Annotated in this window: 44 protein-coding genes and 1 riboswitch; of the genes, 20 read left to right on the top strand and 24 right to left on the bottom strand. The window is 37.8% G+C overall.

All coding sequences use genetic code 11. The features are described from left to right. Positions 1 to 786 precede the first annotated feature (786 nt). On the top strand, positions 787 to 1,089 hold the full coding sequence (gene relB / locus DSM106972_RS18975; protein WP_127082164.1) for a type II toxin-antitoxin system RelB family anti-toxin: 303 nt from the start codon (positions 787 to 789) through the stop codon (positions 1,087 to 1,089). Between the two features lie 357 nt (positions 1,090 to 1,446). Here the strand turns inward: relB and pstB are convergent, their stop codons facing one another. The 4 genes from pstB to pstS form a co-directional block, all read right to left on the bottom strand. Next, positions 1,447 to 2,235 carry a phosphate ABC transporter ATP-binding protein PstB gene (pstB, locus tag DSM106972_RS18970; protein ID WP_127082163.1) on the bottom strand — a complete coding sequence of 263 codons (789 nt, stop codon included), beginning with the start codon at positions 2,233 to 2,235 and terminating at the stop codon, positions 1,447 to 1,449. Positions 2,236 to 2,280: 45 nt separating this feature from the next. Further along, the gene (gene pstA, locus DSM106972_RS18965; RefSeq protein ID WP_127082162.1) at positions 2,281 to 3,159 is read right to left on the bottom strand and encodes a phosphate ABC transporter permease PstA; all 879 of its coding nucleotides are present in this window, start codon (positions 3,157 to 3,159) and stop codon (positions 2,281 to 2,283) included. 85 nt (positions 3,160 to 3,244) lie between these two features. After that, complete coding sequence (gene pstC / locus DSM106972_RS18960) at positions 3,245 to 4,243, bottom strand: phosphate ABC transporter permease subunit PstC (protein WP_127082161.1); 999 nt, start codon at positions 4,241 to 4,243, stop codon at positions 3,245 to 3,247. A gap of 145 nt (positions 4,244 to 4,388) precedes the next feature. Beyond that, positions 4,389 to 5,447 (bottom strand): phosphate ABC transporter substrate-binding protein PstS, encoded by a 1,059-nt coding sequence (pstS, locus tag DSM106972_RS18955; protein WP_127082160.1) that lies wholly within the window; start codon positions 5,445 to 5,447, stop codon positions 4,389 to 4,391. A 533-nt stretch (positions 5,448 to 5,980) separates the two neighbouring features. Here pstS and DSM106972_RS18950 point away from each other — a divergent pair. Continuing rightward, positions 5,981 to 6,955, top strand: coding sequence for a hypothetical protein (locus tag DSM106972_RS18950; protein ID WP_127082159.1), 975 nt, complete (start codon positions 5,981 to 5,983; stop codon positions 6,953 to 6,955). Positions 6,956 to 7,003: 48 nt separating this feature from the next. After that, a complete protein-coding gene (locus DSM106972_RS18945; protein ID WP_127082158.1) occupies positions 7,004 to 9,532 on the top strand; it encodes a two-partner secretion domain-containing protein in 2,529 nt (842 codons plus the stop codon). Between the two features lie 26 nt (positions 9,533 to 9,558). Here DSM106972_RS18945 and DSM106972_RS18940 read toward each other — a convergent pair whose 3' ends face one another. The 4 genes from DSM106972_RS18940 to DSM106972_RS18925 form a co-directional block, all read right to left on the bottom strand. After that, positions 9,559 to 11,724: a S9 family peptidase gene (locus DSM106972_RS18940; protein WP_127082157.1), complete on the bottom strand. Its 2,166-nt coding sequence runs from the start codon at positions 11,722 to 11,724 to the stop codon at positions 9,559 to 9,561. A 71-nt stretch (positions 11,725 to 11,795) separates the two neighbouring features. Further along, positions 11,796 to 12,194 (bottom strand): ArsR/SmtB family transcription factor, encoded by a 399-nt coding sequence (locus tag DSM106972_RS18935; protein ID WP_127082156.1) that lies wholly within the window; start codon positions 12,192 to 12,194, stop codon positions 11,796 to 11,798. Between the two features lie 137 nt (positions 12,195 to 12,331). Continuing rightward, a complete protein-coding gene (locus tag DSM106972_RS18930; protein WP_127082155.1) occupies positions 12,332 to 12,565 on the bottom strand; it encodes a hypothetical protein in 234 nt (77 codons plus the stop codon). Between the two features lie 73 nt (positions 12,566 to 12,638). Continuing rightward, positions 12,639 to 14,027, bottom strand: a complete 1,389-nt coding sequence (locus DSM106972_RS18925; protein WP_127082154.1) for a glycoside hydrolase 100 family protein — start codon at positions 14,025 to 14,027, stop codon at positions 12,639 to 12,641. 232 nt (positions 14,028 to 14,259) lie between these two features. Between DSM106972_RS18925 and DSM106972_RS18920 the strand changes: the two genes are divergently transcribed. Next, positions 14,260 to 15,825 carry a tetratricopeptide repeat protein gene (locus tag DSM106972_RS18920; RefSeq protein WP_127082153.1) on the top strand — a complete coding sequence of 522 codons (1,566 nt, stop codon included), beginning with the start codon at positions 14,260 to 14,262 and terminating at the stop codon, positions 15,823 to 15,825. Positions 15,826 to 15,910: 85 nt separating this feature from the next. Here the strand turns inward: DSM106972_RS18920 and DSM106972_RS18915 are convergent, their stop codons facing one another. From DSM106972_RS18915 to DSM106972_RS18890, 7 genes are all read right to left on the bottom strand, one after another. Continuing rightward, positions 15,911 to 16,579, bottom strand: a complete 669-nt coding sequence (locus DSM106972_RS18915) for a response regulator transcription factor (protein WP_127082152.1) — start codon at positions 16,577 to 16,579, stop codon at positions 15,911 to 15,913. Positions 16,580 to 16,699: 120 nt separating this feature from the next. Then, positions 16,700 to 16,912, bottom strand: a complete 213-nt coding sequence (locus tag DSM106972_RS18910; protein ID WP_127082151.1) for a hypothetical protein — start codon at positions 16,910 to 16,912, stop codon at positions 16,700 to 16,702. Between the two features lie 56 nt (positions 16,913 to 16,968). Beyond that, entirely contained in the window at positions 16,969 to 18,513 is a 1,545-nt protein-coding gene (locus DSM106972_RS18905; protein WP_127082150.1) for a Na+/H+ antiporter, read from the bottom strand. An 18-nt stretch (positions 18,514 to 18,531) separates the two neighbouring features. Further along, a complete protein-coding gene (locus DSM106972_RS18900) occupies positions 18,532 to 19,341 on the bottom strand; it encodes a glucose 1-dehydrogenase (RefSeq protein WP_127082149.1) in 810 nt (269 codons plus the stop codon). Between the two features lie 32 nt (positions 19,342 to 19,373). Beyond that, positions 19,374 to 19,511, bottom strand: a complete 138-nt coding sequence (locus tag DSM106972_RS53560) for a hypothetical protein (RefSeq protein ID WP_186538858.1) — start codon at positions 19,509 to 19,511, stop codon at positions 19,374 to 19,376. A gap of 16 nt (positions 19,512 to 19,527) precedes the next feature. Then, on the bottom strand, positions 19,528 to 20,865 hold the full coding sequence (locus DSM106972_RS18895; protein WP_186538860.1) for a ferredoxin reductase family protein: 1,338 nt from the start codon (positions 20,863 to 20,865) through the stop codon (positions 19,528 to 19,530). Between the two features lie 38 nt (positions 20,866 to 20,903). Next, complete coding sequence (locus DSM106972_RS18890) at positions 20,904 to 21,749, bottom strand: superoxide dismutase (protein ID WP_272954066.1); 846 nt, start codon at positions 21,747 to 21,749, stop codon at positions 20,904 to 20,906. 261 nt (positions 21,750 to 22,010) lie between these two features. Here DSM106972_RS18890 and DSM106972_RS18885 point away from each other — a divergent pair, with 261 nt between their 5' ends. The 4 genes from DSM106972_RS18885 to DSM106972_RS18870 all read left to right on the top strand — a co-directional run bounded on the left by DSM106972_RS18885 (position 22,011) and on the right by DSM106972_RS18870 (position 26,698). Beyond that, positions 22,011 to 22,280, top strand: coding sequence for a GlsB/YeaQ/YmgE family stress response membrane protein (locus tag DSM106972_RS18885; RefSeq protein ID WP_127082148.1), 270 nt, complete (start codon positions 22,011 to 22,013; stop codon positions 22,278 to 22,280). A gap of 267 nt (positions 22,281 to 22,547) precedes the next feature. Then, positions 22,548 to 25,307 (top strand): cation-translocating P-type ATPase, encoded by a 2,760-nt coding sequence (locus DSM106972_RS18880; protein ID WP_127082147.1) that lies wholly within the window; start codon positions 22,548 to 22,550, stop codon positions 25,305 to 25,307. 124 nt (positions 25,308 to 25,431) lie between these two features. Further along, entirely contained in the window at positions 25,432 to 26,109 is a 678-nt protein-coding gene (locus tag DSM106972_RS18875) for a potassium channel family protein (RefSeq protein WP_127082146.1), read from the top strand. A gap of 16 nt (positions 26,110 to 26,125) precedes the next feature. Next, entirely contained in the window at positions 26,126 to 26,698 is a 573-nt protein-coding gene (locus DSM106972_RS18870; protein WP_127082145.1) for a DUF3124 domain-containing protein, read from the top strand. 19 nt (positions 26,699 to 26,717) lie between these two features. Here the strand turns inward: DSM106972_RS18870 and DSM106972_RS18865 are convergent, their stop codons facing one another. After that, positions 26,718 to 28,268, bottom strand: coding sequence for a cation:proton antiporter (locus DSM106972_RS18865; protein ID WP_127082144.1), 1,551 nt, complete (start codon positions 28,266 to 28,268; stop codon positions 26,718 to 26,720). A 183-nt stretch (positions 28,269 to 28,451) separates the two neighbouring features. Between DSM106972_RS18865 and DSM106972_RS18860 the strand changes: the two genes are divergently transcribed. Then, positions 28,452 to 29,327: an S-layer homology domain-containing protein gene (locus DSM106972_RS18860; RefSeq protein WP_127082143.1), complete on the top strand. Its 876-nt coding sequence runs from the start codon at positions 28,452 to 28,454 to the stop codon at positions 29,325 to 29,327. A 57-nt stretch (positions 29,328 to 29,384) separates the two neighbouring features. Here DSM106972_RS18860 and DSM106972_RS18855 read toward each other — a convergent pair whose 3' ends face one another. Beyond that, positions 29,385 to 30,653: a sensor histidine kinase gene (locus tag DSM106972_RS18855; protein ID WP_127082142.1), complete on the bottom strand. Its 1,269-nt coding sequence runs from the start codon at positions 30,651 to 30,653 to the stop codon at positions 29,385 to 29,387. On the opposite strand from DSM106972_RS18855, the gene DSM106972_RS18850 reads away from it, so the two are divergent. Then, positions 30,652 to 31,272, top strand: a complete 621-nt coding sequence (locus DSM106972_RS18850) for a hypothetical protein (RefSeq protein ID WP_127082141.1) — start codon at positions 30,652 to 30,654, stop codon at positions 31,270 to 31,272. The two genes, DSM106972_RS18855 and DSM106972_RS18850, sit on opposite strands and share 2 nt — an antisense overlap. On the opposite strand, the gene rppA is transcribed toward DSM106972_RS18850, so the two are convergent. The 3 genes from rppA to DSM106972_RS18835 all read right to left on the bottom strand — a co-directional run bounded on the left by rppA (position 31,269) and on the right by DSM106972_RS18835 (position 35,189). Further along, the gene (gene rppA, locus DSM106972_RS18845) at positions 31,269 to 31,946 is read right to left on the bottom strand and encodes a two-component system response regulator RppA (RefSeq protein WP_127082140.1); all 678 of its coding nucleotides are present in this window, start codon (positions 31,944 to 31,946) and stop codon (positions 31,269 to 31,271) included. The two genes, DSM106972_RS18850 and rppA, sit on opposite strands and share 4 nt — an antisense overlap. Positions 31,947 to 32,267: 321 nt before the next feature. Next, a complete protein-coding gene (locus DSM106972_RS18840) occupies positions 32,268 to 33,596 on the bottom strand; it encodes a hemolysin family protein (RefSeq protein WP_127082139.1) in 1,329 nt (442 codons plus the stop codon). A 228-nt stretch (positions 33,597 to 33,824) separates the two neighbouring features. Continuing rightward, positions 33,825 to 35,189 carry a sensor histidine kinase gene (locus DSM106972_RS18835; protein WP_127082138.1) on the bottom strand — a complete coding sequence of 455 codons (1,365 nt, stop codon included), beginning with the start codon at positions 35,187 to 35,189 and terminating at the stop codon, positions 33,825 to 33,827. 58 nt (positions 35,190 to 35,247) lie between these two features. On the opposite strand from DSM106972_RS18835, the gene DSM106972_RS18830 reads away from it, so the two are divergent. From DSM106972_RS18830 to DSM106972_RS18795, 8 genes are all read left to right on the top strand, one after another. Next, the gene (locus DSM106972_RS18830; RefSeq protein WP_127082137.1) at positions 35,248 to 35,922 is read left to right on the top strand and encodes a response regulator transcription factor; all 675 of its coding nucleotides are present in this window, start codon (positions 35,248 to 35,250) and stop codon (positions 35,920 to 35,922) included. Positions 35,923 to 36,700: 778 nt separating this feature from the next. Continuing rightward, positions 36,701 to 39,523, top strand: a complete 2,823-nt coding sequence (locus DSM106972_RS18825) for an HAD-IC family P-type ATPase (RefSeq protein WP_127082136.1) — start codon at positions 36,701 to 36,703, stop codon at positions 39,521 to 39,523. A 147-nt stretch (positions 39,524 to 39,670) separates the two neighbouring features. Then, positions 39,671 to 42,697 carry a UPF0182 family protein gene (locus DSM106972_RS18820; protein WP_127082135.1) on the top strand — a complete coding sequence of 1,009 codons (3,027 nt, stop codon included), beginning with the start codon at positions 39,671 to 39,673 and terminating at the stop codon, positions 42,695 to 42,697. 19 nt (positions 42,698 to 42,716) lie between these two features. Next, positions 42,717 to 43,997 carry a glycosyltransferase gene (locus DSM106972_RS18815; RefSeq protein WP_127082134.1) on the top strand — a complete coding sequence of 427 codons (1,281 nt, stop codon included), beginning with the start codon at positions 42,717 to 42,719 and terminating at the stop codon, positions 43,995 to 43,997. Positions 43,998 to 44,219: 222 nt separating this feature from the next. Next, positions 44,220 to 44,660 (top strand): hypothetical protein, encoded by a 441-nt coding sequence (locus DSM106972_RS18810; RefSeq protein WP_127082133.1) that lies wholly within the window; start codon positions 44,220 to 44,222, stop codon positions 44,658 to 44,660. 87 nt (positions 44,661 to 44,747) lie between these two features. Next, positions 44,748 to 44,820: riboswitch (Fluoride riboswitch) on the top strand. A 93-nt stretch (positions 44,821 to 44,913) separates the two neighbouring features. Continuing rightward, positions 44,914 to 46,545 carry a cation:proton antiporter gene (locus tag DSM106972_RS18805; protein ID WP_127082132.1) on the top strand — a complete coding sequence of 544 codons (1,632 nt, stop codon included), beginning with the start codon at positions 44,914 to 44,916 and terminating at the stop codon, positions 46,543 to 46,545. A gap of 167 nt (positions 46,546 to 46,712) precedes the next feature. After that, positions 46,713 to 47,729 carry a mechanosensitive ion channel family protein gene (locus DSM106972_RS18800; protein ID WP_127082131.1) on the top strand — a complete coding sequence of 339 codons (1,017 nt, stop codon included), beginning with the start codon at positions 46,713 to 46,715 and terminating at the stop codon, positions 47,727 to 47,729. Between the two features lie 3 nt (positions 47,730 to 47,732). Beyond that, positions 47,733 to 49,058 carry a DUF2254 domain-containing protein gene (locus DSM106972_RS18795; RefSeq protein WP_127082130.1) on the top strand — a complete coding sequence of 442 codons (1,326 nt, stop codon included), beginning with the start codon at positions 47,733 to 47,735 and terminating at the stop codon, positions 49,056 to 49,058. A gap of 91 nt (positions 49,059 to 49,149) precedes the next feature. On the opposite strand, the gene DSM106972_RS18790 is transcribed toward DSM106972_RS18795, so the two are convergent. The 4 genes from DSM106972_RS18790 to DSM106972_RS18775 form a co-directional block, all read right to left on the bottom strand. Next, positions 49,150 to 50,541 carry a glycoside hydrolase 100 family protein gene (locus tag DSM106972_RS18790; protein WP_127082129.1) on the bottom strand — a complete coding sequence of 464 codons (1,392 nt, stop codon included), beginning with the start codon at positions 50,539 to 50,541 and terminating at the stop codon, positions 49,150 to 49,152. A 14-nt stretch (positions 50,542 to 50,555) separates the two neighbouring features. Continuing rightward, the gene (locus DSM106972_RS18785; RefSeq protein ID WP_127082128.1) at positions 50,556 to 51,878 is read right to left on the bottom strand and encodes a phospholipase D-like domain-containing protein; all 1,323 of its coding nucleotides are present in this window, start codon (positions 51,876 to 51,878) and stop codon (positions 50,556 to 50,558) included. Positions 51,879 to 51,907: 29 nt separating this feature from the next. After that, positions 51,908 to 52,261 (bottom strand): phage holin family protein, encoded by a 354-nt coding sequence (locus DSM106972_RS18780; RefSeq protein WP_127082127.1) that lies wholly within the window; start codon positions 52,259 to 52,261, stop codon positions 51,908 to 51,910. Between the two features lie 102 nt (positions 52,262 to 52,363). Continuing rightward, on the bottom strand, positions 52,364 to 53,080 hold the full coding sequence (locus DSM106972_RS18775) for a hypothetical protein (protein ID WP_127082126.1): 717 nt from the start codon (positions 53,078 to 53,080) through the stop codon (positions 52,364 to 52,366). 365 nt (positions 53,081 to 53,445) lie between these two features. Between DSM106972_RS18775 and DSM106972_RS18770 the strand changes: the two genes are divergently transcribed. Together DSM106972_RS18770 and DSM106972_RS18765 are read left to right on the top strand one after the other, a co-directional pair. Then, the gene (locus tag DSM106972_RS18770) at positions 53,446 to 57,036 is read left to right on the top strand and encodes a CAAX protease (protein ID WP_127082125.1); all 3,591 of its coding nucleotides are present in this window, start codon (positions 53,446 to 53,448) and stop codon (positions 57,034 to 57,036) included. Positions 57,037 to 57,289: 253 nt separating this feature from the next. After that, positions 57,290 to 57,523 carry an OB-fold nucleic acid binding domain-containing protein gene (locus tag DSM106972_RS18765; RefSeq protein ID WP_201800749.1) on the top strand — a complete coding sequence of 78 codons (234 nt, stop codon included), beginning with the start codon at positions 57,290 to 57,292 and terminating at the stop codon, positions 57,521 to 57,523. Positions 57,524 to 57,671: the final 148 nt, after the last annotated feature.

The raw sequence follows: 57,671 nt of genomic DNA, 5'->3' as shown, positions 1-57,671 counted from the left end.
GCTTGTAACTACACTTTTGCACTTAAAAGTTAAGAAAAGGCAAATAAACGATTAACAGTTTGCAACGGATACAACGGATGTAACGGATGTAACGGATGATTTATTAGTTACGAACGAAAATTGTTACCAAAGTACTGAGGGGCGAATAATTGAAGCGGCTTGAAAAGAATTTAATACGAAGCAGGTTAGTACAAAATAATACTATAGAAACCAGTAATTTATACTGTAAATTTAGAACTTGTTTTAGGTATTAAGCACTTTGCATAATATAACTAGATAACTGGGCATCTTATTTTAGTGGAGTGAAATAAGACTGTAAATTTACAATCTTATTTTAGTTACAGCCAATTTTGTAAAATAAGTTTTGTATTCTCAGTCACATTTGCCCGTTATCGGCTTTTATAACAAAGCAGGGGAAGTACAACACTCTCCAAAATTTTAGTTTCAATTGCACAATACTTACAGAGACAACATTGTTACTTAAACCAGCAATAAAGACGATAGTCAAAGCATTTTCGTGACGCGCGAACGAATATACCGTCTTTTGTACTAAATCTGGTTTAATAAAATCGGCGCCCTGCGCTATTGCTAGCTTTATATACTGCTAAAGTATATTATGGACGTTCACCACTTGCATCTCGGTGTTCAATCATTACGGGTGGTGTGTAGAATTCGGTTGTTGCTAGAACATCTGGATTTTGCGGTGAGCGAACGGACGGTGCCTGTAACAAAAGCAGACAAGCTTTACGATGTACTTTTGGAAGAACTTAAAAAGGAAGGATTAATATGAATACTAAACCTTTTAGCGAATTACGAAGTAAAATGACACCTGAGCAAAGAGAAATGAGCAAGGCTCGTGCTATCTTGATATCGCTTCATATTTCTCTTATCGAGTTACAAGAGTCTATGGGCATACCCCAAGAAAATTTAGAAAAAGAACTTGGTATCGATTTAGCCAATATTTCTAATTTAGAAAACTTGGATGATATTCAAATAAGTACTCTCTTCCGTTATATCGAAGCTCTTGGTGGAAGTTTAAAAATAGTAGCCAATTTTCCAGAAAAGGAAGTTGTGCTTGCCAAGTCTTAAGGTATTGTTGATAGTTTTGTAAGTTGGGTTATGCGTTTGCGTAACCCAACCTACTTTTGCGTTATACGCTACTTACTGAGTTCAACTGAACATCCCTTAGCGTTGCGAGTAAGTTGCTACCTTTACTAATTAGAGTATTATTACAGTAACAAGCTTGATATTACATTGACGTAGAAAAAGATTATTAAGAGTGTTCTAAAAAGTAAATTAACCTGCAATTGTAAGATGGGTATTTTACTTGTTTGCTCGTATGGGACGGGCAAGGATGCCCATCCCACAAGATAATTTTGGATCAAACGAAGTGGTAAGGAGTAAATTTAGCTGTCGATATAGGAATTGAGCGAACAAGCGAAAAAATTAACCGAAACGACCGGACACGTAATCGCGCGTGCGTTCATCGAGAGGACTGTTGAAGATTTGAGTGGTACCACCAAATTCAACCATTTGACCGATGCGACTTTCGTCAGTAGTAAAGAACGCTGTAAAGTCAGATACGCGCACAGCTTGTTGCATGTTATGGGTAACAATTGCAATTGTGAACTCTTCGCGTAATTGATGAATGAGTTCTTCTACTTTCATTGTCGCGATAGGGTCTAAGGCTGAACAAGGTTCATCCATTAATAGAATTTTTGGTTTAACGGCAATTGCGCGCGCGATGCAAAGACGCTGCTGCTGTCCTCCAGAAAGTCCTAAAGCGGATTTACCAAGTTTGTCTTTGACTTCATCCCACAGTGCGGCACCTCGAATTGCCGTTTCGACGATTTCATCGAGTTGCGCTTTTGGAACAAATCGGTCGATACGTAAACCGTATGCGACGTTATCATAAACACTCATTGGAAATAAATTCGGCTTTTGGAACACCATACCAATTTGGCGCCGTAACCGATTTAAATTAATGCGACGTTCGTAGATATTTTGACCAGCGAATTCAACGCTGCCTTTAACCTGAACGTCACCTTCTAATTCGCTAATGCGATTAAGAGTTTTGATAAATGTCGATTTACCACAACCACTAGGACCGATAATAGCGGTGACTTGATTTTGGTAGATATCCATTGAAATATTTTCAATGGCTGGTTTAGTCGTTTTAGCTCCGTAGTAAAACGTGAGATTTTTGACTTTGATAGCCGGGATTAATTTATTCATGTTTGCCCAAATTATGCGACAAAAATTGACAACACCACTTACTCATTACTTTGTTTTTTTGCTAGTAATCAAACGCGAAAGCAAGCTGATGCACAAAACTAAACCTAGTAGGACTATAGAGGTAGTCCAAACAAGTTGGTTTTTCTCTGGCGAGGGGTCGTTGTAGAGGTTAAAAATTAGTACTGGTAGCGAAGCAGTTGGGCCATTAAGGTCAGTTGACCAGTCCAAACTAAATAAAGCAGTGAAAACGAGCGGTGCTGTTTCGCCAGCGGCACGAGCTACAGCTAGTAAGACCCCTGTAGTAATACCAGGTACTGCCGCAGCAAGTACAACTTTAAACGTGGTCTGAAAACGGCTGCTACCCAAAGCCGCAGAAGCTAGTCGTTGAGCGTTTGGAATTAGCTTTAAGGCTTCTTCAGTAGTTAACGCAATAACTGGCAGCATAATAATTGATAACGCAAAACCACCAGCAAAGGCGCTGAATGATTTTGTAATAGCAACTACAACACCGTAAGCAAATACACCCACAACAATCGAAGGTACACCTGTCAAAATGGTGGTAATAAAACGAACAAAGTTAGCCACAGGATGGCTTTGACCAAACTCTGACAAATATATGCCCGTCATTACCCCTGTCGGAATACTTATGAGCGAAGCAATTGTTACCATGATTGCTGTACCGACTATTGCGTTAGCAATTCCGTTGTCAATCACGGCTGTAACAAACATTGCAGGTCTAAAACCGGAGAAACCCCGTATTATAATTTCCCACAATACTGATAGTAATGGAACAATTGCGAGTCCAGACAATCCGAATGCAAGCCCGTTCATAATATACGTGAACAGGCGCCGTGTAGTCGGTAAAGGACTGCACAATTCGTTCGCGAATGATGTATCAACTTGCGAATCTTGATAAGCACTCATGCTATTTTGGCTTTTACTTCGTAATATGAATGGATTTTTGATTTTTACAGACGTTACATGTGTACAGACGTTACATGTAACGTCTCTACTTGGTCTTGACTCCTAACCACTGCACCAAAAGGTTGGCAGCTACATTCACACCTAAAGTTAAAACAAACAATATTAGTGCCAAATAAGTTAAAGCACCTGTATGTAGCGGACTTAATGCTTCAGCAAATTCATTCGCAAGCACTGAAGGAATTGTATACGCAGGCGCCAGTAGTGAGGCATCGATTTGAGCCGAGTTACCTATTACCATTGTCACAGCCATTGTTTCACCCAGCGCGCGTCCTAAAGCAAGCATTGTAGCGCTGATAACTCCAGAAAGCGCTGTAGGTAATATAACTCGAAAAATTGTTTCCCAACGAGTGCTACCTAAAGCCATTGACGCACTGCGTAACTCTTTAGGCACTACTAACAATACATCTCGTGATATCGCTGCCAGTGTTGGCAAAATCATAATCGCCAAAATGATACCAGCAGTCAGCATGTTAAACCCAGCCGGGTTTTCAGTATTAAATAATGGTATCCAACCTAGGGTTTTGTACAAAGCGTTTTGAACTGGTTCCAAAACAGGAATAAATACATAGATACCCCACAAGCCAAGGATAACGCTGGGAATAGCAGCAATTAACTGGACAATAAATGCAAAAATGCTACGTATTGATGGAGGAAGAAAGTTTTCGCTAGTAATCAAAGCTACAGCTACACCAATAGGAAAAGCAAATAGAATTCCAATACCACTACTAACTAGCGTTCCGTATATATATGGTAGCGCACCAAACAATTCATTGCCCGTATCCCATTCCATACTTGTCAGAAACCCAAATCCAAACTTATCAATTGCTGGTTTAGCTTGCTGAAATACTATTAAACTCATCCAAAAAAGAATTAAAACAGTAATAGCAGCAAAAGCGTAAACAAACCATGTGAAAGCTTGATTAGTCCAGTAATTTCTTCCGCCGATAACTGTTAGGTCGAGATTAGCATCAACAGCATTGGAGGAATGCGTATATTTTGGGGAGACTGGTTCAGGTGTTGCCATTACAGTTTAGTGAAAATAAATTATTCTCATACAAGTAAGGTGGACTAAAGTCCACCCTACGTTCATGCGTTGGTTTTGTTTTAAGTAAGGTGGGGCTAATTATATATAAATGTCACCCCTTTTATTTTCCCTTTACCTAAAAAAATTACTTAACAGTGCTGTTAACTACGTTCAATACACGATTAACTACAGCAGGAGGAATTGATGTGTAGTTGAGGTCATCATTGATCTTTTGACCGTCTGTAAGTGCCCAGTTAACAAATTGCTTAATTGCAGTTGCTTTAGCAGCGTTGGGGTACTTTTTGTAAATCATCAGCCAGGTTAAACCAACGATTGGATAACCATCGTTAGGGTCGCCAACGAATACACGGAAGTTATCAGGGAAGCTAACAGTTCTTAATGCTGCGTTAGCACCTGCCAAAGAAGGAGCAACAAATTGCCCTTTCTTGTTCTGAACTTGCGCCATTCTTATGTTATTTGCTCTAGCATATTCAAACTCAACGTATCCGAGCGAACCTTGGGTACGAGATACTAGGTTAGCAACACCAGGATTACCTTTTCCTTTAAGTACGTTGGTAAGTCCTGCCCATCTTGGAGCTGTGTTGGCGCCAACTCTACCTCTGAAGTAGCCATTGATTGCGCTAAGGTGATTGGTGAAAATAAAGGTTGTACCACTGCTATCTGCACGTACAACTGATTTGATTGGAGTGCCAGGAAGATTTACACCTGGGTTGTCAGCTCTGATTTGTGGGTCATTCCAGTTTTTGATTTGACCAGAAAAAATAGCTGGTAAGGTCTTGCGGGACAACTTGAGGTTGTTTACACCAGGAAGATTATAAACCACTGCAACCGCACCACCAGCAGTAGGCACGAGGATAACGCCATTCTTGACTTTTGCAATATCTGCATCTGTCATTGCTGCGTCAGAACCACCGAAGTCAACGGTTCCTGCAATTACTTGTCTGATACCACCGCCACTACCAATTGCTTGGTAGTTAATTCTGAGGTTAGGGAACTTCTTACGAATTTCACGAGCATATCTTTCGTACAAAGGTGCTGGGAAGGTAGCACCTGCACCATTAAGAGTTTGAGTTTGTTGAGCTTGTGCTTGAGTAACTGTTGCAAACAATGGAGCAACAGCAACAGCAGCAGCTACTACTGAACTGGTAATTGCACGACCGAAAACGGTAGTATAAATTTTCATATTTCCTCGTATCTAGAATTTATTTCTGTTATCAACACAGACTAAAATTAAAGTACATGCTAACTGGTTAAGAATTGTTTAAGCATTTTCAAATTTCAATTTAAACTATATTTAAATTTTGATTTATAGAGATTTTATACAAAATTATATGTATTGTAAAAGACATTTAAATTAATATAATTTTATTCAAAAAACTAATAAAAAATAGTTTGTTTAATATCAAATTATTTTGATAAAATCATTCTAATATGCTGAATATATAAAGCTAATCATTTACGCTTCAGGGCAAGATATGATTTTGTGTAGGTTGGGTGTAAACGGAGTTTTCCCGCAGGGTAGGCTTTGCGTAACCCAACCTACGTTTTAGCGACATAATCAATAAAATATTTTTTAGTGAATCAAGTTCATCTATTTGATTATCAATTAGGTTGTCATCACATTTTTATTTGTAAATTTGCTCAGATAATTTTCTTTATTTCCTGTTGAAATAACTTGTTAAAATCTTTTATTAAATAATTATACTAAATTAATATATGTTTAATTCATCTTTCTCGAAAGATTGGTTGTCGGCTGTCAGGCAATTATCACCTTCGATGCTATTACTGTCTTTAACTTTACATGGGTTACTGCTATTAATGCCCTTATCATCTTTTACAGGAAGAAAAATACCCTACAGTAAAACAACACCAAAACAAGAACAAATATTTGTTTCCCAATCAAAATCGAGTCAATTTTTTAGCGATGACAAAGCGCTAGTCAAGCAAAAAGACTTGACGAGTACTCCTATACCCACCATTGACCCACAATTTACGTCACAGTTACCTTCTCTGCCCCAAGATGCACCAACGCAAACTCAACTACCAATACCAGAAATTGAAGCCACACCAACACTGCCACTTCCAGAGGCACTTCCAGAGGTAACACCAACTGTGGCGCCAGCTAATCCAGATGTCTCTTTTGCATCATTTAAAGAAGCACAGCAAGTCACCGACGGGACAGCAGCAGTTGTTGTGGCGCCAAAAACAGCTTCACCTAAAAAACAGAATGCCACACCCAAAGTACCCGTAAAAGCAAAAACCGTGACTCCAGTTACTTCACCAACGCAAGAACCACCAAAACCAGTGCCCACTAAACTGGCGCCTATCAAAGAAAGCATACCACCTGAAGCATTACCAAGCTCTCAAGAAAAAGAAACGTTTGATGGTGTCTTGAACAAACTCAATCAAGAGCTGAGTCTAAGCGAAGAAGTAAACTCTCAACCAGAGAAATTTTCTTCTGCTATAGAAATAGAACGCATTTACGGAACTGTTATAGACAAAACACCCGAAGAAGTAGCTGCAAATGTCATTAGTAAGTTAGAACTGCAAAGCTTTAAAGTATCCCAGCTTAATAACTATGCAGGTGGACTTGTTTATACAGTGACGAAAAATAAGTTCACTCAATACATCACTTTTACTGCTAATACTGACAAGACAGGAACGGTTATCATTATCTGGAGAAATTTATAAATCTTAAAAAAGTAATTTTGTCAAGTTCTATGCGCCCCATTATTGAACATGGTAGACTCAACGGCAAAGGTCGCCCTCTTCAAATATCGGCGCCGGGACAACCAAATAATGAAGCTAGTCAATTATCAATTGTTGCTTTTTATTTCGTTTAATTGCGTCTTCGCAATATCTACCGCAGGCGCCGAGATTATTCCCGATGCGACTCTGCCTAGCAACTCAAAGTCATCACAAACGGATAGTATCATTACTATAAGTGGTGGTACACAAGCTGGCGCGAATCTGTTTCACAGTTTTTCCCGTTTTAACATTCCTACAAATACTGAAGCAATTTTTAACAATTCTGCGGTAGTAAAAAATATTATTACGCGCGTAACAGGAAGCAATGCATCACAAATCGATGGACTAATATCCACTACAAGTAAAGCGAATGTCTTCTTAATCAATCCGAACGGTATTATATTCGGTGAAAACGCGCGTCTTAATATTGGCGGTTCCTTTCTTGCTAGTAGTGCGATAAATATAAAATTTGCCGACGGTACTATTTACTCAGCACGTCCTGCACCAAATACTCCACTTTTAACAGTTAGCGCACCAATAGGACTTGATATTGGTAATAACTCCGGTGCAATAACCGTTCGAGGTCAAGGACATGATTTGAGTGGAACACCATTCCGTCGTAAAGACTATAATACTGGTTTACAAGTTGAACCCGGACAAACTTTGGCTTTAGTGGGTGGTAAAATCAACTTGGATGGAGCAATATTAACGGCGCCAGGTGGACAAATTGAGTTAAGTAGTATTAAAGAACAAGGAACCGTAAGTATTAATACAAATTCAGGATTTAATCTTGGTTATCCAGAAAATCCTAACTTCGATAATATTGAACTATCGAACAATTCACTTATTGATGTGAATGGGACTTCGAGTGGTGTTGTGAAGATTTATGGTCGTCAAGTTAATTTTCAAGACGGTTCGCTTGTTTGGTTACAAAACCGAGGAATGGGACAAGCTGGTGATATTGATGTTTTGGCATCGGACAGTTTAAAACTCACTAATACTACAGTCAATGGTATTCCTAGCGGTCTTGTAAATGAAACTATTGCAGCAGGCGCCAGTGGCAATATTAATATTACTACACCTTTGTTAGATATTCATAATGGTGCTGTGCTGGCAGCAAATACATTTAGTACTGGTATTGGTGGTAATATTAATATTACCGCCCAATCGATGGGTGTTTTTGATTATTCTCCTTTTTCTACTCGTACAATTAGTACTGTAAGTGCTTTTGCTTATTCCGAAGGCAACGCTGGTAATATTAATATTTCTGGGCAGTCACTATCAATATTTGGCGGTGGTTTTATTGGGTCAGTGACAACTTCGAGCGGCGCCAGTGGTAATGTAAATATTAAATCTGAAAATATTCAAATTTCTGGAAGGGCGCCTGCTGGTGATGTAAGTAATATTACTTCTTCAAGTTGGAGAAATGGTAGTCCTGGTAAAATTAATATTGACACAGCAAGACTAAAAATATCTAATGGAGGTTTAATATCCTCTTCTAGTTTTAGTAACAGTTCTGCTGGAAATGTGACTATTAATGCCTCTGATAGTGTGGAAGTTACTGGTAAATCTGGTTCGACTACAAGTCAAATACGCTCGGCAGTTCGTGTATTTGGTTCAGAATTAGAAGATAAAAACCAAGCTGCGATTATTCGTAGTCAGTTAAAACTACCTGATGTTCCCCAAGGAAATGCAGGAGATGTAACAATTAATGCACGCAATTTACAAGTAAGTGATGGAGCAAGAATTAGCGTTCAAAATCAAGGTATCGGAAATGGGGGAATGCTTTATATTAATAGTAATTCGCTTGTAGTTAAAGACAAAAGTAGCATTACAGCAAACACAGCATCAGGTGTAGGTGGTAATATTCAGATTAAATCGACAGATGTGCGTTTGCAAAACAATAGTAATATTACAGCTACTGCTGTTGGCAATACAGGTAGCGGAGGAAATATTAATATTGACACAAAAAATCTTGTGGCACTAGAAGACAGTGATATTATTGCAAATGCTCAAGCAAGTTTTGGTGGTAGAATTACTATTAATGCTATAGGAATATTTGGCACACAGCCTAATAAAAATTTAACATCGGAAAGTAATATTACAGCAACATCGCAGCAAGGAAGTTCATTCAACGGAGTTGTTTCGATAAATGCATTTAACTTTAACCCAAATATAACAGCAATTGAATTACCCTCTAGCATCACCCAAGTCACAGACCAAATTACTACAGGATGTGCAGCCGAAGCTGGAAATAGATTTGTAGCAGTTGGTCGGGGTGGACTACCCGAAAATCCTACAGATGCTTTAAGAGGTGAAACAATTTGGTCAGATTTAAGACCATTACAAGAAAATACAAATAGAATCAGTAAAATTATTACATCTTTACATACGGAGGCGCCTGAAATTATTGAAGCAACAAATTGGGAACTAGATGCATCAGGAAATATAGAACTAGTAGCACGCTTCCCCCACCAAAAAAACCAACTTGCTCTCAAATGCACAAACCAATCGTCGTAATAAGCACTTTAGTGCTTACTAGAGTCTTAAAATCCAACTTGCGAAAGCATCCAAGCATACTCAAACGCAGTATCTTTGAGTTCTTCATAACGACCACTGGCGCCTTGATGACCTGCTTCTAGGTTAACTTTTAGTAGTAAGGGATTATTATCTGTTTTGAGGGTGCGTAATTTAGCAACATACTTTGTAGGTTCCCAATATCCAACTTGACTCTCATTAATACTGGTGGTAACAAGTATTGAAGGGTAAGCTTTACGCGCCAAATTATCATAAGGACTATAAGAGCGCATGTAACTATAGGCAGGTTTTTGATGCGGATTGCCCCATTCGAGATATTCTTCGGTAGTTAGTGGTAAGCTTTCATCCCACATTGTGTTCATAATATCTACGAAGGGTACATCAAGATGTGCTGCTTTGAAAAGGTCAGGACGCATGTTTACCACAGCACCAACAAGTAAACCACCTGCACTACCACCACTAATTAGCAAACGGTCTTTAGATGTCCAATTGTTACTAATTAAATATTCGCCACTGTCGATAAAATCATTAAAGGTATTTTTTTTCTTCCGAAGCTTACCGTCTTCGTACCATTGCTTGCCTAATTCATTTCCACCACGTACATGAGCAATGGCATAAATCATACCTCTATCAAGTAAGCTAATTAAATTGCTATCAAATCTTGCTTCTTCTCCTAGACCATATGCACCGTATCCGTAAAGAAACAAAGGCGCCTTACCATTAAGTTTTATTCCTTTACGATAAACTATAGATAACGGTACTTTTATACCATCTCGAACTGGCGCCCATACTCTTAGCGTTGTATATTTAGTAGCATCGTAATTTGGAACTTGTCTACGCTTGATTACTTTTTGTATACCTGTAGCAAGGTCTTGTTCGTAAACGGTTGATGGTGAAATTAAGGAGGTGTAGGTGTAGCGGAAAGAATTAGAATCAAAGGATTGATTGATAGCATCAGTTTTACCATCTTGGTATAACCCTAAAGTTGCTGTATAAGCACTTTCAGGGAAATTAACTTCACGCCATTTTTTGGTTTGAAAGTTATATACAATAAATTGATTTAAACCAAGTTGTTTCTTCGATACGACCGCAGAATCTTTATATAAATCAATATCTTCTATAAGTATATTTTGATTATGCTCTACAAACTCTTGCCAGTCGGCGCCATTAGATTTGCCAACGGGTGCTGTTACAATTCGATTATTAATTAGTTTTTGATTCTTTCTATTTTTATTAGTAACTATATACCATAACCCATAACGGTGTTCAACTGAGTATTCATGTCCTTTTGCACGTTTAGAGATGACTTTTAAATTGGTATTAGGGTTGGCTGCATCTAAGTAATGCGTTTCGCTAGTATCTTTACTACTCACTGTGTATAAAATATACTTTTTGTCTTTAGTGCGACTAACTTGTGAAACAAATTCTACGTCTTTTTCTTCGATGACTTTAACAGGTTTGCTTCCTAATTTGAGGCGCCATAATGTATTCGCACGGTTAGTAATTGGGTCTTGAGTGACATAAAATAGGGTATTATTATTTGCCCAAGTTAGGGAACCAATATTTTCAATCGTTAAAGGCAGTATTTTTCCGGTTCGTAAATCTTTGATTTGAAGATTATAACGAATATCACCTTTTGTATCAATTCCATAGGCTAGTAAATTACCATCATCACTAACATCGAACATGCTAATATTCAAATACTTTTCGCGTACAGCTATTTTGTTTTCATCGAGTATAATTTCTTCTTTTGCGTTCGCAGTTTTCTTCTTGCGGCAATGGATAGCGTAGTTTTTGCCTTTTTCGTAGCGTGTGTAGTAATCATAGTTACCTTCACTCACAGCTACACTAGTTCTATTTTCTTGTATTCTTGATAGCATTTCCTGATACAGCTTTTCTTGCAGAGGTTTCAGGTTCGCTGTCATTGCTTCAGTATATGCATTTTCGGCTTTGAGATATTTCAAAACTTCAGGGTTTTGTTTGTCGCGCAACCAAAAGTAATCATCGCGTATAACTTCACCGTGACGAACTTCTTCGTGGGGCTTTATTGGCGCCAGTGGTGGTCTTATAGACGCCTGTTGGGCCAGTGATAGAGGTAGATTGTAGAGTAAAAGTGAAATACTTATTATAATCCCCCGAAGTTCGGGAGATTTAGTTCTATTAAATTTTGACATATCAAACAACAAACAGCCATATTCTTGGAAAATTTAGTATACGGCGCCTGTTGGACACTTGTCTGTAAATTTTATTTTTCTTCCATATGCTCGGCTAAAGAAGTATATAAAGTTACAATATGATCGTCTGCCAAAGTGTAATAGACATTGCGACCTTCACGACGGTAGTTAACCAAACGCATTGCTTTTAATAAACGCAGTTGATGACAAATAGCAGATTCGGTCATTTTTGTGACTGCGGCTAAATCACAAACGCATAATTCTTGTGATGCCAGTGCGGAAATTAAACGCAGACGATTTGTATCTGCTAGCAGACTAAATACTTCTGCCATCTGCTGCGCTTTGTCAGTTGGTAATATTTGTGACTGTATAGAGCGCACGCTTTCTAAGTGTACTAAATGGTCGTCACACTTTGGCGCCTCTAGTCGTTGAGACAATTCGACACTTTCTTGGCGCTTGCGTTTACTCATATATCTAAAACTATCTATGGTTACTTATATTTGTATATCAAGTATAACAATCAAAGTCATCGATATTTAACAATTGAACAATTTCTCAAGAATGCGATAAAATATCTATTGCGGTAGAGCCGTTACATGTAACGTCTCTACATTGAATAATCGTGAAAATCCTCACCATCAAGTTCAGAGAAAACTAATAGTGTACTTTCTGGAGCATAATCAGAAACAGCCATCATCGCGGCAGCTTGCAATTGTCGTTTTTGCTCTATGCGCGATAAGTTTCTTTCTTGATTGATTAATTTTAAAGCTGCTTCTACTATAATTAAGTGGTCTTCAAGGCTCAAATTAGGAAGAACCTGTAAAATTTCTTGTGTATTCATAAGCAATCTTTTTTACTCAACCTCGTTAATCAGCAGTTTTTTCTGATACCTGTCCCAATTTTACTACCGTTTTCTAAAATTCACATGCCATTGCGCGGTTATCTTCTTCAAAACTAATTAATTTTAAATGTTCGGGGTTTGCGATGAGTTGCTTCGAGAGTAAAAATGCAGCTATCGACCAAGTTTGATAACGACGCGCTTCTTTACCAATGAGGCGCCCGTTTTTACCATCATAATATTCGGGGAATAAGTCTTTACCTAAACGTGCTTCGGTAAGTTTAATGGCATTTTCTGCAAGTTGAATATTACCTGTTTTAACTGCAGCAGCAACTAAAAACCATAATAAAACGGGCCAGTTACCTCCATTATGGTACGACCAAGGTACATTTTTAGGGTCAAAACCAGTAAATAATTGCCAGTCGCGGTCTTCTACTGCGGGGAAACAAATCTTCATGGGCATTTGTCCCACTAAATCATCCCAACGGTTTGCTACCAAAGTTAAAATATTACTCGATTGCTCTTTTGTTGACAGCGAAGTAATTACCGACATTAAATTACCTAGCGTAAAGAAACGAAAGTCTATTAAACCGGGGCCAATATTTCCGGCAAAATATCCACCTTCATCAGGAAGCCAATTTATAAACCAAGCTGGTATAGAAGAAGCATAAATATTAAACTTGTTAACTGCGCTGATGCCAAACTCTTCACCTTTATAATGATAAATTTCGCTCAAGCGTTGCATATCAAGCCAGTAATAGCTTCGCATATGAAAAGCTAAATGACCTAAACGTTCAATTACTGCTGTACGTATACCATCTAAGTCGTTTGGTAACAATAATTCTTCTGCCGACCGTAAAGCGGCATAAAATAAAGCTTGAATTTCTAATGGGTATCCATACACACCCATCCGACGGTCAATCATAAATGAACCATCGGGTACTAACAGTGTAGGATACATATCAAACCGGGTTTCCAAACATAAACGCAATATCAAACGCATTCCATGCTGAAAGTCACTGCGGTTTGCAAGCGCTAAATCTCCTGTTGCTTTTACATAAGCGCGTAGCAAAATCATCCACCATAAACACGAGTCGATAGGAGTGACTCTTGCTATAGCATGTTCACCAAAATCGGCAATTAGAACTTCTCCACCACCGCGTAACTCTACCTTGAAACTAGCAGGCATTAAACCGAGTCCTGGTTTAAAGCAGTCCATTCGTCGTTCTTGGCTTTGCAGCGTTAAGGTTATTTCCAAGAAATTACGAACTATATCTTCTCTGCCTGTTGTTAAAAAGACTAATGCTGATGATACAAAATCGCGCACAAAACACTGGTCATAGTTGAGCGCAAGTGCATCTCTATCACGCGCGGCAATCGTTCCTACTGCTTGCCCTTTATAGTACATAATACTCGCTTCAAGGGCTTTTTGAGCATCTTCAACTAAATTTTTGTACGTCGGCATGAGTTGTATAAATGAAGAAGAAAGTTAAACTAATACTGTGGTTAGTTAAATTATTGTATTTATTTACGTGATTTTATAGTGTTAATAATTACGAATGTACCTAAATTTATGTTAAATTTAAATTAAGGTGCAATTTACAACGGATGTAGCGGTGGATTATCTGTGTAGTAAAGATAATAACTATAGCGCGCGGGAAAATGATAAGTAGGTAGATAGAGGAGATGAGGATTGTATGGCATCTCAATTAGAAACTAAATGGTTATTATTACTTGATATGAAGCGAAAATGGGTTTTAATGCCGATATATGGAGTTATAGTACTGTTAATTCCCATTAGCTTTGCATGTAAACCTCTAACTCCAGATACTAATGATGATAAGCAAGTAAATACTTTAACGAATGTTGCGATTTACGAACAAAATAATGGTAGACAACCAGTCCAGGCAAAACTGTTCGCGAAAATTGCTCTTGGATATGAACTCATCGGACAGGAGCATAAAGCTTCAAAGCTATTAATTCCAGCTATTCAAACTTCCGAAAAAAATCAGTCTCTTTATATCAAAAGTGGCTTGTTAGAGGAATTAGGCATCATTTACATAAAAATGGGGGAGTATGATAAAGCACTTCAAACCGCGAAATCTCTCCAGATATATGAATCAAGCGAAAAAAATATTCCTTTAAAGCGTATAGCTGTTAAAATGGCAGAAGCTGTGCAGTACAATAAAGCGCTTACTATTGCTTCTTTAGTATCAGTAAATGGGGTCAGTTCAAGCTATGAACCTATTGTGGTTTCTAGGTCTACTACGGAGGCTAATATTGCAATTTTTTATGCACGGGCTGGACAAAAGCAAAAAGCAGCACAAGTATTAGCCCAAGCATTTGAAAAAGCTGATAGCAAGGCTGAAAAAGCTTTTATTGCTGTATCTTATGCACAAGTAGGGCAAAAGGCAAAAGCTTTACAAATTCTTTCTGATGCTTCTCAGAACGCATTGACAACACATGATAAAACTGCTATCGCTGTAAGCTATGCCCAACTAGGAGAAAAAGCTATAGCAGAAAAGCTTTTAGCCGAAGCATTTGAACAACTTAATCAGCAAAAAAAGCGAGATGACTATTCTTTAGCTAACATTGCAATTAGTTATGCATCAATTGGAAAATTTGGTCAAGCTTTTGCAACTGCTAAACTGATTAAAAATTACGCTAGTCCAGAAGATTATAAAAACGCTTTATACGTCACTCCGGATGGTTTAATTAGCGGCGCCATGTCAACAGATGTATTTGCAGAAATTGCGAAAAAATCTGCTGCGGAAGGAAAGTTTGAGCAAGCTCTCGAAATTGCTAAATACATCAAATGGACTGGTAATAAAGCTGAGGCGATATCAAAAATCGCTGTTGAATATGCGAAAGTTGGAAAATACGAGCAAGCTTTTAATATTATCAAAGATTTAACTGAAAATGGAGGAATTCATAGAGATGAGGCTCTATCAAAAATTGCTGTTCAACATGGAATCAAAAGACAGTATAAAGAAGCTTTTCAATTAATTCAAAAAGTTCGCTCAGAAAATTACAAAACTGAAGCATTATCGAGAATTGTTGAGCAAGCAAGACTAAAAGAGCCAGCAAATGTTGCTATTCAGGTATTATCTCAAGCGATGGAAACTGCTCAAACTCTTAATCGGCATGAAAAAGTTGATGCATTAACTATGCTTGCTATAAATTATATAAAATTAGGGCAAAAAGATAAAGCCGAGACATTACTTGCACAAAGTTTGCGTATTGCTGAAAACATAAATCAGTAATATCATGTCCGGCTGATTACCCATAATTACCACATTACGTAGAGACCGTATTAATTCGGTCTCTACAACGATTTTATTATTTATACTACCTTCGCAATCTGTAACCTATACCTCTAACTGTTTCAATTCGATTGCTGCCAAATTTTTTTCTTAAATGTCCAACATATACGTCAACTATATTTGAACCTGGGTCGTAGTCATACCCCCAAATTCGGTTTAATAATTGTTCCCGACTTAGTACTTGCATGGGGTGACGCAAAAATACTTCTGCAAGGATAAATTCGCGGGTGGAAAGTTCTACTAAGTTATCTCCTACCCAAACTTGACGTGTTAGCAAGTCTAAACAAATATCACCAACTCTTAATGTAGTGTCTTCTTGTTGACGGGGAATATGACGGTTTCGCATTTGTACGCGAACGCGCGCTAGTAGTTCTTCAAAGCGAAATGGTTTGGTAATATAATCATCGGCGCCTCCTTCTAACCCTGCAACTGTATCATCTACGGTATCACGGGCTGTTAGTACAATAATTGGTAAGGTTTCTCCTCTACCACGTAAGTTTCTCAACACATCAAAACCGTCTCGGTCGGGTAAACCAATATCTAAAATTAGTAAATCAAATATTTTACTGTCAGCAACGTTTATAGCTTCACTACCAGTTGCTACTATCGCTGTTGTGAACCCGTGTGCTTGTAACCCTGTTTCCAAGAAGGAACTAATGCGGGGATTGTCTTCGGCGATGAGTATTTGGTTCATGCGTTGCTGTTTAGAGCATAGAACTAATATATAACGATAGTTATAGTACCACAACTCGGGAGTGTGTATGGGTCGGCGCCCTAAGTAGAGACGTTACATGTAACGTCTCTACAAGGTTTCTCAACCACTAGATAAATTTGCTTTAATTACTTGATCTCCATCCGGACGACTTTCATCTTGATTGCTCGAATCATCAAACATCTTTAAGTTATCATCCTTGCTCACTTTATCATCGCTTATTGGCGCCGCTTCTGGAGCATTGGGGTCAATAGTGCGAGGTGGTTCCTTCGCATTGGAAAAATCAATCTTAGCTTTTTGCTCTTCGTGTGCCATAAATTACTTTAAACATGATTACACCTATAGTGTTTTACTAGTGTTCATAATAAACATCATTCTAAAGATTGATACGTACCTTGCAAAAAAGGCGAAAGTTCTTTATTTAACCAACCAGTTTTTACAAATTCCCCATATGTATCAGCTTCAACTGCTAGCAGTTCTTCGCGTAGTTGTTGTTTTGTGAATTTCTGTAAATTTGGATATTCATCTTGCATTTTGTCTATTTCTGTTTGTAAACGAGTGAGTTCTCCCTTAATTAATGTTTCCTGGTAACGATAAAATTCTGGCTCTATACCTATACGGTTTTCTGTCTGTGCTAAATGTTCCAGTACACGATTCAGCGCTACTTGACGAGCTACAGCTTCTGTATACAGTTTACGTAATGGTTGTTTGTCTATAAGCTGCAACTTTTCTAACAAAGGTTTAACGGTTAGTCCTTGTACTAATAATGTAAATAAAACGACACCAAACACGGTAGCAATAATTTCTTCCCTTGCTGGAACTACAACAGATACACTTAATGCAAGTGCGATAGAAACCGAACCTCGTAATCCTCCCCACCAAACAACCGTTTGGTCAGGAATTGGAATTTCTGATTTAACGAGGAAGTTACTTAAAGCACTCAACAAATAAATCGAAATTGCCCGCGCGAATATCATGGCGCCGACTGTGATGGCGATAGTGATAAAATTGGCTTGCAATACATCAAAACGAATTTGGTCGCCAATCAACAGAAACACAATAGAATTGACGAAAAAGGCTAAAAACTCCCAAAATTCGCTGACAATGAGTCGCGTGCGTGGGTTCATGCCAATGCGCGAACCAAAATTACCCAATATCAAACCGCAAGTGACAACTCCAATTACCCCAGAACCTCCTAAATCTTCAGTAATGAGGTAGGTTCCATAAGCAGAAACTAATGTTAAAGACTGCTCTACTAAAGGCAAATCAAAGCGTTGCGTTAAATAAGAAATACTAAATCCGATTAAGCAACCAACAGCAATACCAATACCAACTACTGAAAGCAACTCAACTAAAATAGGTTGTAATGTTAATTGTGCAGTTCCCTGTTGTAATGCAACTAAAAATCCAAACGCCACTACAGCCATGCCATCATTGAATAGGCTCTCACCTTCCATCAATGTAGTCAAGCGTTGCGGGGCACCTAATTCTCGAAACAAAGCAGTTACAGAAACAGGGTCAGTAGCAGACAAACTGGCGCCAATTAATAAAGCAGTAGTCAAAGACATTCCTGCAATCTGGTTTAAACCGAGCGCAACACCAGCAATTGTAATTAGTACACCTAAAATGGCATACAAGCAAATTGGTACTAAATCTCGTTTTAAATTTGACCATTTTAAATTCCAAGCAGCTTCAAATAATAGTGGTGGTAGAAAAATAGTCAAAATTAGCTCTGGAGATAGATTGACTAGTCTTACATCTACCAAAGCTAATATTAATCCTACAATCACTAACAATAATGTGTAAGGAATTTGACGTAACCAACTAAATATTTGCGGCAGCGTTGCAACACTCAAAGAAACTGAGAGTACTAACAGAAACGATTTCAGATTGGCGTGAATAAGTTCTTCTTCCATTATTAAATTCTACCTTAACTAAGCAGACCAAGCTTCTCGAAAATCTGCATATAGCGTCAAGCCACCATCTACAAAAAGTGTTTGCCCCGTAATATATGCAGCTTCATCAGATGCTAAAAAAGCTACAGCAGCAGCCATTTCTTCAGAAGTTCCCGCGCGACTCATCGGAATATGACTTTCGACAACCGCTTTTTTTTCGGGGTCATTAACCCATTCTTCGTTGATAGGCGTTATGGTAGCTCCCGGTGCCACTCCATTGACGCGAATACCTTTATTAGCATACTCTAATGCGAGAGTTTTAGTCATATTTTCCATTCCACCTTTGCTGATGGAATAGCTAAGGTAAAACGGTCTTGGAATAATTTCGTGGACACTGGAAATATTAATAATTACTCCAGAACGGTTTTGTGAAAGCAGGTGTTTGATGGTTTCACGCGCGCACAAGAAAGCACCCCTTAAATTGACTCCTAACACAGAGTCAAAATCTTCTGCCTTAAGCTCATGGGAAGCACATTCTTTCTGAATTCCAGCGTTATTTATTAGTATATCTAGACTACCAAACTCTTGAACTACGGTATTGACCATGTTAATAATATCTTCTTCTTTAGAGACATCACCTTTAACTGGTAAAGACTTAACACCGCAACTACTAATATCTCCACACGCTTTCTCCATTGCCATGTCTTCCGTATTTTCAGCATCCTCAATGTTTCTACGGTAATTAATCGCAATATTACAACCTTCTTGAGCTAAACGAATTGCTATTACCTGCCCAATACCCGAAGTGGCACCTGTAATTAGTGCATTCTTACCTTTTAATCCTTTCATAGTAATTTCTCCTTCTTGTTAACTATTCAATCTTACTTTGTTTGTTCTGTTAGTGAAGCACCTTGCTGAGGTGGGTTAGGACGGTTTTGTATCCAGGCAAAGATTGCGGCGCCACCAACTAAAACTAAAGTGATGCCTGTAACTAGTTGAAGCATTATACTGTAACGCATGGCGGTATATTGAGTATTAAACAAGATTGAAATGTTCCATGTGAATATTTGTAGGTGGAACATCGAGTTGATGCAGTGCTAACTCTACTTGTTCCATCATTTTTGGCGCCGCACAAATAAGATATTGCCTCGTACCGCGCCGCTTCGGAATATAACGCTGTAGTAATTCTTTGTCTACATAGCCTGTTTCACCTGACCAGTCTTCTGGTGGTTCTCTTAGAACATGAATGATTTTTAAGTCTAACTTTTGTTGTAATTCATTCAATTCTTCACGGAAGGTTATATCTTCCCATTTTTTGCTGGCATAGATAAGTAAATATGGACGCTCGTCTTTACGCTTAGAGGCAGTTAAAAGTATACTCATCATTGGTGTAATACCGATACCACCTGCTATTAATACAAATCCTGCTGAGTCTTCATAACGTTCTGTTGTAAAAACTCCATATGGGCCATCTAAAAAAGCTTTAGTTCCCGGTGCTACATCTTTAATAGTATTGGTAAAGTCGCCCAAAGCTTTGATACTAAACTCAATACGCTCCAAATTATCTCCGTTGGAAGACATAGAGAATGGATGTTCACGCATCCGAAAAGGGGAAATATCAAGAGTTATCCAGGCAAACTGTCCAGGTTCAAAGCAAAAACCTTTGTGTCCGATAGGTCTTAGTGCTAGCGTCCATACATTTCCACGTTCTGGACGTACTTCTTCGACTAAGTAAGGTTTTTTCAGCATGAACCAAGGTTTTACTAAACGCACGTAGACCAACAACCAAAGTGCAATAAGCGCTATACCTGTCCACAATACACTTTTCCAAAATAATCCTAGATAATTACCCACACCGATAGCATGTCCTAACCCTAAACTTACTGCTAAGACAGCAAAAATACCGTGGGATGTACGCCAAGGTTCGTAGGGTATTTTCAATTGTTGGCGCCAAATAGTCGTGACAACTAGCGCGATTAATGCTAATGTTGCCAGAACAGCCATTCTTGCTCGCCAGGGTGCTGTAAAAAAGTTTAAAAGTTGTAGTGTTTCTGGCTGTGCGACAAACAATATCAATGGATGGATAAGAATTAAGGCGAACGCGACTAAAGAGATATAACGATGAAATTGGAGAATAATGTCTACTCCATAGGAAGCTTCAATGCGATTAATACGCGCAGTTAAAGCAAACTGAAGTGCCATCATTGCCAAACCAATAAAACCGAGGGCAACAGAGAAATCAATCCAAAAGCCTTTATCTTCTGGCGCCGGATATACTAGCAACAGCAGCAAAGGTAAAAGAGCTATTAAAATATAAGTGCCTATCCAACTGGCAGCTACAATAACTGGACTTCGCATTAACAGACTTCTCATGATACACCCCTTGTTATATAGTAGAAAATTACTTTTATTTAAGCTTGGCGTGATGCAATAACACGTCGGTTGACTTCGTTCCAATTCACAACATTCCACCAGTTATTTAAATAGTCCGCGCGGCGATTTTGATATCGTAGATAGTAAGCATGTTCCCAGACATCATTACCCATAATTGGATATAAGCCATCCATAATTGGGTTATCTTGATTTGCAGTATTGACAATTTGTAATTGACCTTGAGGGTTACGCACTAACCATACCCAACCACTACCAAAACGGTCTCCACCAGCTTGATTAAACTGTTTGCGGAATTGTTCAAAACTGCCAAAAGTTTGATTTATTTCTTGAGCTATTTCTCCTGTTGGTTGTCCACCACCCGTAGGACTCATTATTTGCCAAAAAATTGTATGGTTCAAATGTCCGCCACCATTATTACGTACTGTGGTACGAATGCTTTCAGGAACACTATTTAAGTCGCGTAGCATTGCTTCTACACTTGATGCGCGCAAATTAGGCTGTTGTTCTAATGCTTTATTCAGGTTATCAACATATGTTTGATGATGTCTGTCATGATGCAGTTGCATAGTTTGAGCATCAATAGCTTTTTCTAAAGCATTAGCAGCATAAGGTAGCTGTGGTAACTGTGCTGGGTTGGCGCCTAATTCTCTGTCAGAATAAGCAACAGGTTTATTTGATGTCACAGATGTTTGCGTCACTACAGGTGTTGTCGTAGAATTTTCTGTAGGTGGTGATGCAATTTCTTGTGGTTGGCAAGCAACTAGTAACGTAGTTATTAGCCCAATAGTTACAAAACCTAGGATAGTTATTTTTCTATAGATTGATTTGACTCGTGATTTCAATAAAAACCAAAGCTCAAACATTCGCGATTTTCTCCAATTGGCAATAGGCGCCGGGTATACCAGCCTAAAATTTATAATTGTATATTTACTATCAGAATGAAATGTGACTACAAAGTGACAGCTAGTTAGGTAATTTCCAAGGTTGAGATTGTAATTATGTATCTCAAGAAGGATACGTTATGCCAGAAAGCTTGCTAATATTTATGTATGACTACGTTCAAAAGAATAGTTCAACAAATTGTGAAGCAATATTTAAATAGATAAGAACAAAGGAGTGAAATCATGAATATTTTAGCTTGGATTGTTTTGGGTTTAATTGCGGGTGCTATTGCTAAAATGATTTATCCAGGTTCGCAAGGAGGCGGTTTAATAGGCACTCTTCTATTAGGAGTTGTTGGCGCCTTTATTGGAGGTACTTTGTTTAGTTTATTACAGACGGGTACATTTACGCTAACCGCAACCAGTCTCTCTTTCGGTGGTATAGTTGTTGCAATTATTGGCGCCTTAATAGCTGTATTCTTGTACAACTTACTTACTCGTAGAGCGGCTTAGTCAGTATTTTTAATTACCTTTCAAACCAAATGCAAAATAATAACTTATGGAGGTACAATTACTTGTATCTCCATATTTTTGGCATAATTATAATTGTGTCATCTGTCATTAGGTATATTTAAATTTTACTCCCCCCTAGCCCCCCTTATTAAGGGGGGTTGGGGGGATTCTATCACATTTCAATCACATTTCTCTTCGAGAATATATATAAGCTAATTTTTGCAGAGTAACGTGGATGCAGATGAAAACAATTATAAACTAAAGAATATGAGAGTAGAATCAGAAGAAATAATTCAATCGAGCCAATGGCATCAACTATCTACAAATGAAATTACGCGCCACTTAGAAACTGACTTAGAAACAGGTTTAAACGAGTCAGAAGTTGCTAAGAGACAATCACATTTTGGTGCCAACGAACTCAAGGCGAAACCAGGCACTAGTCCCATAGTAAAATTTTTACAGCAATTTAACCAACCACTACTATATATATTACTAATTGCAGGCGCCATCAAAGCAATAATTGGACAGTGGGTAAATGCTTGGGTAATTTGGGGTGTAACGTTAATTAATGCCATTATTGGTTTTATTCAAGAATCAAAAGCTGAAAGTGCCATTGCTGCTTTAGCTTCTTCTGTGCGAACTAATGCCACTATTTTAAGAAATGGTAAAAAAATACAAGTTTCTTCTACTGAGTTAGTACCTGGAGATATAGTATTACTTGCTTCGGGTGACAAAGTACCAGCAGATTTACGTCTTGTACAAACGCGGAATTTACAAATTAATGAATCTGCACTAACAGGTGAATCAATAGCAGTTGAAAAAAATTCTCAACCTGTTAATCCTGATATTCCTCTTGCAGAACGCACTAACATGGCTTATGCAGGCAGTTTTGTCACATTTGGCACTGGTAGCGGTATTGTTGTTGCGATTGGAGAAGCTACAGAAACAGGGCGCCTAAGTCAGCTAATTGAACAGGGTACAAGTTTAAAAACTCCATTAACTCGTAAGTTTGATAAATTTAGTCGGACTTTACTATATATAATTCTTGGTATTGCAGCGCTAACATTTGCAGTTGGATTAGGATACGGTAATTCTTGGGCAGAAATGTTTGAAGCTGCTGTTGCTTTTGCAGTTAGTGCTATTCCTGAAGGTTTGCCCGCAGTAGTTACGGTAACTCTGGCAATTGGAGTTTCACGTATGGCACGGCGCCATGCAATTGTTCGCAAATTACCCGCAGTAGAAACTCTCGGAGGCGCCACTGTTATCTGTTCTGATAAAACTGGTACTTTGACAGAAAACCAGATGACAGTACAAGGTATTTATGCAGGAGGTCAATATTATACAGTTACAGGAGTCGGTTATGCACCATCTGGGGAAATCTTATTAAATGAACAGCAAATTGATCTTAATACTTCACCTGTACTTGTAGAGTGCTTAATTGCTGGGCTTTTGTGCAATGACACACGGTTAGAACAAAAAGATGAACAATGGCAAGTTATTGGTGACCCAACAGAAGGAGCATTAATAGCTGCTGCAAATAAAGTTGGAATCAACAGAAGTGATTTAGAGCGTGAAAACAAGAGACTTGATGTAATTCCCTTCGAGTCTGATTTTCAATACATGGCAACCTTACATCAGGGGAATAATAACATTCGTCGTAGAGACGCGATTAATCGCGTTTCTACAGACAATACTATTTATGTTAAAGGTTCGGTAGAAGCGATTCTCAAACGTTGTCAGCTTCAGGTAGATGCAGAAGGTGAAATTATACCTGTACAAGCAAATATTGTGCATCAGCAAGTTAATGCAATGGCTCAACAGGGTTTAAGAGTATTAGCTTTTGCCAAGAAAGATGTACCCAGTAGTCAAAACTCGCTCGACCATGTGGATATTGAGTCAAATTTGATTTTCTTAGGGTTGCAAGGGATGATCGACCCACCCCGAAGCGAAGCCATTATAGCAGTGCAAGCCTGTCAAGAAGCTGGTATTCAAGTAAAAATGATTACAGGTGACCATGCTGTAACTGCACAAGCTATAGCTAAACGTATGGGATTTAATAAGAATGGCGAAGTGATGGCTTTTACCGGACAACAACTTGCCCAAATGGATAATCAACAACTAAAAACAGCTGTTGAAGATGGGGTAGTATTTGCTCGTGTGGCGCCTGAACAGAAACTGCGTATTGTTGAGGCACTACAATCTAAAGGTGAAATAGTTGCCATGACAGGTGATGGTGTTAATGATGCACCTGCACTAAAACAAGCAGATATTGGCATTGCAATGGGAGGCGCCGGAACTGAGGTAGCAAAAGAAGCATCGGATATGATATTAACGGATGATAATTTTGCTTCGATACAAGCTGCGGTTGAAGAAGGGCGAACCGTTTATCGTAATTTGCTCAAAGCTATTGCTTTTATATTACCAGTCAACGGTGGTGAATCGATGACGATTTTGATTAGTGTATTATTTGCCAGAGTGTTACCTATATTATCTTTACAAGTTCTCTGGTTGAATATGGTTAACTCCATTGCTATGACTGTACCTCTAGCATTTGAGCCTTCTTCAAAGCGAGTGATGCGACAACCACCGCGTAACCCTCGCCAACCTTTACTTTCGGGCAGTTTAATTAAGCGCATCGCAGTTATTTCTGTTTTCAACTGGATTTTGATTTTTGGCATGTTTGAATGGATAAGACAAACAACAGGAAATATTGACTCTTCACGTACTATGGCAATTCAAGCTTTAGTTGCTGGTAGAGTCTTTTATCTTTTAAGTATCAGCAAGCTAGGTGCAATAATTATCGATACGATACGTGGAGTTAAACACAATATTAGCGATGCTTATGCAATCATTATTGGTATTGTGGCAACTATAGTGTTACAAATAATCTTCAGTCAATGGAGTTTAATGAACAATTTGTTTTCAACGGCGCCGCTGAATCTAAATCAATGGTTAATTTGTATTGCCGCAGGTTTACCAATGATTTTAGTTGCTGCATTAGTCAATCGCTTTGACCCTCTTGATTAAGCTTTGCTATTAAATTTAAATTGGCAACAAACAATTAGGTTCATTTAATATTTTTTGAGAACTGGTGCGTTATTTGTTAACATATAAAGTGAAATAGGAAGTCGAAAAGTGTCAGGAGCAGCCAATGTATGTGCTAATTGGTGGAGCGGGCTTAGTGGGGCTAAGTTTGGCTCAAAAATTGGTAGAATTAGGGCATACTGTTGCCGTTATTGATATTGACCCTAATGCTTGTCACTATGCTCGTGAACAAGTGGGAGCAATGGCATTTGAAGGAAGTGCAGTCAGTACAGAAGTGTTGTTAGAAGCTGGAATTCGTAAAGCCGATGCCTTAGCAGCTGTTCTCCGCAGTGATGCCTTAAATTTGGCGATGGTGACTCTCGCTAAACATTACGGTGTCCCCCATATTATAAGTCGTATGCGTCATCCCGATTTTGCCGAACCGCTGCGTTTGGTTGGAGCCAATCATATTATCAGTACTGTAGAACTAGCGGTGAACACGATGGTAAATGCCATTGAGTATCCGCAAGTGGAATCAATGATGCATTTTGAGCAAGGGCAGATTGAGGTCTTGAAACTTTCTATCCCAAATAATTGCTATGTTATTGGTCGTAGTGTTGCTGAAATTGCTCAGGATTACCGTTTTCCTACTGGCTCTCTAATTATTGGCTATCAATCTCATCCGCACGAAGATTTAACGATTCCTAACGGTAGTACGATACTGGAGCCTAGTTCAACTGTGCTGATTGCGACAAAACCCGGCTCATTACATCAAGTTATTGATTTTATAGAAGGTTGTAAATAAATTGAAATAAACTGAAATGAAGCTGTACCCACATTTTTCTTTATTTATTGCATTTATTTTTCTTGCCTCTTGCACATCATCAGAGAATCCACTAAAGTCACAATCAAATACTAATCAGGTAAATCCATCTCAAAAGGTAGTGACTTTAGATAAAAATTTTAAGATAGCAACAGGTCAAACTATTTATGTACCCATCTATTCTTATATTTATCACTCAGATCAAAAAGAACCTTTAAATTTAGCAGCTACGCTTAGTATTCGTAATACAGATTTGAATCGACCTATGATTATTACTTCTGTGCGTTACTACGATTCATCTGGTAAATTAGTTAACCAGTATTTGAAGCAAGCTATTCAACTCGAACCATTAGCTTCTACAGATTTTTTTGTGCAAAGAAGTGATATTAGTGGAGGTTTAGGAGCAAATTTTATCGTCGAGTGGGTAGCCCAAACTGAAATTTCTGAACCTATAGTGGAGGCAATTATGATTGCTACTGAATTTCAGCAAGGAGTTTCTTTTATTAGTCCTGGTAAAGTTATCAAAACTAAAAAAAACAATAATGCTTTATCTCCAAAACCGAGTTCTTAAGTTATTAAAAAATTATTAATTAATCATCTTCTAGCTTTAGCAATTGCTCATCAATTTTTTTAAGCCGTCCACGCGCAATTTCTTCTGAAAGAATTCGTTTACGTATTGCTTCGTTTAGTGCAGCTTTAGAAGCCAGTAGCAATCGACGGCGAATCGCATCAAGTTTTTTGTATTCTCCACTTTTAGTATCATATTCGTCTGGGCGCCGATTATATAATTCTCGTAATGCCTTTTCTGCACTTGCTATTTGCACTTGGTAAGCTGAACGCATTTCCTCATATACAGCTTTTGGTAATACTCCTGTTTTCAATAGCGTGTCTAATTCATCTTGCGCTGCTTTAGCTGTGATTAATTGAGCTTGTAATTGTTCAACCTGCTGCTGTGCCTCTGAAAATTTAGATAAGTTTAAGCGTTTGACTAACCAAGGTAAGCTTAACCCCTGCCCCACTAATGACAATAGTACACAGCCAAAAACTAAAGCGATTAAACTTTCTCGCCCTGGTAGTGTGGTGGGTAAGCTTAACGCCAGAGCCATTGAAAGTGAACCTTTGATATTGCCTAAAAATAGTAAATGTTGCCAGCGCATTGGAATTGGACGGTCAAACCAACGCACCATACCTAGCAGGGGATAGACCGTAATAACTCGTCCAGCTTGATACGCTAAAACTGCCAGTAGAATTGCAGGTAAAGTCCTCCAAAGTGTTACCAGGTTAATTTCTACACCAATTAGTAGAAAAATGAAGGTGTTAACAGTAAAACTGGCATATTCCCAGAAACTCAACAATGTGATACGACTAGAAGCAGAAGTATTGCCAAGCCCTAAATTGCCGAAAATTAATCCAGCTACAACTACAGCCACAGCACCTGATACACCGATAAATTGACCAACCTGAAAAGTTCCTAATGCAACTGCGACAGTTAGTAAAAGACTGCTAAGGGGATCATCTAAACGCTTAAATATAGGTATACTCAAGTAGCCCAAGACTAACCCAACAAGGCAACCTCCTAGAGAGATAAATAGCAGTTGCTGGATTCCTTCTAGGAACGTAAGCGAACCTGTCGAATATACTTGCAAAATCAGGTTGAACGAAACTAAAGCAGCGGCATCATTAAATAGAGTTTCTCCTTCAACAATAGTGGAAAGTCTCGACGGTACTGGTATTTCCTTGAAGACAGCAATCATGGAAACCGTATCAGTGTTTGCTAGAATTACTCCTATAAGTAGAGCGGGTATCCAAGCTAGTCCTAACAACAATTTCAATAGGACGGCAATAATAGCACTGGAAAACACAGCCCCTGGCCCAGCTAGAAGGGCAATTGGTTTAAACGTATTACGTAGGCGCCGGATATCTGTATTAATACCAGCTTCAAATACGAGAATTGGTAAGAAAAGATTTAAAACAAGGATTGGGTCTAAACCAATGCGGCGAGACAGTAGCTCAGTAATTGGCAACCCTGCTAACACTAAACCTGTAACATAAGGAACACGAAGCCGCCGTGTTATCAAGGCAACACCAGTAGCTAGGAGCAGGAGAATAATTGAAACAGTAATTAAGGAAGCAACATCCACTTTGATTTTAATAAATATGTTTTGACTTTATCTTACTCAATTTTAATTTAGCTATCAAATGTAAGGGTAGTCATATTTAAATCACATTTTTTTCCAAAAATATATTCAATAGATAGATGCGCTAACTTAATTATGAACTTAGCATTATTGAATAACCCGTATTAACATTAGGAGGCATTGATTATGAATAGATTTTTAAGATTTTTATCATTATTTGCTACATTGCCAGCTTTATGCTTTGTAGTTGACGCAATGGCGCCTTCATCAACTAACGCTCAAATAGCACAAACGGCGCCGCAAACAGCACCACGAACAAGCTTCCCAGATGTTCCATCAAACCATTGGGCACGACCATTTATTGAGCGGTTGGCACAAAGGAATATTTTAGCCGGATATCCAGATGGTACATTTCGACCTGAACAAACAATGCAACGTGATGAATTAGCAGCAGTAGTTCGTAGAGCTTTTAATCAACCACCAGTAAAACAGATAGAAAGCGGTTCGGTATATAACGATGTAAATCAAGGATATTGGGCAGAACGTCCGATTGAATCAGCATCTGAACAAGGTTTTATGTATGGTGATGGACAAGGCAACTTTCGACCGAACCAACCTGTTACCAAAGTTCAAGCCATAACTGCTTTAAATAGAGGTTTAAATTTAGCTTCTGGCACACCAACGGCAACTGCATCAACACAACGAGCAGCAAGAAGAAGACCTGTATTTGTTCCTATTGCAATCACTTCTTTAATGCAGTCTGTAATACTTCCTAGGGCAGAAGCGGCGCCAGTTCAAACATCAACAAATCAAGCTGCACAATCAAATTCAGCTTCAGAAATTGTTAATAAATATTATACAGATGCAAAAGAGATTCCTCAAAATGCTGTTAGCGATGTTGCCGCAGCAACCAAGCAAAATATAGTCGTGAATTATCCAAATCCAAAAGTTCTTAATCCTAATAAAGCCGCAACACGCGCCGAAATTGCGGCACTAGTTCATCAAACATTAGTTAACCAAGGACAACTCGAACCAATAGCTAGCCAATATATCGTTAAGTAGTTAAATAGGTTGGGTTCCGGCTTTGCGTTCACGTAGTGTCCCGCAGGGAAACCCAACCTACAATGGCAAAATAATTTTGAAGGTAGAGCCTTTATCAATTACACTTTTGACACGAATATATCCTCCGTGTGCAGAAACAATTTGTTGAACAATAGATAACCCCAAACCATATCCACCAGTTTTGCGCGCGCGTTTTTTATCAACTCGGTAAAATCGCTCGAAAATGTGTGGTAAATCAGCTTCTGGAATTCCCATACCAGTATCTATTACTTCAATAACTGCCCAAGAAGACTGAGCGAATAAATTTAACTGAACTTGACCACCTGCTTTAGTATATTTACATGCGTTAGTTAATAAGTTAACTACTGCTTGATGCAGTAAATCTGCATCACCCAGTACAATTAAGCTATTATTTGGTAATTTATAAGTAAGATTGATATGCTGTGCAATTTCTAGTTTCGTGTATTGGTCAGCTATTTTTAAAAGTTCATTCTTTAAATCAACTGGTTGCAAAGATTCGGGAGCTAATCGACCAGCATGACGTGCCAGAAGCAGCAAGTTATTTATAAGAGTACTCATAGACTTCGCAACATCAACAATATTTTCAAACCGTTGACGTTGTACAGAAGGGTTATTAGAAATTAATCCATACTGAGCATTGCTGTTAATTGCTGACAAGGGTGAGCGTAATTCATGAGAAGCATCAGCAGTAAAGCGTTGTAGTTGGCCATAGCTTTCAAGAATTGGTTGCATTGCTAATCCTCCTAACCACCAACCAGCTAACCCAATAATGAGTAAAGTTGCTGGAACTGTTAAAAGTAAAACTAAGCGTAAATAAGCCAAATCATTTTGAGTATATGTTAGTGGTGTTGCAACTTGAAGATAACCAATTAATAAATCATCTTGATATATGGGAAGTGTTAACTCACGCAACCAAGCATCTCGGAAGGTTCCTCTAACTTGATGATACTCAGGTTTTATTGTATGAAATCCGAGAGTGGTTATTAAACGCTCAGGTGGAGTGGCGCCGAAAAATTGTACCACCTGCTTTTGAGTATCATACCAACGTGCGTATACAAGGTCACTATCTACTGGTGATACGTTACTACCTAATAGTGGCACATTTTCTAAATCAAGCTGCTGCTTCAGTGTGTCATACTTTGCATTTACTGCCATTACTCTAGATTTTTTGTCTAGTAGCTGGTCGAGATTCCTTAACGAATCTAAAACTTCTTGGTAATATAGCACTGAGGCAAAACCTACCAAAATACTTCCCATTGTTAAGGTAAACCATAAAGCTAAATTACTACGGCTACGACTAAACATGACAACTCATATTTTTATTTCAATGCTCTACTGGTTACAAAAATTACATTATTCTCAATTCACACTTTTATTATTGCCACTGTTTTTAATTAGTTTTGCTTCTTGTGGTGAATCGTTTACAAACCAGATATTAAGCCGTTCATATAATACCACAAGTAAGCTACAAGCAGACAAACAAACGGTAAAAGCACAATTTGCAGTCAATGTACTAGTTACGGCAGTTGAAGTTGAAAAAAAGCGAGAGTCAACTGTAGTTGAATATCAAACAGCAAATTCTGTACTCAAAAAAATAAGATTCGTTTTACCAGTTACAGAAGTAAATACTGCTAAAACCATAATTGCTCAAGAAATGGGACAGACACAAGCGAAAGATGTTTTGCAAGTTGGTAGAAAAATGCAGGTACGGTCTGCATTCAAAGTTTTAGGAATTTTGGCTGAAATTGAAAAAAAGCGAGGAGTTACTTTAGTAACGGTTAATACTGCTAATTCTATACTACAAAACTTAGAGTTCGAGTATCCAGTTACAGATTTACCCACTATTAAAACTACACTAATTCAACAGCTAGGATTATCTAGAGAAGATATTGCCAGATTTGTAAGTTATCGAGTTAAAAACTAGTTATCCGGCGCCTTCAAACTATAACCCATACCATAGACCGTTTTTATCCACGAATCGGCGCCAACGAGTTGCAAACGATTTCGTAACTTACGTACTAATACGGTTAGTGCATTGCTTTCTGGCTCAGAACCCCATTCCCACAATGCTTCTTCAATTTGCTCGCGCGTTAAGATTTGATTTTGGTGACGCATTAAATACTCTAGTAATTGAGTTTCGCGCGGTGACAACTCTACAGTTTGTTGGTTACGCTCAACTGTTAATGTATCTAGGTGCAATTGCAGGTCAGCAACACGGAGAGTATTTCCGACCCAAGTAGGGGAACGTCTACCCAAAGCACGCACGCGCGCTAAAAGTTCCACTAAGTCAGCAGGTTTAACAAGATAGTCATCTGCTCCCGCATCTAAACCCTCTACTTTATCGAGTGTAGTATCCTTAGCAGTAAGCATCAACACAGGTGCCGTTTTGCCAAGAAGTCGATATTGCCGACAAAGACTCAAGCCGCTGACGGTAGGTAGCATCCAGTCTAAAATCAGCAAATCATATTCCTTTTTAGATAAAAGCCACTGTGCAGTGTCGCCATCTTCAACGCCATCTACAATATATCCAGCTTCAGACAGTACACCCTGTAATGGCTCTAATTGCTCCGGGTCATCCTCTACAAGTAATATTCGCATATAATATATCTAGTAAATAATGCACCTAAAATTGCTAACATTTATTTTAAGGATACAATAGTCGAACTTATCTTATATCTTCCATTAGCCACATTTTTTCGTCGATCCCCGATTTGTTCATAATTTCATCACATTTTCAGAATAAGTTGTAAATATATAGTTTGTGTGTCTTCATAACTCCAATTTCACACCTAATCGATTCTTGTCTTTTTTCAAGAATCGATTTTTTAATTTACTATTTTTAAATATTTATGCTTAAGTCACATTATATTCATCATTTCTCTGTAATTATATAAGTGACGCGATTATATTAATTGCTAATCACAAACGATTTATTAATTCTTGCCGCATTTCTTGAATCCGTGTTATAAGAACTTTATCTACCCGCGTACCGTCCATATCCATCACCTCAAACCGTAGTCCATCCCATTCAAAATGGTCGCCTGCTTTCGGTATATATTTCAAGAAATTAATTATAAATCCAGCAAGGGTATGGTAATTAAGAGTTTCTTCTTCAGCTAACGATTCTTTATCGAGCAAATCTTTGAGTTCATCGGTTGGAAGCAAACCATCTACTAGTAAGGAGCCATCTTCTCGCCTAACTACCATTGGTTGCTCTAAATCTTCTCTTGCAGTAATATCGCCAACTATTGCTTCCATTAAATCATTAAGCGTTACCAAGCCTTCAATGTTACCATATTCATCAGTAATTAGTGCCATATGTATGCCCGTTCGTTTAAATTCCTCCAAAACTTTTAAAGCTGTCATATTTTCGGGAACATGCAGGGGTGGTTGAAGTATTGTCTCAAGGTTAACTTCTTGTCCACTTAAACGCGCGGATAGAAAATTTTTACCGCGCAAAATACCCAAGCAGTTGTCCAAATTTTCTCTAGCTACAGGAAATCTGGAATGATTACTTTCTCTAACCAAATGTTCAAGTTCTTCTAGTGGTGTGTTAATATCGAGCCATGTGATATCGAATTTCGGTGTCATCAAAGTTTTGATACGACGGTCACCGAAACGGAATACTCGCTCAAGCATTTCTTGTTCGGATTCCTCGAAGGTTCCCGACTCTGTAGCTTGCTCTATTAGCACTTTAATTTCTTCTTCAGTCATTGCTTGCTCTTCAGTTGCCCGTACACCTAAAATATTCAGCAATGTATCAGTAGAAAAACTGAGAATACGTACAAATGGGGCTGTAATAAACGAAAGCGACCGCATCGGTTTAGCTACCGTGCAAGCTATTTTTTCGGGATTACTCAATGCTACTCGTTTAGGTGCCAATTCCCCAACTACTAAAGATAAATAGGTAATAATAGTTACTACTATTACAACACTAATACCTTCGCTGTAAGGTCTTAGAAGTGGAATAGTATCTAATGTAGGCTTTATTCGTTGAGCTAAGGTTGCCCCACCCACGGCGCCGCTCAAGATACCAATTAATGTAATACCAATCTGGACAGTAGAAAAAAAATCATTGGGCGAGTTTACCAGTCGCAACGCAGCTCTAGCTTTAGAATTTCCTCGACTTGCCATTTGCTCAAGGCGAACTTTACGAGATGATACAACAGCAATTTCTGAACCTGAAAATATACCGTTAGCAATAATAAGCACAAAAACAAAGAAAATTTCTGTAGCAATGGCAGACATTTTTATAATACCTAGATAGATGTGAATGTATACTGATATTCTATATCATTAGTTTCGATTGTAAAGATTTAGACATTCGGGAGAACATAGTCAAAGAGTTTCAAAATGGCGCCAATTCATGAAAATTAATTAAAAATAGTATTAGTTTATACAAATATTAATAGTATAGAACATAAATGTGATTAAAAAGTGACAGTGAAATTTATATTATAATATTTATTTATTCATTTATTTATTCTGCGGAATAGTAACAGTAAAAGTAGTGCCAACCCCCTCTTGACTTTCTACATTAATTTGTCCTTGATGTAGTTCTATACATTTTTTTACAACTGCTAATCCCAGTCCTGTACCAAGAATACCCAAGGCATTTTCACCTCGTCGAAAAGGTTCGTACATCTCCTGTTGAGTTGTTTCAGAGATGCCAATTCCTTGGTCTTTGACCTGAAATATTACAGCTTGATTTTGGCATTTTAATTTAAAATAAATATTTCGACTTTGAGGTGAATATTTAATGGCATTGTAAAGTAAATTACTTAAAATAGAATATAATAATTTTTCATCTACCCATGCGTTAGTTGCACTACCTTCCATCTCAAATTGAATTGCATGGCTAGATTCGCTTAAGGTTTGCATATCTTCAACTAAATTGAGGCAAAAACTCTGCATTTCTAATAGTTGAGGTTTATACTCTAATTTTCCGGCTTCTGCTCTTGCTAAGGTCAGAATATCTGAGAGTAATTGAGTCATTAATCGAGCATTAGTTTGAATGCGGTAGAGATTTTTTAGCCTCTTTTTTTCTACGAATGGTTGAAGACTTTCTTCTAAAAGTTGAGACGACCCCAAAATGATACTTAAAGGTGTACGAAACTCATGAGAAGCCATTGAAAAAAATTGCAGTTTTAGTTCACCTAATTCTTTTTCTTTTGTAAGTTGGAGTTGTTTCGCTTCTGCTTGTTGACGTTTGACTAATTGTCGATAAAGTTGAGCATAAACACCAAAAAGAAAAGTAAATGTTAATAAAGTTCCAAAAATTTCAATTAACATTCTTGACTGAATGTTAGCTTGAGATTGTTTTACCCATACATCTAATGCTTGTTCTTCTTGACTTTGCATTTGCTCAATAAGTTGCTGAATTTCATTGCGGTTACGATTATTATCAGCCACTAACTGAGCTTGTTTTTTTTGTAAAGAGGGATTTTTTCTATATAATTGAATAGTTTGATTAGATATCACAAATCTTTGATCTAGTAAATATTCTAGTGCGATTAATCTTTGCTTTTGATTGGAATCATCTGCAAATAGATTTTCTAATATTTTGATTCTTGGCTTGATTTTTTGAATAGCTTGATTGTAACGCTGTAATTCTAGGTCATCTCCCAAAAGTATATAACCGCTTCGTCCAGATTCAGCTTCGTTTAAATGAGCAACGACACCAACTAAAGTCTCAATAACTTCATGAGTCTCTTTTACTTTTACAATAGTTTCTGCTAATCTGGTAGCATTTTGGTAAGAAATAAAACTAATATACCCAGTAACCGTCATCGCCATCGCGAAACCGCTTGCAATCCATTTTCCCTCTACAGACCATTTCATATTGTTTTTATGCTAGTAATCTATAAATACAAATTCACATTTAAGATATTGGGTTCAAATGCGTATTTTAGTTGTTGAAGATGATGTGCAAATAGCGGATATGCTAGCGGAAGCGTTGACGAATCGTCAGTACACGGTAGATGTTGTGCAAGATGGTGAAGCCGCATTAAATTACGTGGAGACATTTGATTATAACTTAATTGTGCTAGATATTACGTTGCCTAAGCTAGATGGTATTAAGTTTTGTCAAAAACTGCGCTCACGTAATTTGCCTGTTCCCATTTTAATGCTTACTGCTCGCGATACTATCGCCGATAAAATTATTGGGCTAGATGCAGGCGCCGATGACTATATGGTTAAACCGTTTGACTTAGGTGAATTGATGGCACGTATCAGGGCACTTTCACGTCGCGGTAACTCTCGACCAGGAATAAATTTATCCTGGGGAAACTTATGTATCAATCAAAGTACCTATGAAGTTTTCTATGAAGAGCAACTGTTAAACCTGACACCGAAGGAATACGCAATTTTAGAGTTACTCGTTTCTTGCGGTCGTCGTGTTTTGAGCAGACCGGGTATCATCCAGCAAGTTTGGTCTATAGAAGACTCTCCTACCGAAGACACCGTTAAGTCCCACATCAAAAGTTTACGCCAAAAACTCAGAGAAGTGGGGGCGCCTGACGAGTTTATCGAAACAGTTCATGGACTGGGTTATCGTCTGAAGCAACTTTAACTTTAAACTTCTACTCAATTTCTGCCCGTTTTTTTCCTATAATCTCAACTTTTCAAGAATAACCTGGTAATAACAGGTTAGATTGAACTTCGACAACATACACATCCCACTTTGGTTCTTGCTTAGAGGCGAGAACCAATTTTTATAATTTCAGTCTCATTAATTTAATTTACCCGATTTCTACACAATTTCTACCCTATCTTTAGACTTATTTGCTGTTAAACTAAAGTTATAAGTGATTTAGTTACATTAAGGGAACACACGTTTTTTGGTTCTTGCCTATAAGCAAGAATCTATTTTTATTTTTTTGTAAATTTTACAGTTTATTATGTACTTAATTAGAATCTACTCAACTTCTACCCGATTGCTTCCTATTTTTTTCACAATTTACAAATAAATTGTAAGTATATAATTTGTGTGTCTTCATAACTCCAATTTCACATTCAATCGATTCTTGTAAACAAAATAAAACAAGAATCGATTTTTTCTATATTTTATATTTACTATTTTTAAGTCTTTCTGACTGTTTAGTTTTAATTGTGCTTTTATACATAAATAATTATTACCCGATTTCTACCCGATTTTTACCAAGTTTATTTACTTTGCGGCATTAATATATAACTGATAAAACTATAGTTCATAACTCTTCTAACACCAAGAATCAATTCTTGGCTTGAGTCAAGAATCGATTTTCCATATTTTTTTGGGAACTATAGCTCTATAGCTTACCTGAGTTTGAAGTATATATATTGTTAATTCTATTATCTATAAGAGTAACATGGCAACAATTAATATAGAGAAGCCTGTAACTGGTATGCACCCACTTACTGATACTAAATGGCATCACATTGAATTGGAAGAAGTTGCATCTTTATTGCAAACAAATTTACAACAAGGATTAGAATCTACAGAAATTAGCTCCAGACAGGCATTGTATGGAATTAATGAATTAACAGCAAAGCCTCCTACAAGTCTTTGGCTACGGTTACTTATACAATCTAAGCAACCGTTTCTATATATATTATTAATTGCAGGATTTATTAATATTGTACTAGGCTATTGGGCAAATACAGCGGTTATTTTGGGTGTAATAGTTATCAACGTAATTGTTAGTTACGTTCGAGAATTAAAAGCAGAAAAAACAATATCAATTTTAGATCAAGCTTTAACTATAAAAGCAGTAGTAGTGCGTGACGGTAAAAAGTGTTGCATTCCAGCTAAGGAATTAACACCAGGAGACTTGGTATTATTGGCATCTGGTAATAAAGTTCCAGCTGATTTACGCTTAATAAGTGCAAACAACTTACAAGTTGACCAATTTGCTTTAACTAAAGAATCTTTACCAGTTAGTAAAAATGTAAAATTATTAGATGTAAACGAAAATACTTCTCTGTCACAGCGAACTAATATAGTTTACGCTGGAAGTTTTGTCACATTTGGGGAAGGTAGCGGTATTGTTATAGATATTGGTAATAATACTCAGCTAGGGCTAATTTCTGAATCAATTTCTGCGCGTCCTAGTTTGGACACACCTTTAACTCGTAAGTTAAACAAATTTACTCAGATTTTAACTTATATTATTTTATCATTAGCTAGTTTTACATTTGTATTTGGAATTGGATTAGGAAGACCTTGGGGTGAAATGTTTAATGCGGCGGTCGCGGCTTCTGTGAGTGCTATTCCTTATAGTTTACCTGTGGTTATCACTATTATTTTCGCGATTGGAATAGAACGAATGGCACGGCGCCATATAATTATTCGTAAACTGCCAGCAATAGATTCACTCATAAACGCCACAGTCATATGTTCAGATAAAACAGGCACATTAACAGAAAATCAAATGACTGTAAAGTATATTTATGCTGGTGAACAGCAGTATACCGTTGGTGGAATTGGTTATAATCTTAAAGGAACAATTTGGCAGTCAGGTAACTTGCAGCCAGTACATTTAGGTGGGCGTTTTCTATATAATAATACAGATTTACGTACAACAATTTTTGATTCTAATGGCACAGATGTAACAACTAACAGCAGTGATAACAAATATGAGTCACACATTGCTTTAAGAGAATGCCTAGTTGCAGGCTTATTATGTAATGACTCTCATCTAGAACCTAAAGGAAATCAATGGGTTGTAGTGGGAGACTCAACAGAAGGTGCTTTGGTGGTTTCTGCCCGTAAGGCTGGGTTAAGTCAGTCAAAGCAAAGAGAAGCTATGCCTAGACTAAACATCATTCCTTTTGAAGCAAAGTATCAATACATGGCAACTTTGCATGGAATGGGCAACTTACAAAGTAATCATAACAAAATTAATAAGACAATCTATATTAAAGGCTCAGTCGAGGCAATTCTGAGTCGTAGCAAGCAAACGTTGGATAAAAATGGAAATCTTGTTCCCCTAAACAGTACATTTATTGAACAAGAAGCAGAGATGATGGCAAAGCAGGGATTTAGAGTACTTGCTTTTGCGAAAAAAATTGTAGACAGTGACTGTAATTTTATAACTCATGATAGTATCACTTCTGGTTTAATTTTTCTGGGATTACAAGGAATGATTGATGTGCCTAAACAAGAAGTATTCGCTGCAATTAAATTTTGTCATTCTGCGGCAATAAGAGTCCAGATGATTACCGGAGAGGATATTATTACAGCAGTTGCAGTTGGCTATAAATTAGGGTTAGGTCAAAATGGTGAAATAACTGCATTCAAGGGGCAAGAAGTTGCAGTTATGAATGATGCAAAATTAGAAGCAGCAGCAGAAACTGGGGTAGTGTTTGCTAGAATTGCACCTGAGCAAAAATTGCATCTTGTTAAGGCATTACAAGCTAAAGGTAAAATTGTAGCGGTGACTGGAAATTCGGTGAATGATGCTCTGGCATTAAAACTGGCAGATATTGCTATTGCAATGGGCAAGGCAGGGACAGACGTTGCTAAAGAAGCTGCTGATATATTGTTAATGGATGATAACTTTGCTTCGATTACAACTGCTGTTGAAGAAGGACGAAGCATTTATCAGAACTTGCACAAAGCTATAGCCTTTATATTACCTGTTTGTAGTAGCGAGTCAATGACGGTTTTTATTGCTGTACTAGTGAGTTTGCAATTGCCTATCTTACCGATACAAATTCTCTGGTTAAGCATAGTTAACGTTATCATGACAGTTTCATTAGCATTTGAACCAAAATCTAACGATTTAATGAAACAGCCTCTACGCAATTGGAGCGAAGCTTTGCTGTCAAAAAAATTACTATGGCGCCTTTTGCTAGTCTCTGCACTTAACTGGATTGTGGTTTTTGGGATGTTTGAATGGGCATATCGTGCATTTTTAGATGTGGCTGTTGCTCGAACGATGGCTATTCAAGCTCTAATTCTCGTGAGAATAGTTTATCTGTTAACTATCAGCCAGTGGGGAAGGTCTTTCTCTTCACTGGGGATTTTTGCCTCAATTATCCTGCAAATAGTCTTTAGCCAGTGGGATGTTATGAATACCTTGTTTGCAACTGCTCCTTTAAATTTAATTCAGTTGCTTATCTGTTTTATTCCGGTTTTGCTGATGATTCCGGTAGCTATTTTAGCTAATCGTCTAAATCCTATCGATTAGTATTAAATTATAAAGTTCATCTACCTAAAGAAAGATTTTTTAAGAAAAATTAATTTAATATAAGAATAATTAAAGTTTTGTTAAATATGATTGTAAATACAATATGATGTACAATAAATTTTACAAGTTTTTTGTGAAAAAATCACTGTGGGTCAGCGCTTTCTAAAAATATTTCTATATATCCTTGGCTTTGTGCTACTTTTGGAATTGACTTCTCGCCTAGTAGCAGAAATACTTTGGTTTCAAGAAATCGGTTATCTATCAGTATTTTGGCTTAGATTGATAACTAAGGCACTTTTGTGGGTAGTAGTGTCTGGCATTAGTGTGTGGTATTTGCTAAAAAATCTGTCCATTGCCCAGAAACAAAAACACCCTTCCCCAATATTAGATGATGCACATAAGAAAAATTACCAAAATACTAAGTACTACAATAAAGTAGTCAATAATAACTACTCGGTAGTGACATCAACTCTATCAAATGATACAAAGAAAGGTGAATATTCTTTAAGATTTAGGTGGCTACTACCTATAGTTATTGGACTCAGCTTATTACTAGCTATATTATTATTTTTTTATGGACAAATAACTATATCACAACAATTTAATATAGATTTTAAACGTGTATTGATTACCCCAACAATTCCGACTAGCTTTCGATTTGAAGAAATATTGCAAATAGGAACAATAATAGCTGCTCAAATTTGGTCTATTATTATAATTGTAGCAAGTGCAGTCGCATTTTTAGTTTATCCTCGCTTTTTACTGAATGCGTTTGCGATTTTATTAAGCATTGTGCTGGGAATGATATTTAGCTCTAATTGGGGAAAAGTACTGCAATATTTTAATAGCACTTCATTTAACAGTACAGAGCCTTTATTTAATAAAGATATCAGCTTTTACATATTTAACATTCCTATTTGGGAAATGTTAGGACTGTGGATAGTTGGATTATTCACATATAACTTCATTGCAGTCGCTTTAACTTATCTATTATCAGGAAATAGCGTTAGCCAAGGATTTTTTCCTGGCTTTTCGTCAAAGCAACGACGCCATATATGTATTAATGGTGGCTTTGTAATGTTGGTAGTCGCCTTTGCCTACTGGTTAAGTCGCTACGAACTAGTATATTCTCCTCGTGGAGTAACTTACGGCGCCAGTTACACAGATGTGACGGTGCAATTACCAGCCTACAATGTTTTGAGTATCTTAGCATTAGTAATTGCAGTGTATTTAATACTGCGGTCTATTTTCTGGCGCCATAAATCATCTTTTAGTAGATTACTGTTTCACGGGTTAGGCATTTTTGCGGTGCTGGGTATTGGTGGTATTGTGGTACCAAGTCTAGTGCAGTATTTGATTGTTCAACCAAACGAATTAGCAAGGGAGCAACCTTACATTCAGCGTACTATAGCTTTGACTAGACAAGCATTCAATTTAGATACAATTAATGCAACAACTTTTAACCCACAAGGAAAATTAACAGAAGCTGATATTGCCGCAAATGATTTAACCATTCGTAATATTCGTTTGTGGGACGAGCGACCACTATTACAAACCAACCGCGAATTACAACAAATTCGACCTTACTATCAATTTCCCGATGCTGATATCGACCGCTACACTTTGCAAACAGACGTAACGACTCGTAGACCTGCTGCTCCACAAAAACCCCCAGCATCTGAATTAAACACTAACGAGACAACAGAACGGCGCCAGGTATTAATTGCAGCAAGGGAATTAAATTACAGTGGCGTACCTCAAGAAGCTCAAACCTGGATTAACCGTCATTTAATTTATACTCATGGTTATGGATTTACATTGAGTCCAGTAAATGTAGTAGGTGCAGGTGGGCTTCCAGAGTATTTTATCAAAGACATTGGTGGTGAAGGTAATGCGCTTTCTACTTCCAGTGAGTCAATTCGCGCTAGTATCCCAATTGGGCAACCCCGTATATATTTCGGTGAAATTACTAACACTTATGTAATGACTGGAACGCGCGTAAAAGAATTTGATTATCCAAGTGGAAGCGAAAACGTGTACAACGTTTACAGCGGAAAAGGTGGAATAAATATTAGTTCACCCTGGAAAAAATTACTATTTGCAATTTATTTTAAAGATTGGCGAATACTACTAACACGAGAATTTTTACCCCAAACAGAAGTTTTATTTCGCCGTAATATAAATGAACGAATTCGAGCGATTGCTCCCTTTTTACGATACGACAGTGACCCATATTTAGTAACGGCTGATACTGTTCCTGATAATCAGCAAGGATTTAGTTCTGAGCAAAATTATCTTTACTGGGTTGTTGATGCTTACACCACTAGCGAACACTATCCTTATTCTGATACCAGTGTAGATGATATAAACTACATTCGCAACTCGGTTAAAGTTGTTATTGATGCTTATAATGGTTCAGTAAACTTTTATGTTGCTGATACTAAAGACCCAATAATTGCATCGTGGCAGAAAATATTTGGAGGTATGTTTAAACCGCTTAGTCAAATGCCAACAAATCTTCGTAGGCATATTCGCTACCCTGTAGATTATTTTAAAATTCAATCTGAGCGGTTAATGACTTATCACATGACAGACACCCAAGTATTTTATAACCGGGAAGACCAATGGCAAATTCCCAACGAAATTTATGGTAACGAACCTCGTCAAGTTGAACCTTATTTTTTAATTACTAGTTTACCTGCTGTACCGTTTGAAGAATTTATATTACTCATACCTTATAATCCTCGCGGAAGAACTAATTTAATTGCCTGGTTAGCTGCACGGGCAGATGGAGAAAACTATGGTAAGTTACTTTTATATGAATTTCCGAAAGAGCGCCTAGTTTATGGAACAGAACAAATTGAAGCTCGTATTAATCAAGACCCAATAATTTCTCAGCAAATTTCTTTATGGAATCGTCAAGGTTCAAGAGCAATTCAAGGAAATTTGTTAATAGTTCCCATTGAGCAGTCTTTGCTTTATGTCGAGCCAATTTATTTAGAAGCAACTCAAAACAGTTTACCTACTTTAGTTAGAGTTGTTGTTGCTTATGAAAATAGAATAGTTATGACTCAAACTTTACAACAAGCGTTACAGGCTATTTTCCAACCAGAAGCAACGCCTGCTCCTGCTATTATTCGTCCATTGGAAGACCCGGCGCCACCTGAACAATAGCTAAAATATAGTTTGAACTATGATTAATCCTAAATTGTTTATAAATAAGCGAATTTTAATCTTAACTGCTGGTTCGCGGGGAGATGTTCAGCCCTATGTTGCGCTGGGAATTGGATTGAAGCAGGCAGGTTTTGAAGTTATGCTAGCGACTGATCCGGGCTTTTCTTCATTTGTGACCAGCCATGCGTTAGACTTTGCTGCATTACGGGCGCCTTTTGCTCAACTTATTGATACCGATGCAGGTAAAGCAGCTTTAGCAGGTAAAAAATCATTCAGTTTAAAGCAAATAAAGCCTATGCTCCATCAAATGATGGATGATGCTTGGGATGTTGCTCAACAATACAAACCTGATGCCGTTATCTACCATCCGAAGCCTCTGGCAGGCTACCACATTGCTGAGAAACTAAATGTACCGGGATTTTTAGCCATGCCTCTGCCCGTATATTCTCCAACGCGAGCCTTTTTCAATCCTGTGTTTGGTGGTGCTAACCGTGGCGGATTTTTGAATAAACTAAGCTATACTATATTTTTAAAAGCTACTCTATTAAGTTATCGTGGCTTGATTAATAACTGGCGCCAAGAAAAACTAGGCTTATCCAAATTTCGAGATGAATTGACCTTAAAGGGTCGAGCCGTACCCAAACTTTATGCTTACAGTCCTCATGTTGTGCCAGTTCCACCCGATTGGGATGAGACCTCAATCGTCACCGGATATTGGTTTCTCGATTCTAATGTTGACTGGAAACCTCCCTCTGATTTAGTTGCATTTATAGAACAAGGTTCTGCCCCTATTTATATTGGTTTTGGTAGTATGGCATCTCAAGATTCGCGTCGAACCACGCGCCTTGTCCTCGAAGCAGTACGACAGTCAGGTCAGCGGGCAATTCTAGCAACAGGGTGGGGAGGTTTATCGTATGAAGAAATTGCAAACAATGTTTATATCCTAAAATCTGCACCACATGATTGGCTTTTTCCTCGGTGTGCTGCGGTGGTTCATCATGGAGGGGCAGGAACAACTGGCGCCGGGTTAAAAGCTGGAAAACCTACAATTATTTGTCCATTCTTTGGCGACCAACCCTTTTGGGGAAGACGTATTTTTGAATTACGTGTGGGTTCCCATCCAATTCCTCAAAAGCAACTGACAGTAGAAAAGTTAGCGCAGTCAATTCGGGAAGTAATCACAGATTCAGAAATGCGCCAACGATCTGAAGCATTAGGAGAAAAGATTAGAACTGAAAATGGAGTCACTCAAGCAGTTAAGTTAATTAAAGAGAAATTATCACGTCACGTGCAGTTATAGTTAATTTCAAGGGTGAGCTTTTAACATCGGATGTAGGATTAAAATTAATTGCGAAACTTGATAGAAAAAGTGCTATTATCCGTCCATTGGAGGAGCGGGTGCCACCTGAACAATAGTCATATTATATTCACATTTATTTGTAATCATGATAACACGATTGAATTAGTAGCTGCCAAGAGGCGCCTGCTAATCTAATACTTATAAACTTTATGGTAATGAGTTATGAATGTTGAATTTTTAAATCGATTTTCTTGGTCGTCTTTATTGTTAATGTGTCTAGGTTACACTCTTGTAGGATGGTATTTATCTGCTCATCACATTGTTTGGCTCCTAGGAATTTTTATAGCATTAGTAGTTTTATATATAGCAAGTAAAACTAATCCGATACTAGAAAGTTTAATAACTTTTTCTTCTCAAGGTTGGCTAGCTGTTTTATTTATCAGTTTTATTGCGAGTATATCAATTGCCTTGGCAGTAATTTGGTCGATGTTGTGGACTCTTATATTTATTCCACTTTCGACTACACTTTTAGCCGAATTAGAAATGCGTTTAGGAGGCTTTGATAAAACTGATACGTTTTGGATTTTAACATTTTTTGCTGCATTGGGTTTGATTACAGGTGAAATTACTGACTTAGTATTTTTACCAAGTATTCGGTACTAATAAGTACATTAATATTATCTAAATGAATAAATTTTGGCGCCGATTGATTTATATAGTCAGTAGAACATGTAGAATAATTAATTAGATTAATATCTGGGCAATGGAGCTTGCCATTAACCGCCGTTATATATAATAAAAGGCTGATAGCTCCTACTTTCCTCTACTTGTAGCAGGATGGTAGGGCTATGTGTAAACATTACCTGACTCTCTTGTTAGCAAGTTTGTGTACAACCATTATTTTGAGAGTCACGTCATGTTACTAAGTGTAGTTTTTATTTTATTAGCGGGTTTTTTTGTCGGTCAGATAGCGCGACGGTTAAGCGCTCCTGGGCTAATTGGTATGATTTTAGCTGGTATAATGCTTGGTCCTCAAGTCGCTAATATCATCCATCCAGATATTCTCGCAACTGCCTCGAACTTGCGAACAGTTGCTGTAATGATTATTTTGATGAAAGCGGGACTGGGTTTAGACAGAGAAAAGCTCAAACAACAGGGTACAGTTGCACTCAGGTTAGGATTTTTACCAGCAACAACTGAAGCAATTGCAATTGCACTCATCGCAATACCGCTATTTCACTTTGATTTTCTCACAGGTTTACTGCTTGGTTGTATTATTGGCGCCGAATCTCCAGCAGTGATTGTCCCAGCAATGCTAAGACTCAAGAGTTTAGGGTGGGGAGTTACTAAAGGTATTCCCGATGCAATTTTAACCGGAAGCGCTCTTTCTGATGTACTACTGCTTTTAGTATTTGGCTTATTGGTAGATTTTTTAGCACAAGGTAATGCTCGAAATATTACTCTTCCAGGGGGATTGACGTTAACAACATGGCAGTTTCTACCTATCCAAGTGTTGCGAGAGATTGTTTTAGGGCTTTTGATAGGCTACCTTGTCGCGCGTCTACTTGTATGGCTTTTGGCACAACAGAAGTGGACACAAAACGCTGTACAAGATACTTTAATTGCTGCCTGTACAGCTTTATTTTTAGTTGTTTTACCTCAATATTGGGCTTATTATTCTGGATATTTAGCCGTCATGGCAATGGGATTTTTCCTGATTGAATTCGATGCACCTTTAGCCCGAAGATTGCGATTAGGATTTGATAATTTATGGGTTGTTGCTGAAATATTTTTGTTTGTATTGTTAGGCGCCAGTATTGAACTAAAGGTATTAGGCAATATTTTATTACCTGGACTTTTGATTCTGGCTGTTGGTACATTAATCGGTCGAATGTTAGGCTGGTATTTGTCAACCTTGGGGAGTAATTGGAATTGGCGAGAAAGGCTATTCCTCTTACCAGGAAATTCAGCTAAAGCCACAGTACAAGCGGCAATTGGCGCCATTCCTTTAGCTCGTGGAATTGAGGGAGGAGACACAATTTTGGCAGTTGCAGCGCTTTCAATTTTAGTAACTGCACCGCTCGGGGCTTGGGCAATACCTACTTTTGCTCCCAAGTTATTACAACGTGGCGAAGTTGACCCAACAAAAGTAACAGTTTCTACGCGCGTAATATTGTTAGCTGCGGTTGATACTTCTTCTATCTCTACCCAAGTGTTAACAAAAACTGCTGCCTTAGCTCGTCGTAGCGATGCAGAAGTAATTGTCTTGCATGTTATTAATGTTGCACAAGCCGAATCTGTTGAAAAATTGCGCTTATCAACTGAGCAATTACTTTCAGATATTCGGTATAAATTTGTAACGTTAACCGGGTCTGTGCCAGAACAAATAGTACAAGCAGCAATTGATTATCAAGCATCAGAAATTGTGATGGGGAAACGAGGACATCAAGCGTGGGAGCAGGTACTTATTGGTTCAGTTTCGCAAGCTGTCATTGAATCTAGCAGTGTTCCTGTTATTGTTGTTGAAGATTCTCTAGCGTCTAAATAGATACAGGTATTTGTAAGGTGGGCAATGCCCACCAGAACAATAGTGACGGAAGCATATCACTTTTTTAAAAATAATTATCCTAACGTCGCATTAACTAAATGCCCTTAGATAGATTCAAATCTAACGATTATTAATTAATATTGTTAAAAATTGATAAATAATAAATTATGAAGGCAGAAATATCTACAGCTTGGGACAAAGTTGAGGCGATGATAAATGGTTTTATTATCTTGCTGCCTAATATTGTGTTAGCAATAATTGTCTTTGCTATTTTTTTCTATGTTGCTAGAACAATTAAACAAGTAGTTAGACGTTTAACTCGCAACCGCCGTCATGCTAGAAATTTAGGAATGGTATTAGGACGGTTAGCGCAAGGAATTACAGTGTTGGTAGGCTTATTTATATCACTGACAATTGTAATTCCCACGCTGCGAGCAGGTGATTTAGTCCAATTGTTAGGAATTAGCGGGGTTGCTTTCGGCTTTGCGTTTCGAGATATTCTTCAAAACTTTCTTGCAGGTATTTTGATTTTATTGACAGAACCATTCCAAATTAATGACCAAATCGTGTTTAATAATTTTGAAGGAACGGTAGAAAATATCGAGACACGAGCAACAACGATTAAAACTTATGATGGGCGCCGAATTGTAATTCCCAACTCAGAATTGTTCACAAATTCTGTGCAGGTAAACACAGCTTTTGATAATCGCCGTATTGAGTACGACATTGGTATTGGCTACGGAGATGATGTTAACCTAGCCAAGAAACTTATGTTAGAAGCAATTCACAGTGTAGACGATGTTTTGAAAGACCCGGCGCCTGATGTTTTGCTGGTAGAACTCGCAGAAAGTAGCATTAACATTCGCGCGCGGTGGTGGATTAATCCTCCTCGACGTATAGATTATCTCGTCTCGCGAGACAAGGTGATATCCGCAATTTTGCAAAAGGTATATGTAGAAAATGGTATTGACTTGCCTTACCCGACCAGGCAAATTTTGTTTCACGACCAAACCGAAGAGACAGATGGAGACAGAAGTCGTCAACGTGAAGGCTGGCCAGCAGGGTCATGTGAAGTACCAAAACCTCGCAGACTAAGTGACGCATTGTGGAAATTGGCTCAAATGCGCTCCGAAAGAAATGGCAATCAAATCTTTAATGATATTTCATCTAATAGTAATAAATAACCTATGAAAAACATTAAGTTAAGTAAACTCTGGGACACGCTTCATTCAAGCTACTGGTTTGTGCCCACACTTATGGCAATTGCATCTGTTGGTCTAGCAGTGGCAATGTTAAAGATAGACCGTGCTGGTAATTATGGAGTAATAAAGGAGTGGGGCTGGATTTATTCTGGTGGGCCAGATGGAGCTAGAGCCTTACTTTCAACCGTTGCTGGTTCCATAATGACTGTTACTGGTACAGCCTTTTCAATTACAATCGTTGCTCTTCAACTTGCCGCTTCTAATTTTGGTCCGCGACTGCTGCGTAATTTTATGCAGGATACAGGTAATCAGCTAGTGTTAGGCACGTTTATTTCTACCTTTGTTTACTGTTTGCTTGTACTGCGAACTATCCGCGCAGAGGGCTACAATATCTTTGTGCCGCCACTTTCGGTAACAGTTGGTATGATACTAGCGTTTATCTGTATTTGCGTACTGATTTACTTTATTGATCACGCATCAACTATTATTCAAGCATCACACGTTATCAAAAGTGCTAGTGATGAATTACACCATGCAATTGAGCGATTGTTTCCCCAAAGAATTGGACATAGTATAGCCGATAATCAATTTATTATAGAAATACCAGCAAACTTTGAAGAAGAAGCTTACCCAATCAAAGCTACTAGAAATGGTTATGTGCAGGGAATAGATGACGAGGAATTAATAAAGATTGCTTGTCAGTATAATATAATTTTAAAAATTTTAACTCGACCGGGAAAGTTTGTTGTTGAAGGCGCCAGTTTGGTTAAAATTTTTCCTGGGGAACGTGCAAATCATAAATTAACAGAAAAAATTAACGATGCGTTTCTTTTTGGTAAAGAACGTACCGAACAGCAAGATGTAGAATTCCCTGTTAATCAGCTAGTTGAAATTGCGCTTCGTGCTATTTCTCCTGGTATAAACGACCCATTTACTGCAATTCGCTGTATCGACAGACTCAGTGCTGGACTTTCTAATTTTGCTCAAAGAGATATTCCTTCTTCTTACCGCTACGATAAAAACAACAATTTGCGTGTAATTGCTGAACCAGTAACATTTGCAGGACTAACAGATGCAGCTTTCAACCAAATTCGTCAATATAGTACTTCAGATGTTGCAGTAACGATTCGCTTGTTAGAAGCTATAGCTTGTATCGCCAATTTTACGCATCACCCCGAACAAAAAGAAGCACTACGGCGCCATGCTGATATGATTTTACAAGGTAGCAGTGAAGCACTTTCTTGCAAGGAGGACTGTAAGGATGTAGAACATCAGTACGACATAGCAGTACAAATGTTAACGCAAAACTAATATTCTTTAAATATATGATAATTACGGATGTAACGGATCAGTAGAGACTAAACATGTTTAGTCTCTACATGGTTTATAAAATTGCTGTAAATTAAATACTACAACCAGGACTTGTAGCAATATCGTCAAAACTAATTAACTTTAAGTTGTGAGGATTATCCATAAATTCTTTCGCCGCTAGTAACCCAGCTATTGTCCAAGTTTGAAAAGTTCTAGATTCTTTTCCTATCAAGCGACCATTTCTACCGTCGTAATATTCAGGAAATTTATCGATTATTAAACGATTTTCAGCAATTTTTATTGCTCGTTCAGCTAGGTCTACTCGACCTGTTTTTTGTGCTGCTGCAACAAAAAGCCAAAGTAAAACTGGCCAGTTACCTCCATTATGGTAAGACCAAGGAGTATTTTTATGGTCACATCCTGTGACAATTCGCCACTCTAAACCTTCTAAAGCAGGGAAGCAAATTTTTACAGGCATAAAACCAATTAAATTATGCCAGCGTTGCTCAAATAGATTCATAATACTATTAGCTTCTTCTTTGCTAGCTAAAGAAGTCAAGATAGCCATTAAATTACCCAAAGCAAAGAAGCGAAAATCCATTAATCCGGGTCCAAGATTACCTGCTAAGTATCCTCCATTTTCTGGCAACCACTCAGTTAACCAATCGGGAATAGATTCTGCGTAAATATTAAATTTATTTGCAACTTCTTTACCAAACTCTTCACTTTCATAGCGGTAAATTTCATTTAAACGTTGCAAATCTATCCAGTAATACTCACGGACGTGATAACTTAATGTACTTAATCGCTGTTCAATACGGTGATAATGTTTATCTTCATTCTGTAAAATTAACTCACGCGCTGCACGTAAAGCCGTATAAAATAATACTTGAATTTCTAAAGGATGTCCCGATACTCCCATACGACGGTCAATCATAAAGGCGCCATCAGGAACTAACAGTGTAGGATACATTGCAAACCGATGTGCCAAACATAAATCGAGAATTAGCTTTATTCCTTCTTGATATTTTGGTTGATGGGCAAAGCTCAAATCACCTGTTGCTTTACAATATGCTCTTAATAAAAGAATCCACCATAAGCAAGAATCAACAGGAGGGACACGACCAATCGCGTGTTCTCCAAAATCAGCGCTTAAAAATTCTTCTCCATTAAATACTACCTTAAAACTGGCAGGCATTAAACCCGGACCAGGTTGAAAGCAATCCATTTCTTTTTCATGACTTTGCAACTTCAAGGTAATATCCAAAAAGTTACGCACAATATCTGTTTTACCATGCATCAAAAATAATAATGCTGACGGCACAAAATCACGAATAAAGCACTGGTCATAATTGAGCGCTTTTAGAGTTGGGTCTTGAGCAGCTTTGTTACCTACAGGTTTTTCCTGGTAATAAATGATGGATTTATCAAGAAGATTCCAGCATTCTTCTATCCAATTTTGATGATTAATAATGGTAGTCATGGTTATATAAAGGATTATAATAAAGGTTTAACAATCAATCCCAATTGACCTTGCATTTTTTCTATAAATGCGCGATTTTCCCATTCAGAGTAGCTAAAACACCGACTCGATGCCAAAGACTTTACAAAAAAATTCTCTATTTTGTTAACTAGCTGTGGATTACTAGTAGAAACATTTAACTCGTCGTTGTGGTGATAGCTGCGCGGGTCAAAGTTTGCGCTTCCTGCACTTACCCAGCTATTATCTATTAAGGTTACTTTGGCGTGCATCATGCTAGGCTGATATTCACAAATTTGTATTCCAGCTTTTAACAGTTCACCATACAATTCACGGGAAGCAAAATGAACAATCGGTTTATCATTTTTTCTTCCCATCGTTAACACACGTACATCAATACCTTTATTTTTGGCTTGAATCAATACATTACGTGTATTTGCATCAGGGACAAAATAAGGACTACCAATCCAAATTCGCTTTCTAGCAGCCAAAAAGCTGATTTGAAATAGCATTCGCATTGTAGATTCACTTAATGTAGAAGTATCATTAGTTATATAAAATTTATTCTCGGCTTCTGGTTGTGAGCGAAATGTACCCTCTGCTAAATCTACTGTCCCACCTGTATAAGCCCAATTTTGAAGAAAATTGCCCTTCAAAACACTGGCAATTTCTCCTTCATAACTCACTTCAAAATCCAACCAAGGAGCAGTATCACCTATTTCCGGGTTGCCATCCCATTCATCAGAAACTCCTGCACCTCCTATCAAAGCTTGTTGACCATCAATTAATAATAATTTTCGATGAGTTCGAGAATTATATTCTAAAGGCGCCCGAACATCAAAGCTACGAAAGAAGCGCACCTCTGCACCTGCTTGACGTAACCTTTGCCAATAGTCATCAGAAATAGAATCTGTACCAAAGTCATCTATCAAAAGTTGTACTTTTATTCCGGCTTTAGCACGTTCAATCAAAGCTGCTGCAAACTTGTTAGCACGGCGTCCAGGTGTCATATAATATGTTTCAAAGCGAATTGAATTTCGAGCATTGCGAATTGCATCGAGTCTCGCTTTATAAATTGCATCAGCACCTATCCAGAAATTAGTAAAACGACCGCTTGTAGCTAAAGCATTAGATAAACTAACTACTAACAGTGGAAAGCGGTTGTCTTGTAAGTTAGGAATATTTGTAATTTTGTATTCTGGCTCTTGACGAAAAAATCCTCGTAAATAAAGAAAGCCAAAACCAATAACAAATAGAGAAAGGATACCACCACCAAAACATAATAACGGCTTTTTATTTAATATTCGTCGATTACCTGAGCGCTTTTGTCCGGTTTGCATAGCTTTCGTCAGTGGGTTTGAATAATCATTTAAGTCACATTTCTTACAAATAGTCCTAAAACTGTAGAAACAATTGTCAGTACAATCGAAGCTAATAGCGCAGGAATAAAACCATTAACTATAAAGCCAGGTGTCAAAACTCCTACAAACCAGAGCATAAATGCGTTGATAACAAATAAGAAAAGACCTAGAGTCACAATAGTTATAGGCAATGTAAAAATAAATACAATTGGTCGAACAAATGCATTTACTAAGCCTAAAATTAATGCGGCAATAGCAGCAGTACCAAAGCTATCAAATTTAAATCCTGGTACAATATAGGCTGTTATCAAAAGCGATGCCGCCGCAATTACCCAAGTCAAAAAAAAGTTAACTATTAACATATTTAACTTGACTCGTTATTTTATACGCTTAGTATGAAAATTAAATGTGATTTAAAAGTGACTGCTACGTTGCTGTCGCTCATATAGCAGTCACTATATAGATTAGAAGTTATAGCCTACACCCAATAGTAAGCCAACATTGGTGTCATCTAAAAAACTTACATTTAAAGCCGCATTGGCTGTTAATTGTTCTGCAACTGGTACATCTAAACCACCAGAAATCAGAAAACCAACGTTGCTGTCATCCGCTGTTGATACTGACACTCCGGCGCCTACATAAGGAGAAGCGCTGATTTGGGTTTGTCCAGTGTTTGTTATTGTTTCAATTGGAAAGTCTAGAGTTATGGGAACAAGAAAAGTAGCATTGTCGCCAATTAAAGCAGCAGGACGCACTGACAAACTATTGGTCAATCCAATTTTACTGATAACAGCGAAAGACCCTTCGCTCAATGTTGTTTCACCTGCAATACCGAGATTACCACCAACTCCTATGTAACTAGAGCCTCCACGAGTTGCTCTTCCGGGAGAAACGAATGGAGCTTGAGTTGGAGTTTGCTGCTGAATTTCGGTTGGAGTTTGAGTAGGTGTTTGATAAGGAGTTTGTTGCTGAGTTTGAGTTGGCGTTTGATAAGGAGTTTGTTGTTGAGTTGGAGCTTGAGGATAGGTTGTCTGAACGAGTAAATCAGCGGCTTTTGTGCTTGAGTTTACATTACTTACTTTTTGAACCTCTTGAGCATTTGCTTGTAACATGCTGGAAGCAACAATAGTAGAGGTAATGCCAAGTACAGACAAGGTTTGTGTGAGAAGACGATTAATCATAACAGATACTGATTCGTTAGTTAGATGAATGAAGCGTACATTTTGAAAAATTTTTAGGAAATGTAGTCTACCAATAACTCGTATTTGATAAACTACAACTTTAAGTGAGGGATGTTAAATGAAAACGCTTATTCTTAGTATTGAAGATAAATATGAGTAGAAAGTGACAATATAGTTATTTACTAAAAAATAATTAATTGTTGTAAAATAGCACAAAAGCAATACATTTAAATATATACTTGGGTAGATGTCAAAAAATTTTATATTGTTAGGATATTAGTTATTAAAAAAATATTAGTAAGTTCAATTTTTTTATAAAAAATCAGATTTATTTTTCTGAGACTGCAAACTATTTATTATGAATTATGACCGAAGCAGAGTTCAATCGATTTTGGGAACTATTAGGAGCAGTCCTTGCCCTTAAACCTCGAGCGTTTGAGCAAATTTATGCTCAAAGGGTTGATGCAACTATTGCGCTAATAATAGTTTTAGCAGCAGGTTTATCTCAAGAAGTCGCACAAAGTATTGTTTTATTTGTGAACCGCGTCAAGCCCCTACGGTTTATTCTTTGCTTAATTGTTGGTGCTGTTTTATTTGCGATGGGTTACTTTTTTCTCGTTTGCAGCACTAGTGTCATTAGTTTTAGCCCATTTATTAATCATGCTCCTTTTAGAACCATTGCTAAGATTTTAGGGTTTAGCTATGCACCATTAATGTTTAGCTTTTTAGGTGCAATTCCTTATTTAGGAGTGCCTATTTTAACACTACTTTCTTTGTGGAGTTTACTTGCAATGGTGGTTGGTTTGTCTGTTGTACTTGACACTAGTACGTGGCAGGCATTTGCAGCAGTCGGATTTGGGTGGTTTACTTTACAGATATTACAAAATACTATTGGACAACCATTAGCAGAGTGTGGAAATTGGTTAGTAAATCAAGTTGCTGGAGTTCAACTTGTCAGGCGCCCTCAAGCTGTGTTTGCAATGATGCAACAAAGATTACTCTCTTGGGGTAATTCGGCTTCTAGTTCATCTAGAGAAAAACAAGAAAAGTCTTCTCGGTCACGACACCAACAGCAAATAATTGGTCTTTTCACGCTAGGTTGTATTACATTTGTGGTAATGCTGATTTTGTCTCCCGTACAAAGTTGGTGGTTTGGTTGGTCTGCTGATTTGGCTAGTATACCAAAGTTAGTATTTGATTTGTTTTGGATTGGCTTTATAGGTATTATAGTTGCTGCACTACTGGCGCCGTTAGAAGCTTTGGGGTGGTGGGCTGGTTGGTACTCTGATGAAATTAATGATAGCAAAGAGAATTGGAAGTCAGATGTAAAAGTTACTCCTACTCCTCAAAAAATTTCCAGATATATTGTTTATCTCGATGGCGTTGGTCAATCAACCTTTGAGTATTTGCCAGATATTCAAGAGTTTCTTGAGAAGTTAGCACTTGCACTACCACAAGATGTTTTGCTAATTGACGGTATAATGCCTTACTCAGTTCGCAATAAACCGTTGACTGGTAATCGTCCTCTAGCTATTTTCTGGCGTTGGGCGAATCGGTTGCAAGTAAAAAATCCTGCTAGTATATTAGGTTTTTTTGTTAACCTTCGTAATGTATTAGTTGTCGCTGTTTCTGCGGATCAACGCTATGGACAAATTTATAATTTTGGCATTGCCAAAGTAATTTACAAAAGTATATTAGAGAAAGGTTATCAACCTAATAGCGGTGTCCCTATTACATTAATTGGTTTTAGCGGTGGTGGACAAATGGGAGCAGGAGCAGCTCCTTTTCTCAGGCAAGCTCTTAATGCACCAATCGAACTTATATCTTTAGCGGGAGTTATGAGTGCCAATGTTAATGTTATGCATTTGACTCATTTGTATCATTTAGTAGGGGATAAAGACACCGTTGAGCGCATAGGTTCATCTATGTTTCCAGGGCGATGGCCAATGTTCTTTTTATCTTACTGGAATCGTGCCAAGCGTAAAGGTAAAATTAGTTTTATTTCACTTGGTGCGGTAGGTCATCAGTTGCCTGGTGGATTAATGGACCCAAATGAGTTTTTACCCGATGGTCGGAGTTTTTTGCAGCAAACGATTGACTGGGTAATAAAAATTATCAGCGGTACATTACCTATGAAACTAACTCAAAAACAAAAAATTAGTGATTACGAGCGCTATCAGCAAGCCGCATTTAACCAACCAAGCAATTACCCAATTAATCAAGTCGTTTCGTCTGAGTTATATCGACCAATTGCAGTCTGGATGGGGCGATTAATTTTGCCGTCATCTGAAGAACGCCCTAATGTTCAAGGTGCATTATTTGAAGTTTACCACGCTGATTCTGCGTATCGGCGCCTCGTTGGACAGATTGTAAACTTAAGGTGGAGCAATGACTCAGATGTTCAAGCTTATGTTCGTGCAATTAGTAAAGATGTTCATTTTAATGCTGATGCAGAGTACAGTAGTAAACAAGGACGAGTACATCCTGAGCGAATAAATCATTGGCGCTCCTTAAATCCCTTAGAATCATTAGCGGGGGCAAGACCTCACGATGATGTAATTGTCATGTTACCTGAACCTGTGGTAGTTGAAGAAACAGATAGTCAAAATGAATACCGTACAAATCTGTATATTTCCCAAGAACCTACTCAAATTACTGGACGGTTTTATGGTTTAGTTAAATTTTTGCATCCCTTAGATACTCATAACAATCCACCAGAAGAATTTCGGGTAGTTCACTTTAATCGCACTTCACGTCAGTTTGATGGTATTTCGGAAACAATAAAACTACCTCATGTAATTGCAAATCAGCAAGGTATTCATCCCTCTACCACCAATTGCCTTGAAAATTCTCCTCTTAATGAAACAGGTTGGTATATCTATGGCGCCAATGATATTAATGGGATATTTGTAGTACAAGCAATCGCTCCGCGCGCTTTACTACGTGTTGAACCAAATCAAGTAATTCACGGGGAAAAACCTGCACTCCACTATTTAAAACACCAATCTTGGGCAGATATAAAAGCTCAAAAGGGACACATATCATCTACTTTACTGGTGCCTCAACAACAAAATCAATCCGTTGATGCTTGGCGCAATCACGATTATGCTTTGGTGATTCATGTTTACGGTGGGATTGGTGGTAAAAAGCAAGAAAAAGCTACTAAAGGTCCGCTTTATTTTGGACATTTTGCCTATGGCATTGCTCAAGTTGTGTGGGAACCGCTTTGTGATGAATTAAGGTTTGATATCAAGTATTATCAGGTATACACTCACAATCACGAAGGTATTATTTCTGGAGCTATTCACTGGTCACGTTTTATGGGCGACCGTCAATTTGGGTGGTTAGGCACTCGCCCTGTAGTAGATTTATTAATAAAACTTGATGCTTTCACACAAGAATATGAAGTCAGTGAGGGTCAGCGCTCAGTTTTATTAAACTTGATGCGACATCTAGAAGCTATGAGCGCGCGTTACCGTATTGGTAATGGAACGGGTGGTACTTACGTTACTCCTGCAAATAACTGTGTTCAGGATGCTAACCAGGCATTTTATGGAAGTGTTCAGCAGTTGGAAACAAATATTAAATCTAATCCTGCCACTTTGCAAAACTGGTTAAGAAATTTCCCTGAACAGACTGAACGGTTCGAGCAATTAGTTCAGCTTAATTATCATCTCAAACGTAAACTACTTCCATTTAATAATCTTCGCCCCGATTGGGAAAATCATGAATACACATTTGGAGTGAGTTTAGAAGAGCGTCCTCTCAAACATTTAGTTAGAGCAATTGGAAGCTTCAGAACTATATTACCTCGTCTTACTAGCGATACTGTTGCCAAAATTTTTATTGAGCAAGGAGCAATGGTATGGGTGCTGCGGACTTTGCAAGTTGGTGGATTTGATTCTGATATTGAACCTGTGGCGCCTACTAATTTACAGTTTGGGAGAAGTAGGTGAATGATATTTTTTTGTTAATCACATTTCAGTCATATTTATCGCCAAAAATGAAAATAATTGATAATTAAATTTTGGAAAAAGGCTGAGAAATGAAGCAAAATTTTTTTTTGGCTTTGGCTATTACCGCAACTAGTGCAGCATGGCTAAAATAACTATCCAGTTAGAGAAAGCTAAAAAGCGTGTGTAATAAGGCTTCTTACCTTCTGCCCAATTACAAACAATTAGAATTGCTGATTTGCAACGTCCTAGGAATATGGCAATATCTGGTCGCGTGCAAAGCATAGTTGGTAACAAGTTTACGCTTAACGATGGCACAGGGCAAATAATTGTTGATGCGGGTCCGCCTCACTGGCGCCAAATCAATCTTAGCAAAGGTGAGCAAATTTCTGTCAAGGGAGAGTTAAGTAAATCTGGTCAAGAATTTAATGCTTTCAATATCAGACGTTCTAATGGTTCTGTAATAGAAATTCGTTCACCGGAAGGATAACCACCTTGGGCTGGCAGTTCTGGCAGAGGCAAACCTAAACCTTAAATTATGGAGTAAATAAATGCACAAGTCAATTTCTAGAAAATTCTTTTTTTGGTCATCAAGCGCAGCATTGTTAGTATTTAGTGCTGCTTGTAATACGGCGCAA

This window comes from Dulcicalothrix desertica PCC 7102 (genome assembly GCF_003991905.1).
GTDB classification, from domain to species: Bacteria; Cyanobacteriota; Cyanobacteriia; order Cyanobacteriales; family Nostocaceae; genus Dulcicalothrix; species Dulcicalothrix desertica.
This window is presented reverse-complemented; position numbering and strand designations above follow the sequence as displayed.

What these genes read in the sequence shown, in the direction of transcription:
- relB (WP_127082164.1), top strand. Translation starts at nt 787, where the DNA reads ATGAATACTAAACCTTTTAGCGAATTACGAAGTAAAATGACACCTGAG.
- pstB (WP_127082163.1), bottom strand. Translation starts at nt 2,235, where the DNA reads ATGAATAAATTAATCCCGGCTATCAAAGTCAAAAATCTCACGTTTTAC.
- pstA (WP_127082162.1), bottom strand. Translation starts at nt 3,159, where the DNA reads ATGAGTGCTTATCAAGATTCGCAAGTTGATACATCATTCGCGAACGAA.
- pstC (WP_127082161.1), bottom strand. Translation starts at nt 4,243, where the DNA reads ATGGCAACACCTGAACCAGTCTCCCCAAAATATACGCATTCCTCCAAT.
- pstS (WP_127082160.1), bottom strand. Translation starts at nt 5,447, where the DNA reads ATGAAAATTTATACTACCGTTTTCGGTCGTGCAATTACCAGTTCAGTA.
- DSM106972_RS18950 (WP_127082159.1), top strand. Translation starts at nt 5,981, where the DNA reads ATGTTTAATTCATCTTTCTCGAAAGATTGGTTGTCGGCTGTCAGGCAA.
- DSM106972_RS18945 (WP_127082158.1), top strand. Translation starts at nt 7,004, where the DNA reads ATGGTAGACTCAACGGCAAAGGTCGCCCTCTTCAAATATCGGCGCCGG.
- DSM106972_RS18940 (WP_127082157.1), bottom strand. Translation starts at nt 11,724, where the DNA reads ATGTCAAAATTTAATAGAACTAAATCTCCCGAACTTCGGGGGATTATA.
- DSM106972_RS18935 (WP_127082156.1), bottom strand. Translation starts at nt 12,194, where the DNA reads ATGAGTAAACGCAAGCGCCAAGAAAGTGTCGAATTGTCTCAACGACTA.
- DSM106972_RS18930 (WP_127082155.1), bottom strand. Translation starts at nt 12,565, where the DNA reads ATGAATACACAAGAAATTTTACAGGTTCTTCCTAATTTGAGCCTTGAA.
- DSM106972_RS18925 (WP_127082154.1), bottom strand. Translation starts at nt 14,027, where the DNA reads ATGCCGACGTACAAAAATTTAGTTGAAGATGCTCAAAAAGCCCTTGAA.
- DSM106972_RS18920 (WP_127082153.1), top strand. Translation starts at nt 14,260, where the DNA reads ATGGCATCTCAATTAGAAACTAAATGGTTATTATTACTTGATATGAAG.
- DSM106972_RS18915 (WP_127082152.1), bottom strand. Translation starts at nt 16,579, where the DNA reads ATGAACCAAATACTCATCGCCGAAGACAATCCCCGCATTAGTTCCTTC.
- DSM106972_RS18910 (WP_127082151.1), bottom strand. Translation starts at nt 16,912, where the DNA reads ATGGCACACGAAGAGCAAAAAGCTAAGATTGATTTTTCCAATGCGAAG.
- DSM106972_RS18905 (WP_127082150.1), bottom strand. Translation starts at nt 18,513, where the DNA reads ATGGAAGAAGAACTTATTCACGCCAATCTGAAATCGTTTCTGTTAGTA.
- DSM106972_RS18900 (WP_127082149.1), bottom strand. Translation starts at nt 19,341, where the DNA reads ATGAAAGGATTAAAAGGTAAGAATGCACTAATTACAGGTGCCACTTCG.
- DSM106972_RS53560 (WP_186538858.1), bottom strand. Translation starts at nt 19,511, where the DNA reads ATGCGTTACAGTATAATGCTTCAACTAGTTACAGGCATCACTTTAGTT.
- DSM106972_RS18895 (WP_186538860.1), bottom strand. Translation starts at nt 20,865, where the DNA reads ATGAGAAGTCTGTTAATGCGAAGTCCAGTTATTGTAGCTGCCAGTTGG.
- DSM106972_RS18890 (WP_272954066.1), bottom strand. Translation starts at nt 21,749, where the DNA reads ATGTTTGAGCTTTGGTTTTTATTGAAATCACGAGTCAAATCAATCTAT.
- DSM106972_RS18885 (WP_127082148.1), top strand. Translation starts at nt 22,011, where the DNA reads ATGAATATTTTAGCTTGGATTGTTTTGGGTTTAATTGCGGGTGCTATT.
- DSM106972_RS18880 (WP_127082147.1), top strand. Translation starts at nt 22,548, where the DNA reads ATGAGAGTAGAATCAGAAGAAATAATTCAATCGAGCCAATGGCATCAA.
- DSM106972_RS18875 (WP_127082146.1), top strand. Translation starts at nt 25,432, where the DNA reads ATGTATGTGCTAATTGGTGGAGCGGGCTTAGTGGGGCTAAGTTTGGCT.
- DSM106972_RS18870 (WP_127082145.1), top strand. Translation starts at nt 26,126, where the DNA reads ATGAAGCTGTACCCACATTTTTCTTTATTTATTGCATTTATTTTTCTT.
- DSM106972_RS18860 (WP_127082143.1), top strand. Translation starts at nt 28,452, where the DNA reads ATGAATAGATTTTTAAGATTTTTATCATTATTTGCTACATTGCCAGCT.
- DSM106972_RS18850 (WP_127082141.1), top strand. Translation starts at nt 30,652, where the DNA reads ATGACAACTCATATTTTTATTTCAATGCTCTACTGGTTACAAAAATTA.
- DSM106972_RS18855 (WP_127082142.1), bottom strand. Translation starts at nt 30,653, where the DNA reads ATGTTTAGTCGTAGCCGTAGTAATTTAGCTTTATGGTTTACCTTAACA.
- rppA (WP_127082140.1), bottom strand. Translation starts at nt 31,946, where the DNA reads ATGCGAATATTACTTGTAGAGGATGACCCGGAGCAATTAGAGCCATTA.
- DSM106972_RS18840 (WP_127082139.1), bottom strand. Translation starts at nt 33,596, where the DNA reads ATGTCTGCCATTGCTACAGAAATTTTCTTTGTTTTTGTGCTTATTATT.
- DSM106972_RS18835 (WP_127082138.1), bottom strand. Translation starts at nt 35,189, where the DNA reads ATGAAATGGTCTGTAGAGGGAAAATGGATTGCAAGCGGTTTCGCGATG.
- DSM106972_RS18830 (WP_127082137.1), top strand. Translation starts at nt 35,248, where the DNA reads ATGCGTATTTTAGTTGTTGAAGATGATGTGCAAATAGCGGATATGCTA.
- DSM106972_RS18825 (WP_127082136.1), top strand. Translation starts at nt 36,701, where the DNA reads ATGGCAACAATTAATATAGAGAAGCCTGTAACTGGTATGCACCCACTT.
- DSM106972_RS18815 (WP_127082134.1), top strand. Translation starts at nt 42,717, where the DNA reads ATGATTAATCCTAAATTGTTTATAAATAAGCGAATTTTAATCTTAACT.
- DSM106972_RS18810 (WP_127082133.1), top strand. Translation starts at nt 44,220, where the DNA reads ATGAATGTTGAATTTTTAAATCGATTTTCTTGGTCGTCTTTATTGTTA.
- DSM106972_RS18805 (WP_127082132.1), top strand. Translation starts at nt 44,914, where the DNA reads ATGTTACTAAGTGTAGTTTTTATTTTATTAGCGGGTTTTTTTGTCGGT.
- DSM106972_RS18800 (WP_127082131.1), top strand. Translation starts at nt 46,713, where the DNA reads ATGAAGGCAGAAATATCTACAGCTTGGGACAAAGTTGAGGCGATGATA.
- DSM106972_RS18795 (WP_127082130.1), top strand. Translation starts at nt 47,733, where the DNA reads ATGAAAAACATTAAGTTAAGTAAACTCTGGGACACGCTTCATTCAAGC.
- DSM106972_RS18790 (WP_127082129.1), bottom strand. Translation starts at nt 50,541, where the DNA reads ATGACTACCATTATTAATCATCAAAATTGGATAGAAGAATGCTGGAAT.
- DSM106972_RS18785 (WP_127082128.1), bottom strand. Translation starts at nt 51,878, where the DNA reads ATGCAAACCGGACAAAAGCGCTCAGGTAATCGACGAATATTAAATAAA.
- DSM106972_RS18780 (WP_127082127.1), bottom strand. Translation starts at nt 52,261, where the DNA reads ATGTTAATAGTTAACTTTTTTTTGACTTGGGTAATTGCGGCGGCATCG.
- DSM106972_RS18775 (WP_127082126.1), bottom strand. Translation starts at nt 53,080, where the DNA reads ATGATTAATCGTCTTCTCACACAAACCTTGTCTGTACTTGGCATTACC.
- DSM106972_RS18770 (WP_127082125.1), top strand. Translation starts at nt 53,446, where the DNA reads ATGACCGAAGCAGAGTTCAATCGATTTTGGGAACTATTAGGAGCAGTC.
- DSM106972_RS18765 (WP_201800749.1), top strand. Translation starts at nt 57,290, where the DNA reads ATGGCAATATCTGGTCGCGTGCAAAGCATAGTTGGTAACAAGTTTACG.